Annotated in this window: 55 protein-coding genes and 1 tRNA gene (1 of these 56 running past the window's edge); 24 read left to right on the plus strand and 32 right to left on the minus strand. The window is 62.5% G+C overall.

Annotated features, from left to right (window positions below):
• Positions 1–111: 111 nt before the first annotated feature.
• Together AADZ90_RS11630 and AADZ90_RS11635 are read right to left on the minus strand one after the other, a co-directional pair.
• Positions 112–188, minus strand: a tRNA-Arg gene (locus AADZ90_RS11630).
• A 285-nt stretch (positions 189–473) separates the two neighbouring features.
• Positions 474–881, minus strand: a complete 408-nt coding sequence (locus AADZ90_RS11635) for a hypothetical protein (RefSeq protein ID WP_367310157.1) — start codon at positions 879–881, stop codon at positions 474–476.
• A 134-nt stretch (positions 882–1,015) separates the two neighbouring features.
• Here AADZ90_RS11635 and AADZ90_RS11640 point away from each other — a divergent pair, with 134 nt between their 5' ends.
• A complete protein-coding gene (locus AADZ90_RS11640) occupies positions 1,016–1,900 on the plus strand; it encodes a LysR family transcriptional regulator (RefSeq protein WP_367310158.1) in 885 nt (294 codons plus the stop codon).
• On the opposite strand, the gene AADZ90_RS11645 is transcribed toward AADZ90_RS11640, so the two are convergent.
• The 13 genes from AADZ90_RS11645 to iscR all read right to left on the minus strand — a co-directional run bounded on the left by AADZ90_RS11645 (position 1,897) and on the right by iscR (position 12,269).
• Positions 1,897–3,120, minus strand: coding sequence for a cysteine desulfurase (locus AADZ90_RS11645; protein WP_367310159.1), 1,224 nt, complete (start codon positions 3,118–3,120; stop codon positions 1,897–1,899). The two genes, AADZ90_RS11640 and AADZ90_RS11645, sit on opposite strands and share 4 nt — an antisense overlap.
• 23 nt (positions 3,121–3,143) lie before the next feature.
• Positions 3,144–3,647 carry a hypothetical protein gene (locus tag AADZ90_RS11650; protein ID WP_367310160.1) on the minus strand — a complete coding sequence of 168 codons (504 nt, stop codon included), beginning with the start codon at positions 3,645–3,647 and terminating at the stop codon, positions 3,144–3,146.
• Positions 3,648–3,650: 3 nt separating this feature from the next.
• A complete protein-coding gene (sufD, locus tag AADZ90_RS11655) occupies positions 3,651–4,943 on the minus strand; it encodes a Fe-S cluster assembly protein SufD (RefSeq protein ID WP_367310161.1) in 1,293 nt (430 codons plus the stop codon).
• Positions 4,943–5,698, minus strand: a complete 756-nt coding sequence (gene sufC, locus AADZ90_RS11660) for a Fe-S cluster assembly ATPase SufC (RefSeq protein ID WP_367310162.1) — start codon at positions 5,696–5,698, stop codon at positions 4,943–4,945. Before sufC ends, sufD begins: the two co-directional genes overlap by 1 nt.
• A gap of 131 nt (positions 5,699–5,829) precedes the next feature.
• Positions 5,830–6,354, minus strand: a complete 525-nt coding sequence (locus AADZ90_RS11665; protein WP_411997012.1) for a hypothetical protein — start codon at positions 6,352–6,354, stop codon at positions 5,830–5,832.
• Positions 6,355–6,483: 129 nt separating this feature from the next.
• A complete protein-coding gene (locus AADZ90_RS11670) occupies positions 6,484–6,990 on the minus strand; it encodes a cupin domain-containing protein (RefSeq protein WP_367310164.1) in 507 nt (168 codons plus the stop codon).
• 17 nt (positions 6,991–7,007) lie between these two features.
• The gene (locus AADZ90_RS11675) at positions 7,008–7,184 is read right to left on the minus strand and encodes a YbjQ family protein (RefSeq protein WP_367310233.1); all 177 of its coding nucleotides are present in this window, start codon (positions 7,182–7,184) and stop codon (positions 7,008–7,010) included.
• Between the two features lie 61 nt (positions 7,185–7,245).
• Positions 7,246–8,181: an FkbM family methyltransferase gene (locus AADZ90_RS11680; RefSeq protein ID WP_411997013.1), complete on the minus strand. Its 936-nt coding sequence runs from the start codon at positions 8,179–8,181 to the stop codon at positions 7,246–7,248.
• 52 nt (positions 8,182–8,233) lie between these two features.
• A complete protein-coding gene (locus AADZ90_RS11685) occupies positions 8,234–8,545 on the minus strand; it encodes a heavy metal-binding domain-containing protein (protein ID WP_367310166.1) in 312 nt (103 codons plus the stop codon).
• A complete protein-coding gene (locus AADZ90_RS11690; protein WP_367310167.1) occupies positions 8,542–8,958 on the minus strand; it encodes a hypothetical protein in 417 nt (138 codons plus the stop codon). Before AADZ90_RS11690 ends, AADZ90_RS11685 begins: the two co-directional genes overlap by 4 nt.
• Positions 8,951–10,468: a Fe-S cluster assembly protein SufB gene (gene sufB, locus AADZ90_RS11695; protein ID WP_367310231.1), complete on the minus strand. Its 1,518-nt coding sequence runs from the start codon at positions 10,466–10,468 to the stop codon at positions 8,951–8,953. The genes AADZ90_RS11690 and sufB overlap by 8 nt, the downstream gene beginning before the upstream one ends.
• 16 nt (positions 10,469–10,484) lie before the next feature.
• Positions 10,485–11,681, minus strand: a complete 1,197-nt coding sequence (locus AADZ90_RS11700) for a cysteine desulfurase family protein (RefSeq protein ID WP_367310168.1) — start codon at positions 11,679–11,681, stop codon at positions 10,485–10,487.
• Positions 11,682–11,810: 129 nt separating this feature from the next.
• Positions 11,811–12,269: a Fe-S cluster assembly transcriptional regulator IscR gene (gene iscR, locus AADZ90_RS11705; RefSeq protein ID WP_367310169.1), complete on the minus strand. Its 459-nt coding sequence runs from the start codon at positions 12,267–12,269 to the stop codon at positions 11,811–11,813.
• A gap of 162 nt (positions 12,270–12,431) precedes the next feature.
• On the opposite strand from iscR, the gene AADZ90_RS11710 reads away from it, so the two are divergent.
• Together AADZ90_RS11710 and AADZ90_RS11715 are read left to right on the plus strand one after the other, a co-directional pair.
• Positions 12,432–13,085, plus strand: coding sequence for an alpha/beta hydrolase (locus tag AADZ90_RS11710; RefSeq protein ID WP_367310170.1), 654 nt, complete (start codon positions 12,432–12,434; stop codon positions 13,083–13,085).
• Between the two features lie 24 nt (positions 13,086–13,109).
• Positions 13,110–14,063, plus strand: a complete 954-nt coding sequence (locus AADZ90_RS11715) for a GNAT family N-acetyltransferase (protein WP_367310171.1) — start codon at positions 13,110–13,112, stop codon at positions 14,061–14,063.
• A 128-nt stretch (positions 14,064–14,191) separates the two neighbouring features.
• Here the strand turns inward: AADZ90_RS11715 and AADZ90_RS11720 are convergent, their stop codons facing one another.
• On the minus strand, positions 14,192–14,890 hold the full coding sequence (locus tag AADZ90_RS11720; RefSeq protein WP_367310172.1) for a hypothetical protein: 699 nt from the start codon (positions 14,888–14,890) through the stop codon (positions 14,192–14,194).
• A 737-nt stretch (positions 14,891–15,627) separates the two neighbouring features.
• On the opposite strand from AADZ90_RS11720, the gene AADZ90_RS11725 reads away from it, so the two are divergent.
• Positions 15,628–16,839: an NADP-dependent isocitrate dehydrogenase gene (locus tag AADZ90_RS11725; RefSeq protein ID WP_367310173.1), complete on the plus strand. Its 1,212-nt coding sequence runs from the start codon at positions 15,628–15,630 to the stop codon at positions 16,837–16,839.
• A gap of 291 nt (positions 16,840–17,130) precedes the next feature.
• Here AADZ90_RS11725 and AADZ90_RS11730 read toward each other — a convergent pair whose 3' ends face one another.
• Positions 17,131–18,078: an AraC family transcriptional regulator gene (locus AADZ90_RS11730; protein WP_367310174.1), complete on the minus strand. Its 948-nt coding sequence runs from the start codon at positions 18,076–18,078 to the stop codon at positions 17,131–17,133.
• Between the two features lie 200 nt (positions 18,079–18,278).
• Between AADZ90_RS11730 and AADZ90_RS11735 the strand changes: the two genes are divergently transcribed.
• The 3 genes from AADZ90_RS11735 to AADZ90_RS11745 all read left to right on the plus strand — a co-directional run bounded on the left by AADZ90_RS11735 (position 18,279) and on the right by AADZ90_RS11745 (position 20,076).
• Positions 18,279–19,133: an oxidoreductase gene (locus AADZ90_RS11735; RefSeq protein WP_367310175.1), complete on the plus strand. Its 855-nt coding sequence runs from the start codon at positions 18,279–18,281 to the stop codon at positions 19,131–19,133.
• A 167-nt stretch (positions 19,134–19,300) separates the two neighbouring features.
• A complete protein-coding gene (locus AADZ90_RS11740) occupies positions 19,301–19,705 on the plus strand; it encodes a carboxymuconolactone decarboxylase family protein (protein WP_367310176.1) in 405 nt (134 codons plus the stop codon).
• 53 nt (positions 19,706–19,758) lie between these two features.
• Positions 19,759–20,076, plus strand: a complete 318-nt coding sequence (locus AADZ90_RS11745) for an Atu4866 domain-containing protein (RefSeq protein WP_367310177.1) — start codon at positions 19,759–19,761, stop codon at positions 20,074–20,076.
• Positions 20,077–20,135: 59 nt separating this feature from the next.
• On the opposite strand, the gene AADZ90_RS11750 is transcribed toward AADZ90_RS11745, so the two are convergent.
• The 8 genes from AADZ90_RS11750 to AADZ90_RS11785 all read right to left on the minus strand — a co-directional run bounded on the left by AADZ90_RS11750 (position 20,136) and on the right by AADZ90_RS11785 (position 27,835).
• Complete coding sequence (locus AADZ90_RS11750) at positions 20,136–20,513, minus strand: MarR family winged helix-turn-helix transcriptional regulator (RefSeq protein ID WP_367310178.1); 378 nt, start codon at positions 20,511–20,513, stop codon at positions 20,136–20,138.
• A gap of 212 nt (positions 20,514–20,725) precedes the next feature.
• Complete coding sequence (locus tag AADZ90_RS11755; RefSeq protein ID WP_367310179.1) at positions 20,726–22,108, minus strand: FGGY-family carbohydrate kinase; 1,383 nt, start codon at positions 22,106–22,108, stop codon at positions 20,726–20,728.
• Entirely contained in the window at positions 22,105–22,419 is a 315-nt protein-coding gene (gene rhaM, locus AADZ90_RS11760; RefSeq protein ID WP_367310180.1) for an L-rhamnose mutarotase, read from the minus strand. The genes AADZ90_RS11755 and rhaM overlap by 4 nt, the downstream gene beginning before the upstream one ends.
• Positions 22,419–23,402, minus strand: a complete 984-nt coding sequence (locus tag AADZ90_RS11765) for an ABC transporter permease (RefSeq protein WP_367310181.1) — start codon at positions 23,400–23,402, stop codon at positions 22,419–22,421. Before AADZ90_RS11765 ends, rhaM begins: the two co-directional genes overlap by 1 nt.
• A complete protein-coding gene (locus AADZ90_RS11770; protein ID WP_411997014.1) occupies positions 23,399–24,382 on the minus strand; it encodes an ABC transporter permease in 984 nt (327 codons plus the stop codon). The genes AADZ90_RS11765 and AADZ90_RS11770 overlap by 4 nt, the downstream gene beginning before the upstream one ends.
• A 12-nt stretch (positions 24,383–24,394) precedes the next feature.
• Complete coding sequence (locus tag AADZ90_RS11775; RefSeq protein ID WP_367310183.1) at positions 24,395–25,927, minus strand: sugar ABC transporter ATP-binding protein; 1,533 nt, start codon at positions 25,925–25,927, stop codon at positions 24,395–24,397.
• Between the two features lie 66 nt (positions 25,928–25,993).
• On the minus strand, positions 25,994–26,995 hold the full coding sequence (gene rhaS, locus AADZ90_RS11780; protein ID WP_367310184.1) for a rhamnose ABC transporter substrate-binding protein: 1,002 nt from the start codon (positions 26,993–26,995) through the stop codon (positions 25,994–25,996).
• 36 nt (positions 26,996–27,031) lie between these two features.
• A complete protein-coding gene (locus AADZ90_RS11785; protein ID WP_367310185.1) occupies positions 27,032–27,835 on the minus strand; it encodes a DeoR/GlpR family DNA-binding transcription regulator in 804 nt (267 codons plus the stop codon).
• Positions 27,836–28,021: 186 nt separating this feature from the next.
• Between AADZ90_RS11785 and AADZ90_RS11790 the strand changes: the two genes are divergently transcribed.
• Complete coding sequence (locus tag AADZ90_RS11790; RefSeq protein WP_367310232.1) at positions 28,022–30,124, plus strand: bifunctional rhamnulose-1-phosphate aldolase/short-chain dehydrogenase; 2,103 nt, start codon at positions 28,022–28,024, stop codon at positions 30,122–30,124.
• Positions 30,125–30,147: 23 nt separating this feature from the next.
• Entirely contained in the window at positions 30,148–31,386 is a 1,239-nt protein-coding gene (locus AADZ90_RS11795; RefSeq protein WP_367310186.1) for an L-rhamnose isomerase, read from the plus strand.
• Between the two features lie 250 nt (positions 31,387–31,636).
• Here the strand turns inward: AADZ90_RS11795 and AADZ90_RS11800 are convergent, their stop codons facing one another.
• The 4 genes from AADZ90_RS11800 to AADZ90_RS11815 all read right to left on the minus strand — a co-directional run bounded on the left by AADZ90_RS11800 (position 31,637) and on the right by AADZ90_RS11815 (position 34,858).
• On the minus strand, positions 31,637–32,269 hold the full coding sequence (locus AADZ90_RS11800) for a tyrosine-type recombinase/integrase (RefSeq protein WP_367310187.1): 633 nt from the start codon (positions 32,267–32,269) through the stop codon (positions 31,637–31,639).
• A gap of 334 nt (positions 32,270–32,603) precedes the next feature.
• Positions 32,604–33,248, minus strand: coding sequence for an NAD(P)-dependent oxidoreductase (locus tag AADZ90_RS11805; protein WP_367310188.1), 645 nt, complete (start codon positions 33,246–33,248; stop codon positions 32,604–32,606).
• An 85-nt stretch (positions 33,249–33,333) separates the two neighbouring features.
• Positions 33,334–33,867: a hypothetical protein gene (locus AADZ90_RS11810; RefSeq protein ID WP_367310189.1), complete on the minus strand. Its 534-nt coding sequence runs from the start codon at positions 33,865–33,867 to the stop codon at positions 33,334–33,336.
• Between the two features lie 283 nt (positions 33,868–34,150).
• Positions 34,151–34,858 (minus strand): isochorismatase family protein, encoded by a 708-nt coding sequence (locus tag AADZ90_RS11815; RefSeq protein WP_367310190.1) that lies wholly within the window; start codon positions 34,856–34,858, stop codon positions 34,151–34,153.
• A gap of 273 nt (positions 34,859–35,131) precedes the next feature.
• Here AADZ90_RS11815 and AADZ90_RS11820 point away from each other — a divergent pair, with 273 nt between their 5' ends.
• Entirely contained in the window at positions 35,132–35,473 is a 342-nt protein-coding gene (locus AADZ90_RS11820; protein ID WP_367310191.1) for a hypothetical protein, read from the plus strand.
• Positions 35,470–36,360: a helix-turn-helix domain-containing protein gene (locus AADZ90_RS11825; RefSeq protein WP_367310192.1), complete on the plus strand. Its 891-nt coding sequence runs from the start codon at positions 35,470–35,472 to the stop codon at positions 36,358–36,360. Before AADZ90_RS11820 ends, AADZ90_RS11825 begins: the two co-directional genes overlap by 4 nt.
• A gap of 120 nt (positions 36,361–36,480) precedes the next feature.
• On the opposite strand, the gene AADZ90_RS11830 is transcribed toward AADZ90_RS11825, so the two are convergent.
• The gene (locus AADZ90_RS11830; RefSeq protein ID WP_367310193.1) at positions 36,481–37,581 is read right to left on the minus strand and encodes a DMT family transporter; all 1,101 of its coding nucleotides are present in this window, start codon (positions 37,579–37,581) and stop codon (positions 36,481–36,483) included.
• Positions 37,582–37,764: 183 nt separating this feature from the next.
• Between AADZ90_RS11830 and AADZ90_RS11835 the strand changes: the two genes are divergently transcribed.
• The 3 genes from AADZ90_RS11835 to AADZ90_RS11845 all read left to right on the plus strand — a co-directional run bounded on the left by AADZ90_RS11835 (position 37,765) and on the right by AADZ90_RS11845 (position 41,495).
• Positions 37,765–38,343 (plus strand): GNAT family N-acetyltransferase, encoded by a 579-nt coding sequence (locus tag AADZ90_RS11835; protein ID WP_411997015.1) that lies wholly within the window; start codon positions 37,765–37,767, stop codon positions 38,341–38,343.
• 535 nt (positions 38,344–38,878) lie between these two features.
• Positions 38,879–39,331, plus strand: coding sequence for a (2Fe-2S)-binding protein (locus AADZ90_RS11840; protein WP_367310195.1), 453 nt, complete (start codon positions 38,879–38,881; stop codon positions 39,329–39,331).
• A 1-nt stretch (position 39,332) separates the two neighbouring features.
• Positions 39,333–41,495 carry a xanthine dehydrogenase family protein molybdopterin-binding subunit gene (locus AADZ90_RS11845; protein ID WP_367310196.1) on the plus strand — a complete coding sequence of 721 codons (2,163 nt, stop codon included), beginning with the start codon at positions 39,333–39,335 and terminating at the stop codon, positions 41,493–41,495.
• A 238-nt stretch (positions 41,496–41,733) separates the two neighbouring features.
• On the opposite strand, the gene AADZ90_RS11850 is transcribed toward AADZ90_RS11845, so the two are convergent.
• Positions 41,734–43,116, minus strand: coding sequence for an IS1182 family transposase (locus AADZ90_RS11850; protein ID WP_367310197.1), 1,383 nt, complete (start codon positions 43,114–43,116; stop codon positions 41,734–41,736).
• A gap of 136 nt (positions 43,117–43,252) precedes the next feature.
• Positions 43,253–43,537 (minus strand): hypothetical protein, encoded by a 285-nt coding sequence (locus AADZ90_RS11855; protein ID WP_411997016.1) that lies wholly within the window; start codon positions 43,535–43,537, stop codon positions 43,253–43,255.
• Between the two features lie 458 nt (positions 43,538–43,995).
• Here AADZ90_RS11855 and AADZ90_RS11860 point away from each other — a divergent pair, with 458 nt between their 5' ends.
• From AADZ90_RS11860 to cysG, 10 genes are all read left to right on the plus strand, one after another.
• Positions 43,996–44,580: an ANTAR domain-containing response regulator gene (locus AADZ90_RS11860; protein ID WP_367310199.1), complete on the plus strand. Its 585-nt coding sequence runs from the start codon at positions 43,996–43,998 to the stop codon at positions 44,578–44,580.
• The gene (locus tag AADZ90_RS11865; protein ID WP_367310200.1) at positions 44,577–45,752 is read left to right on the plus strand and encodes a CmpA/NrtA family ABC transporter substrate-binding protein; all 1,176 of its coding nucleotides are present in this window, start codon (positions 44,577–44,579) and stop codon (positions 45,750–45,752) included. Before AADZ90_RS11860 ends, AADZ90_RS11865 begins: the two co-directional genes overlap by 4 nt.
• Positions 45,753–46,007: 255 nt before the next feature.
• Positions 46,008–47,372 carry a CmpA/NrtA family ABC transporter substrate-binding protein gene (locus AADZ90_RS11870; protein ID WP_367310201.1) on the plus strand — a complete coding sequence of 455 codons (1,365 nt, stop codon included), beginning with the start codon at positions 46,008–46,010 and terminating at the stop codon, positions 47,370–47,372.
• Positions 47,373–47,451: 79 nt separating this feature from the next.
• Entirely contained in the window at positions 47,452–48,528 is a 1,077-nt protein-coding gene (locus tag AADZ90_RS11875) for an ABC transporter permease (RefSeq protein ID WP_367310202.1), read from the plus strand.
• A gap of 5 nt (positions 48,529–48,533) precedes the next feature.
• Entirely contained in the window at positions 48,534–50,216 is a 1,683-nt protein-coding gene (locus AADZ90_RS11880; protein ID WP_367310203.1) for an ABC transporter ATP-binding protein, read from the plus strand.
• A 5-nt stretch (positions 50,217–50,221) separates the two neighbouring features.
• On the plus strand, positions 50,222–50,650 hold the full coding sequence (locus tag AADZ90_RS11885) for a globin family protein (protein ID WP_367310204.1): 429 nt from the start codon (positions 50,222–50,224) through the stop codon (positions 50,648–50,650).
• Positions 50,647–53,076, plus strand: a complete 2,430-nt coding sequence (gene nirB, locus AADZ90_RS11890; protein WP_367310205.1) for a nitrite reductase large subunit NirB — start codon at positions 50,647–50,649, stop codon at positions 53,074–53,076. The genes AADZ90_RS11885 and nirB overlap by 4 nt, the downstream gene beginning before the upstream one ends.
• Complete coding sequence (gene nirD, locus AADZ90_RS11895) at positions 53,073–53,402, plus strand: nitrite reductase small subunit NirD (protein WP_367310206.1); 330 nt, start codon at positions 53,073–53,075, stop codon at positions 53,400–53,402. Before nirB ends, nirD begins: the two co-directional genes overlap by 4 nt.
• Positions 53,402–56,032 (plus strand): molybdopterin-dependent oxidoreductase, encoded by a 2,631-nt coding sequence (locus tag AADZ90_RS11900; RefSeq protein WP_367310207.1) that lies wholly within the window; start codon positions 53,402–53,404, stop codon positions 56,030–56,032. Before nirD ends, AADZ90_RS11900 begins: the two co-directional genes overlap by 1 nt.
• A gap of 28 nt (positions 56,033–56,060) precedes the next feature.
• A protein-coding gene (cysG, locus tag AADZ90_RS11905; protein ID WP_367310208.1) for a siroheme synthase CysG crosses the window boundary here: on the plus strand, positions 56,061–56,417 show its 5' end (the start). The gene runs 1,011 nt beyond the window's last position; only the first 357 of its 1,368 coding nucleotides appear in the window; the start codon lies at positions 56,061–56,063; its stop codon lies beyond the right edge, outside the window.

The raw sequence follows: 56,417 nt of genomic DNA on the forward strand, positions 1-56,417 counted from the left end.
TCCAGCACGCCATAATTGCCTGATTGTCTACGCAAAATCGCCGCGTAAGCACCACGTAAGCAGCAAAGCTCCGAGGCGCCGCTTTCTAAGATATTGATTTATTGAGAGAAATGGCGCACCCGACAGGATTCGAACCTGTGACCTTCGGCTTCGGAGGCCGACACTCTATCCAGCTGAGCTACGGGTGCTCTATTTCTTCCTACTGCTTACGCAGTGCTTACTCGAAACACTGACTCGTTTGAATAGCGGTTCCGACATCCGCTCAAGCCATTGTTTCGCAAACTTATTCTTCCAGTTCCCTTAGCAACCGCCAGACTTGACTTCCGCCTTCGGAGGGCAGCGCTCTATCCAGCTGAGCTACGGGTGCCTGACGCTCTGATTAGCGGCGCTCCCCTGGCTTCGCAAGCCCGGTTCTTGCTCGCTACCCGAGGTCGCCCCGGCATGTACCCAAACTCAGAGGCCGGGCTGCCTCCCTACTGCGGGTTCGGAGCCCCGGTCGGATCGCGGCCGGGATCGCGAGGATCCTGCGGATCCGGACGGCGCTCGGGATCATCATCGTCGCGCGGGCGGTCGGGATTACCGCACTCCTCGATCACGCTGCCATCGGCGTTGTACGTCTCCACGCAATCGTCTCCCGGCGGGGTGCATTGCACCGCCTGGGACCCGTCGGCCAGGATCACCTCCTCGCATTCACCCGCAGGGACACAGCGCGCCTGTTCCGGAACTGCGCCCGGGACGTAAATGTATCCCGGTACGCAGCTTCCACCACCGAACTTGTTAAACACAGGCTCGGGCGTGATGCGTGGCTGCGGGTCCTGGCGAGGGGCGCAGCCCGCGAGTGCAATCATCCCGAGCACGACGAGCGACCGTGAAAATACCATCTCAAATTCCCTTCCTTACAAAGACTTTCGTCAAGAAATCCCGTCCCGGCCCCCACCGGCCCGGATAGGGTATCTCTACAGGGTATCGACTTGAAAGCAGAATAATTGCAGCTTAATCAGGCAAAAATGCAGGTATGGCGAGTATGAACTGGAGCCATCTGGAAACCTTCATCGCCATTGCCCGCGCCGGATCGCTGACCGGGGCGGCGCATCTGCTTGGAACCGACCAGACGACGGTGGGGCGCCGGCTCAATACGCTGGAGGCGGATCTCAGGCAGAAGCTCTTCAAGCGCTCGAAGGCCGGCTTCCTTCTGACCGAAGCCGGGGAGCGGGTCCTGACCGACGCGCAGGCCGTCAACACCCGGCTCTCCCGCATGATCGACGATCTGGCCGATCCCGACCGGGGGGCGGAAGGCATCGTCCGGCTTTTCGGGAACACCTGGACGCTCGCTCGCCTCGCCTCCCGCGGGCTCGACGCGCTGACCGCCCGCCATCCGGGGCTGGAGCTGCGGATGTCCGGCCGCCTGCCCCCTGCCCCGCTGCACGGCGAGACGACGCTGGCGCTCTGGTTCGATGCGGCCGCCCGGCGTCCCGACATCGCCTATCCCCTAGCCAACGTCCCTTACGCGGCCTATTGCGCGGCGGATCGAACGGTGACCCACGACCGATGGGTGATGTTTCGCGACGACGATGCCGACGGCCCGTCCTTCGCGCGGGTGGTCGAGCGGCATATCGGTGTGGACCGGCGGATCGTTCTCACCGCCACCGACGCTTCGATCCTTGCCGAGGCGATCCGAGGCGGGGCAGGCATCGGAATGCTTCCCACCGCGGTCGGCGACGCGACCCGGGGGATCGTCCGCGACGACAGCTGCGCCAACCCGATCGAGCGTGTCCTGCACCTGCATCTCGACCCGGCCATCGCCGATCTCCGTCGGGCGCAGGTTGTGGCGCGCTGGCTGCTCGACGCGGTCGAACCTGCGCTCGCCGCAACACCAATCAGGGCGGACCTGCCCGCCTAGGCGAAAAGCTCGTGGCACAGCTCCAGCGCGTCGACCAAGGCATCGACCTCTTCGCGCGTGTTGTAGAGGCCAAAGCTCGCCCGGCAGGTCGCGGGCACGCCCAGATGATCCATCAGCGGCTGCGCGCAATGGTGCCCCGCGCGGACCGCCACGCCCTTCTTGTCGAGCACAGTCGAGATATCGTGGGCATGGGCCGCCCCTTCCAGCGTGAAAGAGAAGATCGCCGCCTTGTCCGGCATCGTCCCCTGCAGGTTCAGCCAGTTCAGCCCGCCCAGCCGCTCCATCGCGTAGTCGCGCAGGCTGTCCTCATGGGCGGCGATCGCCTCCATCCCGAGGCTTTCCATATAATCGATCGCAGCCCCCAGCCCGATCGTCTGCACGATGCCGGGCGTGCCCGCCTCGAACTTCATCGGCGGGTCGTTCCAGCTCACGTGATCTTTCGCCACCTCGCGGATCATGTCGCCGCCGCCCATGAAGGGCTGCATCTCGTCCATCCGCTCCTGCCGGATATAGATCGCGCCGGACCCCGACGGCCCATAGAGCTTGTGGCCCGTGATCGCGTAGAAATCGCAGCCCAGGTCGCTGACATCCACCTTGTGGTGCACCGCCGATTGCGACCCGTCGACCAGCACCGGCACACCCTTGGCATGCGCCGCCTCGACAATCGCCTTCACGTCGACCTTCGTGCCCAGCACGTTCGACAGATGCGAGATCGCGACCAGCTTTGTCCGCGGCCCGATCGCATCGATCACCCTCTCGGGGTCAAGCCCGCCGCGCGCGTCGATATCGACCCATTTCAGTACCACCCCCTGCCGTTCCCGCAGGAAGTGCCAGGGCACGATATTGGCGTGGTGCTCCATCACCGACAGCACGATCTCGTCGCCCGCCTCCATCCGGGGCGCCGCCCAGCCGTAGGAGACGAGGTTGATCCCCTCTGTCGTGCCGCTGTTGAATACGATCTCGCGCTCGGACCCGGCACCCAGGAACCGGGCGAGCTTGCCCCGCACGGCCTCGTAATTCTCGGTCGCGAGGTTCGACAGGTAATGCAGCCCGCGATGGACGTTCGAATATTCCATCGAATAGGCCTGCGTGACCGCATCGATCACCGCCTGCGGCTTCTGGGCCGACGCGCCGTTATCCAGATAGACCAAGGGCTTGCCGTTCACCTCTCGCGAGAGGATCGGGAAATCCTTCCGGATCGTGGCAACGTCGTATGTCATACTCTTCGTTCCATCGGCAGGGCTCATGCTGGCACCTCCGCGCGTTCCGTTTCAACCAGACCGGACAGCCATATCCACAGGAAACCGCCGAGCCATACAAGCCCCGTCAGATCCACCGCGTCGAAACGCCCCGGATCGTTCGACAAGAGGCCCGAGGTCAGCCCATAGAGCACCGTCGCGGGCGCCAGCGCCAGAACCGCCCAGAACAGCGACAGGCGTGCGCCGAACCAGCTCCCCTGCCCGCCCATCGCCATGGCGGCAAGACGCGAGAGGGCCGCGAGCCCATAAAGCGCCAGCGGCCAGACGATCAGCCAGCTCAGGAATTCATACCCCGCCAGCCGCGCCACATCCCCGTCGCTCAGATGCGCCGTCCGGGCGAGCCGGGGAAGCTGCGAGACGAAGATGATGAAGCAGCCGACCATCAGATAGCCGATCGCACGATCCTCCCGCTTGCCCTGCATCAGCAGGTCGCGGACGACAGCGCGCGGCTGCCGCCAGCTTCGGAAGATCTCGTGCGTCACCGCCATCCGTCAGCCCCGCCGCCGCGCCAGCCACGCCTCGAGCCGCGCGCGCAGATCCTCGGCCAGCGCCTCGTCGGCGATCTCGTCCAGCGCCTCGGCGAGGAAGGCGAGCGTCAGCAGATCCTGCGCCGCCTTCTCCGGCACCCCGCGCGAGCGCAGGTAGAACAGCGCGGTATCGTCGATCGCCCCGCTGGTGGAGCCATGGGAGCACGCCACATCGTCGGCATAGATCTCAAGCTCCGGCTTGGCGAGGAACTGGCTGTCATCATCGAGCAGCAGCGACTGGCTGATCTGGTAGCCGTCCGTCTTCTGCGCGCCGGGCTTAACCAGGATTTTGCCCTGGAACACGCCCACCGCGCCGTTGCGCAGCACCTTCTTGTAGACCTGACGGCTTTCGCAATTCACCGCGTCATGGGTGACGAAGACCGTGTCGTCGTGGTGGAAATCCTTCCCGTCGCCCACGGCCGCGCCGGCCACATGGGCGCTGGCATTGTCGCCCGCCATCTCGATGACGCATTCGTTGCGCGTCAGCACCCCGTTCGCGGTCAGCGTGAACGACTTGAACTGGCTCTCCTCCCCCAGCCGCGCGAAGGTCCCCGTCACCGCGCGTCGCTGATGATCGCGCCCCTGCGCCCGGACGTGGTGGAACGCCGCGCGATCGGCCACTTCGACCTCCATCGCCTTGTTGAACCGCGCCGCCGCCGGGCCGTTCTCAAGCAGCGTCAGCTCCGCGCCCTCTTCCAGCTTGATCAGGTGGTGCAGGATCGCATCCGAGGTCTCGTCGCGGTGGTGGTACATCAGGCTGACAGGCTTAGCCGCCTTGCCGGTGACACGGATCACCACGCCATCGGTGGCAAAGGCCGTGTTCAGCGCCGCGAAGGGCCGCTCAACCGGATCCTGCCCGCGCTCTTCCAGCTTGCCGTAAAGGTCCTTGGCCCAGTGGATGTCACGGGTGAAGACATCGGAAAGCCTGTGGATCTCCACGCCCTCCAACGCCAGATCGTCCGAGGCTTCCGCGTCGAACACCCCGTCGACGAAGACGATCTTCAGCCGGTCGACCTCGTGGAAGAGCGGCAGCTCATCCGTCTCGAACAGCGCCGCCGCATCCGGCGCGCTCTGAACGAGCGAGGCCGGATTGGTGAACTTCCAGTATTCGTCCCGCCGGTGCGGCAATCCCATCCGCACGACCCGATCCCGCGCCGCCTCACGGGCCGCATTGGCCCAGGCCGCGCCGTCCTCGAACCGCAGGGCGGCCAGCCGCTCTTCGGTCGCGTTCTGCTTCAGCTCCCGGATTGCCGACATCACACGGCCTCCGCCAGCAGATCTCCGTAGCCGTTATTCTCGACCTCAAGCGCCAGCTCCGGGCCGCCGGTCTTCACAATCTTGCCGTCCGCCATGATATGGACGACATCCGGTTTGATGTGATCGAGCAGCCGCTGGTAATGCGTGATCACCAGGAACGCCCGCCCCGCATCGCGCAGCGCGTTCACCCCTTCCGACACCAGCTTCATCGCATCCACATCCAGCCCGGAATCCGTCTCGTCCAGAATGCACATCCGCGGCTCCAGAACCGCCATCTGCAGGATCTCGTTCCGCTTCTTCTCCCCGCCCGAGAAGCCGACATTCACCGGCCGCTTCAGCATATCCGCGTCGATCTTCAACGCCTTCGCCTTCTCGCGAATGAGCTTAAGGAACTCGGCCGCCGACATCTCGTCCTCGCCGCGCGCCTTGCGCTGCGCATTCAGCGCCGTGCGCAGGAAGGTCATGTTGCCGACGCCGGGGATCTCCACCGGGTACTGGAACGCCAGGAACAAGCCAGCGGCGGCACGCTCTTCGGGGTCCATCTCCAGGATGTCCTCGCCTTCCAGCGTCGCTGACCCGTCCGTTACCTCATAGCCGTCACGGCCCGACAGCACGTAGGACAGCGTCGACTTGCCCGACCCGTTCGGCCCCATGATGGCGTGCACTTCGCCCGCCTTCACCTCAAGGTCGACCCCTTTCAGGATCTGCTTTTCCTCTTCCTCGAGGCTCACCTTCAACCCGTCGATCTTCAGCATCTCTTTCTCCTGTCTGCCTCCGCCGGCCCCTCAGACCAGCACGCGAAAACGCCCCGCTTCCGGGGTATCTCCCGGGCGAGGCGCCTTCAGTTTCGGTTGTGCGAATGCAGGGGCCCGCGCCCCCGCGTCTCTCAGAACGTGTAGGTGAAGAAGGTTCCCACCCGCACGCTGCGGAATTCCGTGTCTGCCTGCATCGTGGCGACCCATTCCTCGGGGAAGACCTTGGTCAGGTACTCCTGCGGCACCACATGCACGGCGTTGTGGATTGTAAAGCTCAGCGCCACGATCAGGACCACCTGGAACAGGAACGACCCGATCCCACCTTGCGCGAAGAGCCAGCGCAACGCGATCAGTACGACGATCGGTGCGCCCAGGCTCACGCCCAGCGCGATCTCGGGGCTCAACCCGGCCAAAGCCTCGCTGAACGTGTTCACCGACAGATAGAACGTCACGGCAAAGGCAAGCAGCGCGGCGACGACCGCCATGATGGGCGACGGCTTCACCCGGTCCGACCCGGCAATGGCGCCCTTGCGCCGATGCTTGTGCATCTTGATGCCCGTTTCCGGGTCGGTCCAGGTCTTGTTGCGGGGATTGTTGATCCGCTTCACGCGGTCGTTGAAAATCTTCTGCTGATCGAGAATGGATCCTGACGACATGATAACCACACCTCTTGCCTTCCGCTTCTTGACGTAGCGGCGCGCCATGGCGAAAAAGCGGCGCGGCAGCGGCGGCGGCACGGCCCTTTTCGCGCATTTTTGGCGAAGGTGAGGTCATCGGCAGAGGCATCACAGATCCTCGCCGTCCCAATAATCGGTCTGGCTCTCCCGGCGGCCCACATAGCGCAGATGGGCATCGAAAAAGCTCGTCCCCGGAGCGATCGCCAGGGCCGCGAATTTGCCGCTATCGGGGTACTCCACCACATCCGGATCGTTGCTGGTCGAGATACCGACATAGCGCAACGGCCCGTCACCGGTATTGATGATCTGATGCGCCGTCTCGGGCCCGCCCCGCGGCGCAACGCAGACATCGCCCGCCTTGATCACATGCTCTTCGGAACCAAACCGATAGGTCCCTTCCCCCTCCAGGATCACGAAGATCTCGTCATTGCCCAGATGGTTATGCAGCGGAAAGCCCCGCTTGCCGGGCTGGACCGTGATGAACATCGCCCCCAGCCCTTTCAGCCCGGCCTCCGACCCGAAAGAGGCAACCTCCGCCCCGAACTTCTCCGACCCCTGCTGCGGCGCCATCGGAAAGGCATCAAGCTCATCAAGATGAATAACGGGGATGGCCATGGTCAGCTCTCCTTTGCTCAGGAAATCGTCACAGCGGTCCCGGAGGCCGAGACCATCAGCGTGTTGTTGACGACCTCGCAATCCAGATCCACGCCGACCAGAGAGTTCTCGTTCGGAAGCTCCTGATCAAAAGTGATATCGCGACCGACAAAGATCGCGCGGCTTTGCTGAGTTGGGCGTATCGTGCTGATCATCTGTCTTTCCTACTCGCTGGCAAGCGTGACCAAGTCTGAAACGTGATATGGACCAAAACCATCATTCATCACTCCGCGCCGCGACAGGATCCGCCAGCACCTCAGGCGGCAGCATGTCAACGTAGGTCGATGGGAGCTTTCTGGTCACTTCCCCACGCGCGACCAGGATGTCGAGGCACATAAGCACCAGATCGGGGCTTTCAAAAACGCTGTCCGCGCAAAGCGCCAGATGTTTGATCTGATCCGATGTCAGGTCCTCGGGCTCTTCCATGTTTCGGATCCAAACAGCATCTCCGTCGATCGACTGGCTCGCGGCGCGCCGGCGATGCAGTCGCTTTGATTGACTTGACGGCAGCAGTGCTGGTTTCTGGAAAAGGATCTTGTGAAGAACGAAGCCCTGTCTTTCCATCTCTTGATCGATATCGCGCATCAGGGGCTGCCCATCATAAATGCGATAGAAGGCGACTTCAGGCATGATGGCCACGGCTTTCGAAAGCTTCTGCCTGCCGCCCTCGAGGATTGCCAGTTCGGCACCCTGGGCATCCATCTTCAGGAAATCGATCGGCGGAACATCTTCGAGGCGATCAAGCTGATGAAGATCCATCTCGATCTCGTCCACTCTGCGCCTGATCCAGTGCATCTTGCCCATGAACCTCGCGGCTGCGGGCCGGAACGGAAAAAGTGACGAGAGGGAATTGATCTGGTGCGCCCGGAAGACATAACGCCCTTCCGGGCCAATGGCATATGGTAGATATGTGCGATCCCCGTTTGCAGCCTCTTTCTGAAGAGCCTCAAACGCAGCCGGATCAGGCTCGAATCCAACCAGTCGTCCAGCACCGACCCTAAGCAGGTTTTCATAGCTGGGAGTATTGATCGGATTGGCTCCGACATCGACCACAGCCATAGGACGAGGCAGGTTCAGTGCACGTGCAAGCTGCCGCAAACGTCTGCGTTTCGGCACTCGCGCCGGCGGGGTTTCCACGTTGAGGTTAGACATCAGGGCTTCAACATGACAGGTGACCGGGAGACCACGCGCTCCCCTCCTTTGCTCATGTAACGGTGACAGCGGTCCCGGAGGCCGAGACCATCAGCATATTATTGACCACCTCGTAATCCAGATCGACGCCGACGACAGCGTTGGCCCCTGCCGCCACAGCCCGCTCCTCCAGCTCGCGCAGAGCGGTCTCCCGCGCCTCCTGCAACGATTTCTCGTAGGCGCCCGACCGTCCGCCGACGATATCGGTGATCTGCGCGAAGACGTCCCGGAACACATTCGCCCCAAGGATCGCCTCACCCACGACAATCCCGTGGTAGCGGGAGATCGTACGGCCTTCGATGGTCGGCGTAGTTGTGGTGATCATTCGAACGCTCCCTTCCGCTCCATCTCTTCGACGCACTCGGACGTGACGAGCCTGCGAGCGATGTCCCCGAACCTAAGCACTTTAAGAAGCCCCTCACGGTTTCCACTCTCAAACTCTGCCGCTACGACCGCAGCTTGCTCATCCGTCAAACTGTACTTTCGCTTCAACCAGTTTGTCGCTCCGTAGCCGTCGTCAGATCGAGCGCGTCGCACGCTCCACTGTTCGTAAGCGAACCTGATGTTGAATTGCTCGGACGCAATCCACATGCCCTTTGCGGCACGACGCGAGTATCCGAAATACCGTTCGAGTCCGGTATACTTACGAATACCTGCTTCATTGAGCCGCTCAGTATAATCTCGTGCAGTCTCGCCATCGAGGGGAACGAGGGATTGGTCGTTGGCCTCGTCAGCCAACGCTCCCCTCCAGCGAGATCGCGACAAGCTGCTGCGCCTCCATGGCGAATTCCATCGGCAGCGCCTGAAGCACTTCCTTGCAGAACCCGTTGACCACAAGCGCCACCGCCTCTTCCTCGTCCATGCCGCGGCTCCGGCAATAGAAGAGCTGGTCGTCATCCACCTTCGACGTCGTCGCCTCGTGCTCCACCCGGCTCGAGTTGTTCTTCACCTCGATATACGGAACCGTATGCGCCCCGCACTTGTCGCCGATCAGCAGGCTGTCGCACTGGGTGTAGTTCCGCGAGTTCTTCGCCTTCGGGTGCATGGAAACAAGCCCGCGATAGGTGTTCTGCGCCTTGCCCGCGCTGATCCCCTTCGAGACGATGCGGCTCTTCGTGTTCTTGCCCAGATGCACCATCTTCGTGCCGGTATCGGCCTGCTGCATGTTGTTGGTGATCGCGATCGAATAGAACTCGCCCTGGCTGTCGTCGCCCCGCAGGATGCAGGACGGGTACTTCCAGGTCACGGCCGAGCCGGTCTCGACCTGGGTCCACATCACCTTCGACCGGTCGCCCCGGCAATCGGCGCGCTTGGTGACGAAATTGTAGATGCCGCCCTTGCCGTCCTCGTCGCCGGGATACCAGTTCTGGACGGTCGAATACTTGATCTCCGCATCGTCGAGCGCCACCAGCTCCACGCAGGCCGCATGCAGCTGCGCTGTGTCGCGTTGCGGCGCGGTGCAGCCCTCCAGATAGGACACATAGGAGCCCTTGTCGGCGATGATCAGCGTCCGCTCGAACTGGCCGGTATTCTCCGCATTGATCCGGAAATAGGTGCTCAGCTCCATCGGGCAGCGTACGCCCTCGGGCACGTAGACGAACGACCCGTCCGAGAACACGGCCGCGTTCAGCGTCGCATAATAATTGTCCGATTGCGGAATGACCGAGCCGAGGTATTTCTTCACCAGCTCGGGATGCTCCTGGATCGCCTCCGAGATCGAGCAGAAGATGACGCCCGCCTTCTTCAGCTCTGCCTGGAACGTTGTCCCGACCGACACCGAATCGAACACCGCATCGACGGCCACCTTCCGGCCCAACGCCTCCTCCGCGCCCTCGACACCGGCCAGAAGCGCCTGCTCCTTCAGCGGGATCCCCAGCTTCTCGTAGGTCGCCAGAAGCTTCGGATCGACGTCATCGAGCGATTTCGGCTTGGTCTCGAACGACTTCGGCCGCGCATAGTAATACTGGTCCTGAAAATCGATCTCGGGGTAATCGACCATCGCCCATTCGGGCTCTTCCATCTGAAGCCACCGCCGATACGCCTCGAGCCGCCACTCCAGCATCCATTCCGGCTCGCCGTTCTTCTCGGAGATCAGCCGCACGATATCTTCAGAGAGGCCCTTGGGCGCGAACTCCATCTCGATATCGGTGTCCCAGCCATGCTTGTAGGTGCCCGAAAGCTTGGCGACCGCATCCACGGTCTCCTGATCGACTCCGTCCTTGACGTCCAGCTGGTCCATCGCGTTCATGCCGCCTTCCTCCATCTCAGGCCGCCCGGGCCCGGTGTTTTTCACAGGCTGCCGTCCACACATCCGCGAACCGCAGCACCTCGTCTTCCGTCGTTGTGGGCCCCAGCGACACGCGCACCGCGCTTGCCGCCTCCGCCTCGCTATACCCCATCGCGCTGAGCACCCGGCTCGCCCGCACCTTTCCGCTTGAACAGGCCGAGCCTGCGCTGATCGCGAACCCGGCCAGATCCATCGCCATCACCTGCGTCTCGCCCTTCCACCCGGGCGCGATCATGCACGACGTGTTCGGCAACCGCTCAACATCTTTCCCGACAAAAATAGTCTCTGGCGCGCGCGCCTCAATGGTCTTTTCTAGAATATTTCTAAATTCGGCAACCCGATCCCAGACGCCCGCCTCAAGATCTCGTGCTGCCGCCTCCGCCGCAGCCCCAAATCCAGCGATCCCGATGACGTTCTCCGTCCCCGACCGCCGCCCCATCTCCTGCCCGCCGCCTTTCAGCTGCGCGGCGACATCCAGACCACGCTTGACGATCAACGCACCGACGCCTTTCGGACCGCCGAACTTGTGGGCCGAGACCAGCGCCATATCGGCACGGCTCCGATCGAACCGCCACGCTATCTTGCCGATCGCCTGTACGGCATCCGAAACAAGCAACGGTCGCGGAATTGTCCTATCAAGCGCAGCGGCAAACTTGTCGACCGGCTGCAGAACGCCGGTTTCACTGTTCGCGGCCTGGACAGCGACGATAACCCGGGCGTGTTCGGCCAGCGTCAGATTGGCGACCTGCTTCCAATTGATCCGCCCGTTTTTCCAGGGCTTCAGCGTCAACCAGCGCCCCCGCCAAGCTGCCACGCAATCGTGCTCGATCTCGCTCGAGATCACGGTTTGCGGCACATTGGCCAGCGTTGACACATGCCACGGGCGACCATCGGCATCCGGGGCATCCTTTTCCGGATCAACGTCCCGGTGTCCTGCCAAGGCAAGCGCCGCCGCCTCCGTCGCGCTTGACACAAAGATCACGTCATCGTCTTCCGCACCCACAAGCCGCGCCACCTGCGCCCGCGCCCGCTCGACGATCGCCTTCGCCGCCCGCCCTTCCGAATGGACCGAAGACGGATTGCCCACGACATCCATCGCCGCGATCATCGCCTCCCGCACCTCCGCCCGCAAAGGCGCCGTCGCATTCCAGTCGAGATAGACCCGCTCTCTCACGCGGCCCTCTCCTCTTTGCCTTCCAAATATCCCGGGGGTTTGGGGGCAGCGCCCCCAAGGCCTGCGCGGCCCGAGCGCAAAGGCATCGCGCGCGGCGCAGCCGCACCGATAAGCTCAGCCCCGGCAGGCTCAGTCATCCACCACCTCCAGCAGCGCCGGCACAGCCGGGCACGGCATCAGGTCGTTGGCCACCACATCCGACAACCGCGTCTGGTGCAGGAACACGTAGACATGGGCCGACAGCCCCTCCCACAACCGGTTCGTCAGGGACTGCGCCTTCGACCCGGAGAGCCCGCCAGAGGCGCCCGCCCCCTTGTGCATCGCGCTCACCGTCTCGTCGACGGCGGACAGGATATCGACCACCCGGATCTCAGACGTGGGCCGCGCCAGCCGGTAGCCGCCCCCCGGGCCCCGCACGCTCTCAACCAGCCCCGCCTTGCGCAGCTTCACGAAAAGCTGCTCCAGATAGGGCAGCGAAATGTCCTGCCGCTTGGAAATCTCGCCCAGCGACACCAGTGCCTCCCCCGGCTGGATCGCCAGATCCGCCAGCGCGACCATCGCGTATCGTCCCTTCGTGCTGAGCTTCATCGTACGCGCCCCCAAAAAATGCCGCATATTGACGCCGCACCGCCCCCCCATTAACTGCCATGCAGCCCGTGGGAGACGCCGCCTCTTCTTAGAACCGTTCTAAAGAACCTGAGCGAAGCCGTCAACAATCCCCACCCGGATACGTAGTCGCGAAGGACGCTTATGCCCGAAGTCATCTTCCCCGGCCCCGAGGGCCGCCTCGAAGGCCGCTACCACCCTCAGAAAGCCAACGACGCCCCGATCGCGATCATCCTGCATCCGCACCCGCAATTCGGCGGCACGATGAACAACCGCGTCGTCTACAACCTGCATTATGCGTTCTACAACATGGGCTTCACCGTCCTGCGCTTCAATTTCCGCGGCGTCGGCCGGTCCCAGGGCGAATACGACCAGGGCGTGGGCGAACTCTCTGACGCCGCCTCCGCCCTCGACTACCTGCAATCCATGAACGCGAACTCCAAGCATTGCTGGGTCGCGGGCTTCTCCTTCGGTGCGTGGATCGGGATGCAGCTTCTGATGCGCCGGCCCGAGATCACGGGCTTCATCTCGGTCTCGCCGCCCGCCAACATGTACGACTTCTCGTTCCTCGCCCCCTGCCCGTCCTCGGGCCTGATCCTCTCGGGCACCGCCGACCGCGTCGCGCCGCCCCAGGATACCCACAATCTCGTCAACAAACTGCACGAGCAGAAGGGCATCACCATCACCCATACCGAGATCGAAGGCGCCGGGCACTTCTTCGAAGACCCCTATATGGAGCCGATGATCGACACGGTGACGGAATACGTTCAGCGGCGCCTGACCGAAAACACGCGCTGAACCGGCAACGAGTGATGTAGGACGATGGGTGTTCTTGATGACATAGCCGACGATCTCGCGATGCGCGCCCTGCGCGCCGCGGACAAGACCGGAAATGAAGAGCTTGTCGATCAGCTGGTCGCGGTCCTCGGCGCCTCGTCCCAGACGCTCGAAGAGGCCTACAAGACCTCCGTCCGTGTCCGCCGGGCCGAGCTGCTCGCGCGCGAGATGCTGGGCGAGCCACGCGTCAACCTCGACACCCGCGGCCAGGTCACCGTCGCCATGGCCCCCGGCGCCGTCCCCGCTGCACCCGCAGCCCCTGCCGTGGCCGCCGCCGCCGAAGCGCTCCCCCCGCTCGAGGTTCCGCCCGCCCCGGCGGCCCAGGCGGCCCCGGACCTGCCGCCCGCGGATATCGAGCTCTGGCCCGACGAGGTCACCCTCGAAGGCGACCTCGTCAAACTCGTCCCCCTCGAGCTCTCCCATGCCGAAGGCCTCGCCGAAGCCGTGCAGGACGGCGCCATCCACCAGCTCGAACTGACGACCGTCGCCGCCCCCGGCGAGATGGAGGACGAGATCCGCCGCCGCCTCTCCCTCCGCGCGCGCGGCACGATGCTGCCCTTCGCCACGCTCACGCCCGAGGACAAGCCGGTCGGCATGACGACCTACATGAACATCGACGCCGAGAACCGCCGCGTCGAAATCGGCTCCACCTGGCTCGCCAAATCCGCCCAGCGCACGGGCATCAACACCGAAGCCAAGAAGCTGATGCTCGAACACGCCTTCGAAACGCTGGAGTGCATCGCCGTCGAATTCCGCACCCACCGCGACAACCGCCAGAGCCGCACCGCCATAGAACGCCTCGGCGCCCGCCTCGACGGCATCCTGCGGGCGCATATGAGAATGCCTGACGGCTCGCTCCGCGATTCCGCCGTCTACTCCATCACCGCCGAGGAATGGCCCGCCGTCCAGGGCCAGCTGCGCAGCCTGCTCAACCGGTAAGGGCTGCCGCCACGGCGTTTGGATCAATCGCGCACTCAAACCTCGGACAAGATGACATCAGCCGAATGGCCTAATGTCTTGTGCCCAAAGGGGGGCCATTTCTGCTTGGCCGCCTCATGATCCGGAACTCAGGCAGCCTTGCGATTGGCCGCAGACCTGCTCAGACGGCCGATCATAAGCAGCCTTCTCAGATCGGGATGCGCCCCCTGAATCAGTGCCAAGACATCGGCATATCCTTCATGCGCAGCCAGAAGCCGAAGTGACCTGTTGTCCGGGAAAACCAATTTGACCCCTGTTGCCGGGTTCTTGCCTGCCGGTTCCACTTTCGCAACCTCACTAAGAAGGAAGTGCCGAGGCCTGCGAAACAAGCGCCTGAGGACGATGTCCTCTGACGAGACCTCAATCCGTGTGAACGCTGTCGCGAGAAGCGCCAGACCCAGGATGGAAAACCCACACAACCCCGCAAAGACAGACCAGTTCTTGAATGTCTGCTCTTCCGGATCCGGCAGGACTGCGAACCAGTAGAACACCGCTCCGCCCCCGAAGAAGAGCAAGTTCCAGAAGGCAATCGAAAGAATTCGGCGCGGCGGCTTCATGACGGCCACTTCACGCGTGCCGATCCCCGTTTGGTGTCGACGATTGGCGGTGCCCGCGCCTGTGTCCCAGCCAGTCATCGACGCAGCTGCCTGCTTTCTCAGGATGCGGTTGAAGATCCGGCTATTTATCCAATAGAGGATCGCGGCAAAGGCCAACGCAACAAGCAGCCAAACAGGATTGGCGACCAGAAATCCGATGGCCGAGATTCTTTCCTGAAGCCAGCTCTGCATCCGCCAGACCTTTTTGCAAGGGAACGCCAGGCAGGCGGCATAATTGGAAAGACGACCGGATGCCAGCCATCGTAGCCCCACCGGCACCGTCAGCCCTTCACCGCACCACCCACCGTAGGATGGGTGATTTCACCCATCATTCCACCCGGAAACTATCCCGCCCACGGTCCAAACCGTGGCGCCGCGCCGCAGCAGCATCGTGGGATCGGCAATCTGCCCACCACCTCACCGAATGATCAACCGCAACCCGCCAGCATCGTTTCCGGCCGTTGCCCCGCAAACTCACCGCACGCTCCGGTAACGGCGCTCAATCCGCCCATCCCCTCCGACGTAATGCCGACGCGATGCCGACCGGATGCCGCAGGGCCGTTTTCCTCAATTAACTAGGAAAACAGGCCCGATTCGCACAGATGCCGCGCTCCCCCCGGATCGCCCCCGGTCCCAGCCGCTCACGATCCGTTCATTCCTGTGGCACCCCCCTCCGGCCGCCTGACTGCTCCCTTGAAATTACCTCAAATCCGCCGCGCTCTGGTAACCCGCTGTTAAGGCTCTGAGGTGAGACTGATCCGCGGTAGGGTAACGAGTGCGAATGGCGCCCGGTTTGCTGAAGACACGGATCGGGCGCCTTTTCTTACCCCCTGGCCGAGGCAATTCGGCATACCGCAGCATACCGCCTTCCCCCCCGGTCCCTTATGCGCTATGCGCGCCGCAAATCATCAGCCGAAGGGACGCATTCCATGTCGAAGATCAAGGTCGAAAACCCCGTCGTCGAACTCGACGGCGACGAGATGACCCGCATCATCTGGGATTTCATCAAGCAGAAACTGATCCTGCCCTATCTCGACGTGGATCTGCTCTACTACGATCTCGGGATTGAAGAGCGGGACCGCACCGAAGACCAGATCACCATAGACGCGGCCGAGAAGATCAAGGAAATCGGCGTCGGCGTGAAATGCGCCACGATCACTCCGGACGAGGCCCGGGTCGAGGAATTCGGCCTCAAGAAGATGTGGCGCTCCCCCAACGGCACGATCCGCAATATCCTGGGCGGCGTCGTCTTCCGCGAGCCGATCATCTGCAAGAACGTCCCCCGCCTCGTCCCCGGCTGGACCCAGCCCATCGTGATCGGCCGTCACGCCTTCGGCGACCAGTACCGCGCCACCGACATGAAATTCCCGGGGCCCGGCAAGCTGACCATGAAGTTCGTCGGCGAAGACGGCACGGTTGAGGAGCACGAGGTCTTCGATGCCCCCTCCTCCGGTGTCTTCATGTCGATGTACAACCTCGACGCCTCGATCATCGACTTCGCCCGCGCGTCCTTCAACTACGGCCTCAAGCGTGGCTACCCGGTCTATCTCTCGACCAAGAACACGATCATGAAGCAGTATGACGGCCAGTTCATGATCCTCTTCCAGAAGGTCTTTGACGAGGAATTCGCCGACAAGTTCAAGGAAGCGGGCCTGACCTACGAACACCGCCTGATCGACGATATGGTGGCGTCCGCCATGAAGTGGTCCGGCGGCTATGTCTGGGCCTGCAAGAACTACGACGGCGACGTCCAGTCCGACACGGTGGCCCAGGGCTTCGGCTCGCTGGGGCTGATGACCTCGCAGCTGATGACGCCCGACGGCAAGATCGTCGAGGCCGAGGCGGCGCACGGCACCGTCACCCGCCACTACCGCCAGCATCAGAAGGGCGAGGCGACGTCGACCAACTCCATCGCGTCCATCTACGCCTGGACCGGCGGCCTCAAGCACCGCGCCAAGCTCGACGGCAACGACGCGCTGAGGAACTTCGCCGAGACGCTCGAGAAGGTCGTCGTCGACACCGTCGAAAGCGGCTCCATGACCAAGGACCTCGCCCTCCTCGTCGGCCCCGACCAGAAATGGCTGACGACCCAGGGCTTCCTCGACAAGATCGACGAGAACCTGAACAAGGCTCTTGCCTGACCCAAATGCCGGTCCCGGATCGCCGGGACCGGCACTTCCCTCCGCCGCTGGGCAAGCGCCTGACCAAAAGCCAGCGCAGGAACGCCGTGGCGGCGCTCAACAGCAGCCAAGCTCATTCCTTAGTTGGAAAAGAGTGCTCCGATCCAAAAAGCGCGGCCGCCCGGCCAGTCGAGCGCCCCTGCGAGCAGCGTCGGTGCCGCTCGGCTCCGGACGATCTGGCAAATTCTCGGATGACCGCAAGGGGCCCATGTTACTGGCTGCTCCGCTGCGAGCGGATGTCAGCTTTAGACCTCAATGAACGGTCTCGGATGTCGATCTTGCGCCGGCTTCTTCCCCGCTTTGGGGTCCCGTCGCCAGGATCGAACCAGCCAAAGCCTCAACGTCTTTCATCGGAGGCAGCCCGAATTGCCTGCGATACTCCCGGCTGAACTGTGACGGGCTTTCATAACCGACGGAAAATGCGGCCTGCGCAGCTGTCTGGTCTTCAAAGAGCATGAGCCTGCGCGCTTCCTGAAGTCGAAGGCGCTTGTGATACTGAAGGGGCGACATGAGTGTCACGGCCTTGAAATGCTGGTGCAGCGCCGAAGGCTGCAGATGGGCGTCTTCGGCCAGCCGGGCCATCTCGAACGGTTCGCGATAGGTCTTCTTGATCAAGGCGATGACCCGCGCGATCTGCTTTCCTTGTCCCGGCCCATAGACGCTCCGCAACACGGCGCGGCCGCCCGGCGCGCGGATGATCCGGTAGAGCAGTTCACGCTCGTACAGTTTCGCAAGCGCTGGAATATCGTCGGGCGCTTCGATCAGTCGGACCAGCCGCGTGGCCGCATTCAGGATGTCCGGTGTGGTCTCCCCCAGAAGCAGCCCCGGACCCTTCGGCGATAGCTCGTCGTCCCATGGCATGTCGACGGCGAGATCGGACAGGACGCCCGCGTCGATGCCAAAGCGGATACAAAGATACGGCTCGGCCAGGCTGGCGGACGTGATCTGGCCGATGATGGGTAAGTCGAAAGACACGACCAGGTATTTTGCGGGGTCGTAGTCATAGATATGATCGGCAAGCATGACCCGCTTCGCGCCCTGAACAACAAGACACAGCGCCGGCTCGTGAACGGTATGCAGATCCTGGGTTTGCCGGGTGCTGCGGATCAGGTCCAGGCGAGGGACGGCAGTTGTATGAATGCCGTCCGATCGCGCAAATCGGGCAACCATAGCCGCCAGATCATGAACCGTTTCTGCCATCACAACTCCTTTGCGCATTCGGCAAACCGCGCGGTTGCATTGCATATCAGCTAGGCTCCGATAATCCCTTTTCCCGCCTTGGCGGAGGATTAGGCAATGATCTCGTGGGATCGTGCTACCGCCAGAAACACAGGACATCCACATATCCGCTGCATAAGGGCGGCTTCGATCACACGGCCGCCGATAAATCGGAGGTCGATATGACGGATGACAGAAAAGTATGGTTCATAACCGGCGCATCGCGCGGTCTGGGTCTTGAGATCGCAAAGGCCGCATTGAGCGCAGGCGACCGCGTTGTCGCCACCGGGCGGAATGCCGATGCAGTGGCAAAGGCACTGCCGGAGACAGACGACGCGGTGGCCTTGCAGCTGGACGTCACCGACGCCGGGCAGGCCGACGCTGCCGCAGCCAAAGCCGTGGACCATTTCGGACGGATCGACGTTCTTGTGAACAATGCAGGCTACGGGCAACTTGGCGTGTTCGAGGAGATCGAGCACGACAAGATCGTCCGCCAATTCGACACCAACGTGCATGGCACGCTGCATGTCACCCGCGCCGTCCTGCCGACCATGCGGGCGCAGAAAGCAGGCCATATCTTTAACCTCTCGTCCATCGGCGGCGCGCTCGGCTTCGATATCGCGTCGATCTACTGCGCCACGAAATTCGCGGTCGAAGGGTTCTCGGAATGTCTCGCACTGGAGGTGAAGCCGTTCAATATCGGTGTCACCATCGTGCAGCCCGGCTTCTTCCGCACCGATTTCCTCGATGACAGCTCGATCCGGTTCGCAGATCGGCCCATCAGCGACTACGCCGAATACGCCAAGGCGACACAGGGGTTCTACCAGTCCCAGAACCACGCGCAGGCCGGAGATCCCGCAAAGCTCGGGGCGGCGCTGGTGCGTCTGTCGCGTGAAGACGAGGCGCCTCTGCGCTACGCCGCCGGTTCCGATGCCTTTGAGTATCTGAGCAGCGCCTACGACGCCCGAAAGGACGAGCTCTCCAAATGGCAGGACCTCTCCAAATCGACGGACCGCGAAGCCGCGTCTGCCGCCTGATCAGACAGCCGTCCCCGACCTGAGGGCCTTCGAGGCCGGATGCCCTCCAGAGATCAACACAAGTTCAAAGGACCATCACCATGCACATAATGACCGCGCCCGCTGTCGCACTCGCGATCAGCGTCTCGATATCGCCCGTGGCCGCACAGACGGATGAAGGAGGCACAATGCCGGAGACCACCCAGGAGCGGCTTCGGCTCGGGGCTGACGTCATCCTGAGACTGAACAACGGTGTGCCGCAGACGACGCTGAAAAACATGCGCGAGGAATTCCCGTTCCTGGCCGACGCCACCCAGGCCTACGCGCTCGGCGATGTCTGGACGCGGCCCGGTCTCGATGACCGCACGCGCCAGCTTGCCGCCGTCGCGGCCTTCGCCGCCATGGGCGAACGCGGGTTGATGAAGATCCATGCGGGCTATGCCCTCAACGTTGGTGTCACGGAAGATGAGTTGAAAGAGATCGTCTACATGATCACCGTGCCAGCAGGCTTTCCGAAGGCCATCCTCGCCTCCCAGACCATGTCGGAGTTGTTCGAAGAGCGGCGCAATGCGATCGGCGGAAGCGGCCAGTGAGGAGGAGACATGGACTTTCCGCAAGGATCATCAGCGCCGCGTTGGGCATCGCCATGACCGGATCCGCAGTGCAGGGACAGCTCGTCACCACGGACTTTCCGCCGTCTCCACGCCCCGAGGCCCCCACCGAGCCGCAGACGCATGACTTCGTCGGCATGTGGGTGACGGAAGACCGTCACATCCGCCACAATCTCCTGCCGAACGGGCGTTATGACGAGGCGCGCGGCAACCGGGAAAGCGCCTATCAGGGGCGCTATCACGTCACCGGCGACATCATCCAGTATTGGGACGACACCGGCTTTTATGCCGACGGGCAGTTCCGCGTTGGTGTCCTCTATCACGGCGGATACATCTTCTACCGAGAGGAATAGCGTTTCCCTGGCACCCAGCATGTCAAGGTCAGGCGGGCAATCGCCCGGCCATGTCTCACTCACGAGGCCTGTATCATCCGATCAAGGGTCTCGATGATGCGCAAAACCAACCCCTCGAACTGCGCTGCTTCCTCATCGCTCAGACCGGACAGCGCCTCTCGATTGCCCGCCATCAGGGCGTCGATCGTCAGTGGCATACGCTCCACCGCCATAGGTGTCGGCGATATCTTCTGACTGCGGCCATCCCGGGGATCTGGCTTGCGCTCGATCAAACCATCCCGCTCCATCCGGTTGAGTATCTGCGCCATGGGCGGCCGCTCTATCCTGGCAAAGCGCGCAAGGTCACGCTGCGTGTCCGCATGACCGTCTCGCAGGGCCATAAGAACCGGCAAATGACCTCGCGCAAAGCCCAATGGTGACGAAGGATCGGCGATCATCTTCTATCTCGATGCGGCAGAGCGGGATCCGGTCACCAACAATCTCGCTGTTTTGCGCCTGCGGTGAATGCCCACTATCGCGGGCGCAAGCGTAGCATTGCAAGAGGGTGATGAATGCCTCTTAGGGGCCGTCCGTGTCGCTTGCAGATGGCACAGCAACACGGATGCTGCATCCGAGGTCAGATCCCACCCCGTAGTGAATGTTCGCTCCGTCAGGTTTCCAAAAGCTTAACACTCCACTCAAATGCATAAAGCGAACATAGCTTTTGGATCTCTTCATTTGGCACGAGGCGCGGTGGCATCGGGCGTTGCAGAACTTCATCGGAGGCCAAAAGCAGGGCGGCTCCTTGGCTTGTTCCAGTTGTGCTGTCCATGGGCATGACGGGTGAAGAAGATGCCGCCCCGAGCATCGTAAGGTATGCAATATTCCGGGCGAACGGGCCCTCGACGATAAGAGGGCCTTCATGCCCGATAAGGCCAAGACACCGCACTGTCACCAAGGCGAGGTAGAAGCCGACTGCCGCGCCCCTTTGTCCCGATCCCTGCGGTGGTTCCTGACCATGCCAACGCGCTTGCGCGCCAGCGAATGGACCGGTTTCGGGCACCACGGCAGGCAAGAGCATGTTCCGACGCGTCAAAACCTCCAGCATGTCTGCTTCGTCCACCTCTACTGCTGATCCGTCCAGAACGAGGTCGTGTTCTCGCCCGCCCATGAAACGCGCCGATGGGACTGCATCACCGAAGCAGTTGACGTTGACCAGCGTGTCGAACGCGGGGTTGAGCGTGACTGGCCTGCCGCCCACCGCCATGGCGATCACCCAGGTGCCTGTCGAAACCACGCTGAAGGGAGGCTTGCGCACCGCGAGATGCGACAGCAGCGACGCATTCGAGTCGTGGATGCCGCAGAGCACAGGCGTCTCCGTGGGCATCCCGGTACGCCTGGCGACCTCATCGGTGACCGTTCCCAGAACGTCACCGGGCTTGCGCGGCGGGGCGATTTTCCCGGCGATGCCGAGTGCCTCCGGCAGGGACGAAAACCGACCTTCATGAGGGTTCCAGAGATCCGTGTGGCACCCCAGCGACGTCACGTCCGTGGCAAAGACGCCCGTCAGGCGATGCGCCCAGAACTGCGGATAGGTCACAACGTGAGAGACGCGGTCCCTGAGATCGGGGTCGGACGCGAACTGCCAATAGAGCTGCGCGCCGAGGTTCAGACCCGCCGACAGACGCGGCGAGCCCGTTTCGGAGAACGGCGGCCGGATTGTGTCATAGGTGCTTGCGCACGCGTCTGGACCAGTATGCTCGTAGTCGAGGATCGGCGCCGCGAGCGAGCCGTCTTTGGCGATCAGCGCACCTGCGGCGCCGTGCGTTGTGACCGTGATCGCCTCGATGCCGAACTCTGCCTGGACGCGCGAGAGACGGTCCAGAATGAACGCCCAATGTCCTTCCACGTCGAAATGCGGATAGGGTGGACCGGGCAAGACGGTGTTCGGGCGCGTGACCACCGCGATCTCCGACAAATCGGACATGCGAACAAGCGCCAGCTTTGCATTCGTCTTGCCGATATCGATGACCGCAACGTGCCCGCTGGTCATGGCATGTGAAAGACAGGTGTCAGCGGCACGGCGACCGGTTCATTGTCATCGTGGGTTTCCATGATATCGGCCATGTGCGCCCACCACTTTCTCATGATCTCATGGGCCGGCAGACCGTCCATTCCATGATCGTCCGTGCGCCAGAGGACGCCGAAAAGGATGTTTGTTTCCTCATCGAGGTGGATCGAATAATCCGATATCCCGGCGTCTTTCAGGAGTGCCACGAGCTCGGGCCAGATCTCGTTGTGGCGCCGCCTATATTCATCCTTTCCCCCGGGGTTGAGGCGCATCTTGAAAGCGTATTTCTCCATTACGCGCTCCATTTCTGCCAAAGGCGCGGCAAGGCGATGACGCTGATCAGAAGCGCACCGATTACGATCGACATCACGATGCCCGGCACGTTGAGAAGGCCAAGGCCGAACGTCACCAGCCCCATGACAAACGCCGCGATGACCACGCCAGGGATCGAGCCTGAGCCGCCAAGAATGCTGACGCCGCCAAGGACGACCATGGTGACGATTTCCAGTTCCCATCCGAACGCGATCGACGGACGGGTCGAGGCAAGCCGCGAGGTCAGGCAGATCGCAGCCACGCCGGACATGAGTCCCGTGAGCAGGAAGAGGATGAATTTCACGCGGGCGACCCGGATGCCCGAGAATTCGGCCCCGACCGGGTTGTTGCCGATGGCATAGACGGTCCGGCCGAAGTTCGTCTTGTGAAGCATGATGAAGTAGATCAGGGCGAGAACGGCAAAAAGCACGAACTCGAACGAGATCACCCAGAACACGTAGCCTTGTCCGAAGAAGGCGAAGTCAGAGGGGTAACCGCGATAGGCCTGATCGCCGAGAATGATGTAGCTGATCCCGCGGAAGAGGCTCATCGTGCCGATGGTGACGACGATGGAGGGAAGGCCCATTCGGGTGACGAGGACGCCGTTGAAGGCACCGCAAAGCAGGCCGACACCAAGCCCGATCAGCACCAGTCCCGGCGTGCCGACGCCGACTTGCACGGCGGCTCCCATGGCTGTCGAGGCCAGTGCGATGATCGAGGCCACGGACAGATCGATTTCGCCCGCGATGATCAGAAGCGCCATCGCGAAGGCGATCATCGCCTTTTCCGTGAAGTTGAACGTCATGTCGCTGAGATTCCACGCGTTCAGGAAATAGGGCGACGTGAAGCTGTTCACGATGAAGATCGCGACGGCGACGGCCAGGAGGAGCGACTCCCAGCTCTTGAGGCGCCGCTCCAGCGGGGATTGCAGACGGTCCGGAATGGAACGGGTCGTATCGGTCATGTTGCATGCTCCGCGCGTCTGAGGATGATCCGTCCCTTCTTGCGGCTGGCCTGGGCGTTCAGCGCGACCGCGATGATGATCGCGCCGCCAGAGATCGCCAATTGCCAGAACGGGGAGATGTCCACGACGGGCAGCGCGTTCCGGATGATACCGAGGAAGAGTGCCCCGAGCATTGCGCCGACCACGGTGCCGATGCCGCCCATGATGGCCACGCCGCCGATCACGCACGCCGCCACCACGTCGAGTTCGAACCCCCCGGCGAGGTCCACAAAGGCGACCGCAAAGCGCGACACCCACAGATATCCCGTCAGGCCCGCCAGGGCGCCGGAGATCGTGAAGGCCCGGAACTGGGTCCTGCCTACGTCGATCCCGGCATAGGTGGCGGCGTGCGGGTTGCCGCCCGCAGCGTAGAACGCACGGCCAAGGGCGGTTCGGGTCATCACGAGGCTGAACAGAATGACGGCAGAAATGGCCATCCAGCTCATCACCGGCAGGCCAAGAAGCTCTGTGCGCGGGAAAGCCTTGAACGGATCGCTCAGTTCGTGGGCGTTGATCCATCGCCCCTCGGACAAAAGGAAGATCGTCCCGCGGAAAATCGTCATCGTTCCGAGGGTCACGACGATCGGTGGGATGGCGAGCTTCCAGACAAGAACGCCGTTGAACATCCCCAGAAGCGCGCCGAACGCGACGGCGATGACGATGATCACCGGCACCGGCAGCCCCGGTAGGGCGACGTTGATCATTGCGACGACCATGCCAGTCAGCGCGAGGTTCGCCGCAACGCTAAGATCGATGCAACGGGTCAGGATCACGATCATCTGGCCGATGGCCAGCAGGATCAGGGGGGCTGTGTCGTTGAAGACATTCACCAGGTTTGCAGGCTGGATGAAGGCGGGAAACCGCGACGCGATGATTGCCAGAAGCACTACGATCGCGCCGGTCAGGAGGACTTCGCGAGACATGAGAGACTGTTTTGACATGGTTCGTCTTCCTCAGATCCCGGCCGCGTGCCGCACGAGCGTCTCGGGCATCATCTCGTCGCCCGACAGTTCCGCCACGATCCGGCCTTCGCGCATCACGATGACCCTGTCCGACATGCCCAGAACTTCCGGTATTTCCGAGCTGACCATGATCACGGCCAGGCCCTGTGCGGCCAGTTCGGCCATGAATTCGTGCACAGCGGCCTTGGAGCCGATGTCGATGCCCTTGGTGGGTTCATCAAGGATGATCACCTTTGGCTGTGTGGCCAGCCATTTGGCGATGACGACCTTCTGCTGATTGCCGCCCGAAAGGTTACCGACATCAGTGTCCAGGGAGGCCGCGCGAAGGTCGAGCCGTTCGGTGTATTCGCGTGCCAGTTCGAACTCTTTGGCCAACTGCAGAAATCCATTGCGCGATGTACGGCCAAGCGAGGGCAGCGTCACGTTCTGGAAGATCGGGAGCGCCGTGATTGCCCCCTGTTTGCCGCGGTCTTCGGGCACATAGACGATGCCCTTGTCGACCGCATCGGCAGGGGATCGGATGACAGCCCTGTCACCGTCGATACGTACCTCTCCTGCAGAAGGGCGGGTGATCCCGAAAAGCGACTGCATGAATTCGGAACGGCCTGCGCCGACAAGGCCGTAGAAGCCCAGGATCTCTCCTCGGCGCAGCACGAAGCTGATATCCGCGAATTCGGTCGGGTGCTCGTAGCCCTCGACCACCAAGATCTCATCGCCGACGTTATGGTCCCGATCAGGGAAGATCTGGCTGACATCCCGGCCCACCATCATTTTCACCAGCTCGGCCTCGGACACATTTTCGATGGGTCCGCTGCCGACGAATGCGCCATCCCGGAAGACCGTGTAGTTGTCCGCGATCCGGAAAATCTCGTCGAACTTGTGACTGATGAAGAGGATGGCCTTGCCCTGGCCCTTCAGCTCTTCAACAAGTTCATAGAGCTCTTCGATCTCTTTTTGGCTGAGCGCCGCGGTGGGCTCATCCATGATCACGACCCGCGCATCGATCGACAAAGCGCGCGCGATCGCTACGAGATGCTTGTTCGCGATCCCAAGGTCTTTCAGCTTGTTCCGGGGGTCGATATTGGCGCCGATCCCCTCGAGAATCTCCCTCGCCTTCTCGACCATCGCCTTGGTGTCGATCAGACCGAACCGCCCTCGGGGCGCATGGCCTAGAAACACGTTTTCTGCGACTGACAACTCGTCAAACAGAACGGTCTCTTGGTGGATCGCGGTGATGCCCGCATTGCTGGCATCCTGAGCGGTCGGAAATCGGATCGGCGTGTCGGCGATCTCGATCTGTCCGCCGTCCGGCTGATAGATGCCGGTCAGGATTTTTACGACTGTCGATTTCCCCGCTCCGTTCTCTCCGACAAGGGCCGTAACCTGGCCGGGAAAAAGCTCAAGAGACACCTCCGACAAGGCGGTGACGCCGGGGAACTTCTTCGTCACCCGGTTCAGCGACAGGATCGGTGTTGCGGTCGCAGTCCTGACGGGGTCGGATCTCTGATCGGGGTCCATCAACATCGGATTTCGCTGCCAAGCGGTAGGGTGTCGGCGCAGCGCGAACGCTGCTCCGGCCTCACTCAACGATCAGAAGATGTCCTTGAACTGATCGATGTTCGAGGCGTCATAGGTGAACGGGTCCGACATCGCAGCCGCATTCGTGTCGTCGAGCGTCACAGAGCCCATCCGGCCCGTCGGGATTTCCGCGCCCGGCTCTGCGGTCGCGGCGCCCGAGGCAAGAGCGTGGGCAATCATCGTCGCGGAGTAGCCGAGGTCAATCGGGTTCCAGATGGCGAAGCTTTCCGTGGCACCGGATTCCACACAGCCCGCCATCTCGGACGGCAGGCCAAGACCGGTCACGTTGATCTCGCCGATCTTCCCTGCGTCGGAGACAGCCTGACAGGACGCAAGAATGCCGACGGTCGTCGGCGCGATGATGGCCTTCAGGTCCGGATAGGACGCCATGAGGCCCTGCGCTTCGCGGTAGGATTTGTCGGAAAGGTCGTCGCCGTAGACCGTCGCAACGAGTTCGATGCCAGGATAATTCGGGAGGACGTCTTCCGCGGCTGCAATCCAAGCGTTCTGGTTGGTGGCCGTGGCCGATGCTGACAGGATCGCCACCTGTCCGCCGTCCGGCATGTGATCGGCAGCCAGCTTGATAATGGTGTTCCCGATCAACTCCGTCGAAGACGGGTTCAGGTGCATCATCCGGCCTTCTTCTGCGACCCCGGAATCCCACGAGATCACGGTGATGCCACGCTGCATCGCGCGGCTGAGGGCCGGCGCGATCGCATCGGGGTCGTTGGCCGAGATCGCGATGGCGTCAACGCCCTGAGCGATCAGCGAGTTAATGACCTCGATCTGGCCTTCTGCGGTGGTATCGGTCGGGCCGGTATAGATAATCTCGACGTTGCCAAGCTCGGCAGCCGCTTCCTCGGCGCCTTCGGCAGCAGCTTCGAAGAACCCGATGCCGAGTGCCTTTACCACAAGCGCGATGCGCATGTTGTCCTGCGCCATGGCGCTGGTGCCCATAAGGCCAGCCGCGAGGCTGATGCCCGCGATCAGCGATGTAAATGTCCGACGTTTCATGTCGTGTCCTCCCAAAGACAATTGTATTTGGCCATTTCATGAGGCGGCCACGTCCTCTTGAGCGCCGCCGGACTGGGCGACGATCAGTTTCACGTCCGCAGCGTCCAGCATGGCTGCCGCCTTGTCCGAGATTCCTTCGTCGGTAATCAGGGTGGAGATGCGATCGAGGCCGCACAGCACGAGGCTGGACCGCTGGTCGAACTTGGTGCTGTCAACGAGCACCACAAGCTCATCGGCCTGACCCATCAGCTTTTCCTCAGCCCGGATCAGCAGGGGGTCGGCCTCCATAAGGCCCAGCGGACCGACGCCCTGCGCGCCCATGAACATGCGGCGGGCATAGAAGTTGCGCGTCACGTCGTTCTCGAACGGCGACAGGATGATGTTCTGCTCGCGATAGATCGCACCGCCCGACACCATCACCGTGTTCTTCGAATGCTTCAGAAGGTGTTCGGCGATGGGAAAGGAGTTTGTGAACACCTGGCAACGCCGGTTCGCCAGCGGGTGCACCATCTGAAATGTCGTCGTCCCGCCGTTGATGATGATCGGTTCACCGTCTTTGCAAAGATCCACAGCCGCCCGCGCGATGGCCTGCTTTTCTTTGATCCGAAGCGTTTCGTTGACTGCGAAGGTGCGGCCGGCAAGGCCTACGAATTGGGGAGGATGGAGCGCCTCCACGCCACCCCGCACACGGCGGACCTTCTGCTGCACGTGGAGGGTCGAGATATCCCGGCGTATTGTAGCCTCAGACGCCCCCGTCAGATTGCACAGATCGACCACGGTCACCACAGCCCGATCCTGGACGGCGGACAGAATGACCCTGTGGCGCTCTGACTCGTGCATGAAGACCTCCCTAGCAGCAGAAGGTGCCCAGATTTTCAGGATCGGTCAATCAAAAACAATCACCAGCAATCATTCTGCACTGCAGAATGATTGAAAATGACTGGAATCGATTGACAAAGCGTCGCGCCAACCTCACGCTGCGCGACAAGTGAGCTGCGGCTTGGTCCATCTGTACGGGAGCGCATCATATTGAAATCGTTCGATAATCCGCTGCTTGATAATCGCTGGGACGATGCCGCAGCAAAAGGCATGAGCGAGTCGGAACTGCTTCTCTATCGCTCGAACATCCTCGGATCCGACAAGCGCGTAACCAACTACGGCGGAGGCAACACCTCGGCCAAGGTGATGGAGACGGATCCGCTGACGGGCGAAGAGGTCGAGGTTCTATGGGTGAAGGGCTCTGGCGGCGATATCGGCTCCATCAAGATGGACGGTTTCGCGACGCTCTACATGGACAAGCTCAACGCCCTGAAATCGCTCTATCGCGGTGTCGAATACGAAGACGAAATGGTCGGCTACTTGCCTCATTGCACCTTCGGGCTGAACCCGCGTGCCGCCTCCATCGACACGCCGCTTCACGCCTACGTACCGCGCAAACACGTCGATCACGTCCACGCGGACGCGATCATCGCCATTGCCGCGTCGAAGAATTCGAAAGAACTGACGCAAGAAATCTTCGGCGATCGCATCGGCTGGCTTCCCTGGAAGCGTCCAGGCTATGAATTGGGCCTCTGGCTTGAGAAATTCTGCCATGACAACCCTGACGCTGATGGTGTCGTCCTGGAGAGCCACGGGCTGTTCACTTGGGCCGACACGGCCAAAGAGTGCTATGACACCACCATCGACGTGATCAATCGCGCGACCGAGTGGCTGCACGAGCGGACCTCGGGCATGCCCGCCTTCGGCGGCGCCAAGCACGACTCTTTGGACAAAACCGAACGTCGCAACGTGGTCGCGCGCCTGATGCCTGCAATTCGTGGCTTCGTGAGTGGCAACCAACACATGGTGGGCCATTTCGACGACAGCCCTGCGGTTCTGGAATTCGTGAATTCGCAGAACATGGAAGACCTTGCGGTGTTGGGCACGTCTTGTCCCGATCACTTCCTGCGCACGAAGATCCGCCCGCTTGTCGTGGACTTCAACCCGGCTAAGGGCAATCTCGACGAGGTCCTGACCGGTCTGCCAGCGCAAATCGAATCCTACCGCGAGGATTACGCGGCCTATTACGAGCGCTGCAAACACGATGACAGCCCGGCCCTTCGCGATCCCAACGCTGTTGTCTACCTCGTTCCGGGCGTCGGAATGATCACCTTTGCAAAGGACAAGGCAACAGCGCGCATATCGGGGGAGTTCTACGTCAACGCGATCAACGTGATGCGCGAAGCATCGGCCGTCAGCGAATACCAGGGCCTGCCTGAGCAGGAGGCCTTTGATATCGAATACTGGCTACTCGAAGAGGCCAAGCTGCAACGTATGCCCAAGCCGAAGTCGCTTGCGAGCCGCGTCGCGCTGGTGACCGGCGGCGCTGGCGGCATCGGGGCTGCGACTGCCCAGCGCTACCTGTCCGAAGGGGCCTGTGTGGTCCTTGCGGACATCGACGCCGACAACTTGAAAGTCGCGCAAGACAGTCTCACCCAGTCCTACGGGAAGGATGTGGTGCGGTCCGTGGTTATGGACGTCACCAACGAAGAGGCCGTGGCGAAAGCTTTCGCAGAGGCGGCCGTCGAGTTCGGCGGAATTGACATCCTCGTGTCAAATGCCGGGATCGCGTCCTCGGCGCCCGTCGAAGAAACGTCGCTGGCGCTCTGGAACAAGAACATGGAGATCCTCAGCACCGGCTATTTCCTTGTCAGCCGCGAAGCGTTCAGGCTGATGCGGGCGCAAAGCATGGGCGGGTCCATCGTCTTTGTCGCCTCCAAGAATGGCCTGGCCGCTTCGCCGAACGCGTCTGCCTACTGCACCGCGAAGGCGTCGGAGATCCACCTGGCGCGCTGCCTTGCGCTCGAAGGGGCTGAGGCCGGCATTCGCGTCAATGTCGTCAACCCTGACGCCGTTCTTCGCGGATCGAAGATCTGGGAAGGCGAGTGGCTGGATCAGCGCGCGTCGACCTACGGCACCGATAAGGATGGCCTGGAAGAGATGTATCGCGAACGCTCGATGCTGAAGCGGTCGGTCTTGCCAGAAGACGTAGCCGAAGCCTGCTATTTCTTTGCGGCTGAGACCTCGTCCAAATCCACTGGCAACATCCTCAACGTCGATGCTGGCAACGTGCAGGCGTTCACGCGCTGAGTAGAGAAGATGGAGAGTCGGGCATGAGCTACCAGACCGCCAAGGCAGCCTTCGCGGAATGGGGGGTGGATACGGAAGCGGCGCTTGCGCGTCTGGCGACGGTCCCGATCTCGATGCATTGCTGGCAGGGCGACGACGTCGTGGGTTTCGAAAAGCAGACCGGGTCGTCCGGCGGTGGCATCCAGGCGACCGGCAACCATCCTGGCCGCGCGCGCACGCCCGAAGAGCTGCGCGCCGATCTGCAATTCGCCTACGCCATGATCCCCGGAAGGCACCGGCTCAACCTGCACGCCATGTACATGGATACCGAAGAGACCCCCGACCGTGATGAGATCGAGTACAGGCATTTCGAGCCCTGGGTCGATTGGGCAAAGGCACAGGGCATCGGGCTTGACTTCAACCCGACGTTCTTTGCCCACGCCAAGGCCGACGACAACCTGACGCTCTCGCATCCCGATGCGGGTATTCGCGACTTCTGGATCGAACATGGAAAGCGCACCCGGGACATCGCCGCGCGCATCGGCTTGGAGCTTGGCAGCGCTTGCGTCAACAACATCTGGGTGCCGGACGGCTACAAGGACATTCCGGTCGACCGCATGGCCGCCAGGGCGCGGCTCGAGGCGTCGCTCGACACAATGCTCGCGCCTGCGCAAGAACCGGCCCAGATGCTCGACGCGGTCGAGTCGAAGCTGTTCGGTATCGGCGTCGAGGCCTGCACCGTGGGGAGCCACGAGTTCTACATGGGCTACGCGATCCGCAAGGGCACGCTTCTTTGCCTCGACATGGGGCACTTCCACCCCACCGAGAACATCGCCGACAAGCTGAGCGCCGTGGCCCTGTCGCTGCCGCAGATCCTGCTGCACGTCTCGCGCCCGATGCGGTGGGACAGCGACCACGTCATCCTTCTGAACGACGACATCCTCGCCATGGCCTATGAGCTGGTCAGCGCCGACTTGCTGCATCGCACTTTCATCGGTCTTGATTTCTTTGACGCAACGATCAGCCGGACAGCTGCCTGGGTGATCGGGACGAGGAATATGCAGAAGGCGCTGCTGCGCGCACTTCTCGCACCTTGGGATCGGTTGCGAGCGGCAGAAGACAGCCTCGATTTTACGGCACGGCTCACTTTGACGGAAGAGTTCAGAGATCTTCCGTTCGGCGAGGTATGGGCTGAGTTCTGCAAACGCCTGGACACGCCTTCCGGACTTACCTTGATCAGCGAGCTCGATGCCTATCAGGCAAGTGTTGCAGTGCGGGCTTAATCGGCAAGGCCGCTCCGAACAGAGACCTTAGGTCTTTCCAACGTGCAGACAGTTGCAGCCTTGGTTTTAAAGACAAGCTTGTCGAACCCGATGCGAAGAGAGGATTAGCCCCTCAGACCTGCGTTTTGGCCTTTTGTCCGCCAGAACCCCGCACGGCCTACGAATGGCCGCTCTGGTGACACTGTGCGGCGGCGTGTGATCGCAAAGTCGATGTCCCCGATGGGCCGTCCGCGAAGACAGCCCGTCGGCACTAGATTTCGATGGCTTCCGCGATTGCCAATGCATCCTCAAGTTCAACACCAAGATAGCTTACCGTGCTGTCCATCTTGGTATGGCCGAGCAGAAGCTGGACGGCTCTTAGATTGCCCGTCTTCTTGTATATCTGGGTAACCTTCGTCCGCCGCATGGAATGCGTCCCATAGGCACTCGCCTCGAGCCCGATGGATGTCACCCAGTCCCGGACAATACGCGCATATTGGCGGGTCGAGATGTGCAGACGCTCATGGAACCGACCTGGCCAAAGGTACTCTGAGCCAACCATCAGCTCATCCTCCATCCACTTCTCGACAGAAGCACGCGTCCCTTCGGATATCTCGAAGCGCACAGGTTTCTGCGTTTTGCTCTGCAACACCGATGCCCGTTCCTTCATCTGACCGGACGCCATGACGTCGACGACCTTCATCTTCACCAGGTCACAGCCGCGGAGCTTGCTGTCGATAGCCATGTTGAACAATGCAAGGTCGCGATGGTTCTCGGCCAATTCAAGTCGCACGCGGATTGCCCAGACATGTTTCGGTTTCAGTGGCCGCTTCTGACCAACGATGCGGCCCTTGTTCCAGGCGGGGCGAAGGGCGCGAATGGCAGGTAAGTTTGGTGTTTCCATGACTGATCCTCCGATCCGCCACGCCCTCCGCAACGACAACCCGACATTGACCGACGCAACATATCACAGGATGCTGCGGTGGCTCCGAGGTCAGATCGGAGTCCATCCCGTATGTTCACACTTTCTCGCTGCGCGCACTCGCAGCACGAGGAATGCTGCAACGGCCCGAAAACTATCGCTGCTGTTCTGCGAGAACATCGGTCGTTGGTGTCGGCTGCAGCAAAACCGGTGTGATCAATTCTGAAGTCGCCCGACAGGTTTTCCGTCCGAGCGTCCACGATGGGTCACATCTCTTTATCGCAGAACACCGACGCGCAATCGACGATATGACGGTTCAATCCGAGATCAAGACCGCCCCGTTGTCATGGCTCTTATCGGAAACCTTTCCGGCGAGATACGCGGCAACGCTCAACCGCGAGATTGCGCTAGGCTCTTCGATGCCGTCAAAGGACGTGAACTCTCGCAGGTTCGTATTCTTCGGGCCATCTGTCAGCTCGGCGGGGCGCACAATAACCCACTCGGGCAAGCCACTTTCACGCACGACACGTTCCTGTGCGGTCCGGTCTCTCATTATGCGACCAAGAAGGACAGGCTTGATCACGTTTCTAAAAGGCCAGCTGCCGTGTCCGGACGAATTGCCCGCACCAATGGATGTCATGGCCACCAGACGCGGCACCTGAGCGGCCTGCATCGCGGTGATCACGGCTCTTGTGCCAGTCTCGCAGACATCGGTTCCGACAAGAACGGTCTTCCAGTTCAATGGCGCTCCAAAAGTCAGAATAACGGCATCATGGCTTGGCATGACCGCAGCAAGGTCCTGTGCATTCGTGACATCGCCTTTGACTATCGTAAGGCGCTCGAAGGGTTCGATCCGACTAACGCTTCTACCAAAAGCTGTAACGTCATGGCCAAGGGCTACAACCTCGGCAAGCGTATGACGGCCGATTTTTCCAGTCGCGCCGATAATCAGGACTTTCATGATGTTTCCTCGCTTTCCATGGAGATAGCACACCATCCGTGCGACGGACGAACGAGAACCGCAGCCCTCTGCCAAGCCAAAGAAACTAAAGCGCTCTCAGAGCAGATATGTTTTTCCACAACCAGCGTGCCGGGAAAAAGGCAACGACGGCTCCAAAAATCACCATCATTAACGACATGAATATCGGCATATCCATCGCTGACCCAATCACGAATGCCGAATACGCGAAATAGAGCCCGATGCCGATGAACGCAGCAATGCCTAATGCTGCGGCACCTTGTAACACCATCGGCGCCCAGTCGGCGCCCGTGTCTAGCGACCGGGCGGTATAAAGGATGGAACCGCCTGCGATCAGCTTTATGGCCGCGAAAATCAGGGAATACTGAATGTTGGCAAAGACCCCGGCAAACAGCGCCGTGATCTCCTCGGGCATCGGCTCATCGCCCATGTAGCTCTGCATCGGGGCCAGAAGTTCCTCGGGGGGTATGCTTGCCAATTGTGAAGATACCAAAGGCTGCGCAACAGAGGCCACCAACAGGACACTGCCTATGATCGTCCAGTAGAGAACGAGGCGATCGCGCGCGATAAAGCTCTTTGGGTTGGTGTTTGTAACAGTCATTGATCTGAACCTTTCAGTAAGTGGTTCGCAAAAGCGCAGTGACAGACGTCACGACCTTGGGGGCTGATCGATTTTGCAGTTTCAGTCTGTGGTATTGGTTTTGGCAGCGTCGGCTCTGGCAAGCTGCGCCGGCTTGACCGGGTCAGGCGCACAGGATGTCGGTCTATCGTATCATTGCCCTGCAAAAGCTGATTGTTCAGCCAAGCTTTGTCTTCTTTGGAAATGACCGGGCTGCCTTGTGGGGAACAGGGACATGGCAGCCCGGTTGCCGGGGTTTATCCGATCACTCGGCCGCCATCGGCGCGTCTTCCGACAGGATCATCGGAATGGGCGGATGTCCGGTCAGACCAACCCCTTTCTTGATCTCCTCAGCATTCTCAGCCACGCCAAGGAAGGTGTTCATCGCGGCCTGATACTGGCCCATATGCTCGCTCAGAAGCATGCCGATATGGCGGCCGTTGACTTGGGTGTTGTTGGCAATCTCGGCCAGAACGGCGACCCAGGTTGTCACGACGGCACCCGCAGCGGCCAGACGTGTCATCGTTACCTGTGTGATCAGCGGGTTGAAGTCCGCCGATGCGTCGATGACCACATAGACCTCATATCCGTCACGCAAGGCCGCAATCGCCGGAAACGCCGCGCAAACCTCGGTCGCAAGGCCCGAGATCACCAGCTTCTTTCGGCCTGTCGCTTCGACCGCTGCCTTGGAGGCTGGATCGTTCCAGAAGTTCACGTAAGGGCGGTCAATGACCTCAACTTCCGGGAAAATCGCCTTGAGCTCTGGCATAGTCGGGCCATTCGGGCCCTGCGGCCAGCTGGTGCCCATGATCACGGGAATACCGAACGCCTTGGCCGATTTGGCATGGCCGAGGATGTTGTTTTTCATCTGCATCGGATCGGTCGAGGTGAGGAATTGCATCAGACCGACCTGATGGTCGATCATCAGGAAGACGCAGTTGTCGGGGGTCAGTTCGCTTTCGGGAAGGGCCATGGCAGATCTCCTGTTGGGGTGGATTGAACGACTTGCCCGACCACTCTCTCCGGTCCGCTCGCGATCCTATTTCAGATATTGATAAATCCCGTATGAAATTGTTTTTGTTTCGTAATTTTTGCAGTCCATGCGCAAAATCAACTGGCGCCAAGGCGAATCCTGAAATCGCGACAGGTGACCCGCCGGATCCTGCCGAAGGCATCAGAGAATCCTGAAAGACCCACACAGACACCAATGCAAGAGTGTCTGGGATCATTCAGGAAAGAAGGTGCCATGCACGCACAGTATTCGCCCGCCATCGAAGACCGTCTGAATTGCTGCTTCGTGCTGACATCGGCTCTTTATTTCCGCATGGTCGCCGTCGATCCCGCAGGGCAGGATCAGAGGTTTGCGCGCTGGTACGGCGCGCTGCACGACGCGGCGCGGGACCTTGCGGGGTTGTCGGAAGGCCGCTCCAGATCCGGCCTTGGCGCGCAACAGATACGCGATGGCCTGAACGATATCCTTCACAGCCTGCGGGATATTGCTGATCTGGCAAAGAAGGAAGGGGCCGTGCCTTTGCACGATGAGGTGCTGAGCTACCTTACAAAGCTGGAGGCCGAGATCGCGACATGACCCTGATTGTGGATAATGCCGGCAAAGCTAAGCCGGACACGCGATTGCCGGAAATGCCCCATGAGATTGATCTGGGGCAATTGCGGTTGGTGTTGCTGCCGCCGGGCGAATACATCTTTCATCACAAACTCGACTTCAATTTGTTTGACGTGAACCTACCGCGGATACCCCATGACATGGCAGTCAACTCCGATAACCTGGAAATGGGAGTGGTCCCGTCAGAATCCATCGCATTTATTCCAAGCGGAACGGAGTTCCAGTTGCGCGTCACCAATCCTCTTCCGGGGTGTTGCCTTGAAGTCAGCGATGATCTGCTAGCAGACTGGATGGAGCAAGGCGAGGTGCAGCAGGCTGCAGGCCAATCGTTTCGCAATTATTTGTCGGATGGTGTCGCAGCCGAATTCGCTCGCACCGGGATCCGCCATCTGGCGCGCAGCCACAAATCCAACACGCCCTGCGACCGTCTGACGGTCGAGGCACTGGCCCTTGGCATCGCCGCACGCGGCATGGCACAGATCGGCAGCCCGGATGGCGACATCACCGCCGAGATTTCCCGCTGGAGCTATCGCGCCCGCCCCGGTGCCGTCGAACGCGCCATCGAGCTTCTGGAGACCAGATTGTGCGAGTCGGACCTGACCATCTCCGAGCTGGCCCGGGCCGCCGGCATGTCGTCATCGCATTTCGCCTCGGTCTTCAAATCCGCCACCGGCCAGACGCCCTATGCTTTCATCCTGCGCCGCCGCGCCGATTTCGCCCGCGACCTGATCATCGGCACAAGCGAGCCGCTGTCATGGATCGCCTATGAGGCCGGGTTTTCCAGCCAGGCCCACATGACCACCGTCCTGCGCAACCTGCACGGCACGACCCCCGCCGCGATGCGGAACTGAATGAACAAAGTGAGTCTGGATAATCGCGGTTCGTCCCCGTTGCTCACACTGCGACAGATGACGGAAACCAGTCGTCAAACGCAGCGATCTGCCTTCGCTGTAACGGCAGCGAAGGTCCAGCTAGACCGCGACCCGCATGCCGGATCTCGGCAGCGGCGAAGCCACCATTCGCAATTCTCGATTCAAGCAGACGTTCAATGACCGCTCTGACGGTTTGGCAGCGACGCGGTGATGAGCAGGCCGCAGCCACGAGTTTTTTTGCGTCAGCATTACCTGCCTGTGCACATGTCGGTTTGTGTGGATTGCGATGCGGACGCGGCATGGTGTTCCGGTTGGGTTAGACCTGCTCACCTCAGCGTTCCTAAATCGGGAAAGGACGTTGTCGAAACGGCTGATGCGTCCAAGCCAGGCGCTCCATATGAGCGCATCTGGCGGGACAACCACCGATGCCGAGTGGTAAGGCGCCTCAGCCCCAGTTTCGGTGGAGCGGGATCCTTCGTTATGACGCGCGACTGTCGCCTGCCCATGCCGTAGGTCTGCGCGTACGCAGCCGCACATAGCCGAAATAGCCCCCACATGCAGCACCCCTGTGCCAAGGATAGCCAATTCGGGCGCGCCGGGGCGCGGCACATGGAGGCCGGCGACAAGAGCCAACCTGACCGGGAGGAGCATGACGACGGCCGTCAGGCTCAGCCCCTCCATCACTTGGAAAGGACCCATCGCCTCTGGTTTGCATCGCGCGATAAAGACGTTCTCGCCGGCATAGGCGGTCGCGGCCAGGATCGGCAAGGCGATCCAGAGCGTCGCGCCTGCGGGCAGGCTTGCCTCGGGCAGGGCGATCAGCCCCATTGCGGTCGACCCCATGACAAGACCAAGGATGCGGCGTATCGTGACGGCCTCCAGGCCCGCTGCGGTCACGATCCCCATAGTGAGGATCGGGATGCCGGCGAAGCACAGCGACATGATCCCCACCGGCTGGTGACGGTAGGCGTCGAACGAGGCGACGTTCGGAACGATGGTACTTTGAAGACCACAGATCGCGAAGAAGCGCAGATACTGGGCCGTGGGACGCAGCCGGCCGCCCCGGGCCGACAGCGTTGCGTTGAACGCGGTCGCGCCGATTAGCGCGGTCCAGAACGTCACACCCACGGGATGATGACCGCTCGACATGGCGAGCTTGGGGAGTGGTGCCGTCGTCCCCCAAGGCGGCTCCGGCAGCAATCAGTAAGAGCCGCGGCCACCGTCCAGGCATCTCGGCACAAGTGCGCGTCGCTTGAGTTTCGGATCGTTGCATGAGCAGATCGTGCAAGATCGTGGGCGTGCGGTCCATGTCACGATCCGGGATTTCGCACGACCCGGATCATGCGTGAAACGCTAGCTTGCAACATAAATGGAGGGGGAAGAGTGCAGACGACCGCTTCATCCCGGTCAATCGCGACAAAGCGACTGATCCTCCGGCCTCACGAGGCAGCCGACTTCCCGGACGTCCGTGCGATGTGGGCCGACCCTGCCGTGGTCGAACATATCTATGGCCGTGCCCAGACGGACGCGGAGTCTTGGTTCCGGCTGCTACGTTATAGGGGCCACTGGGCCCTTCTCGGTTTCGGGTACTGGGCGGTTATCGACCGCGAAGACCGGAGATATCTCGGCGAGGTCGGGTTCGCGGACTACCGCCGCGAGATCGACCCGCCCTTCGACGGAACCCCGGAAGCCGGATGGGTGATGACCTCCGGCACGCACGGCCACGGGCTGGCGCGCGAGGCAATGGAAGCCGCCCTGGGATGGTTCGACATGAACGTCGCGGCCGAGCGAACGGTCGCGATGATCACGCCCGAAAACGCAGCCTCAATACGGCTGGCCGGAGCACTTGGATACGAACTGCGACGGACTAGTCCATACAACGGAAAAACCCGGTTCATCTACGAACGGCCACGCTACCGGACAAGAACTGAGCGTGGAGCGATCCCAGGCACGAACGGGTAGTATCTTGGCAGAGCGACCCCGCGATACGGACGGTTCATAAGACCTCCCGCAAGGAACACTCCAACTGAACCGGACGTTCGAGCAGCTCGCGGCGAAAGCTCCCAAAGTCCCGCAGTCCAAACCTCTGCCACTGCCAAACTCGAACACGTGCAGCGAATGACCGGAATGCGGGCTGCGGCCGTAGTATATTGAATGGCAGTCGACGGTCCGCAATGGGCCGGTCTCGAGCGCATCCACGGCGCACACGACGCGTCCGTCCCGCCCCCCAAATGCCTTCGCGAAGCAGCGTGCGCACCTTAACGCCTATCGCCATGTTGCAGCAGTCGCCCTAGCCGATGACGGCGCTATATCCCGGACTGAAAGGCAAGCGGCGGTCGCCCATGTCGAGGTCGCCCTTCTCAATCATGCTCACGTCACTCTCGTGGGTCAGGCCGATCTGACGGTCTCAACCTCGACCGGCAGACGGGCAAGTAAGGCTCGGTGGGGCAAAAAAGCCCTGCCTTTCCATCGCCGCCACAGCAACGGGAGCACTGCCATGACGCGATTTACCCTCAACGGCGAGCCCACCGAGAGCATGGCCCCGCCGGACACGCCGCTTCTGTGGGTCATCCGCGAGGAGCTGGGCCTGACCGGGACCAAGTTCGGCTGTGGCGTCGCGCAATGTGGGGCCTGCACCGTGCATGTGGACGGGTTCGCGACATTCTCCTGCGTCACACCCGTCGACAGCGTCGAAGGCTCGGAGGTGACGACCATCGAGGGCCTGTCCCCCGACGGGACCCATCCCGTCCAGCGCGCTTGGGTCGCGGAGCAGGTGGCGCAATGCGGCTACTGCCAGTCCGGTCAGATCATGCAGGCCGCGGCGCTGCTGGCCGACGTGCCGCAGCCAACCGACGAGGACATCCAGGCCGCGATGGCCGGCAATCTCTGCCGTTGCGGCACTTATGGACGGATCGCCCGCGCCATCCGGCGCGCCGCTGAGGAGGCATGAGATGAAGGATATCGCCCCCCTCAGCCGCCGCACATTCCTCACCTCCTCAGGCGCGCTCGTCCTCGCCGTGGCGGCCAACGGTTCCGTCTCGGTCGCCCGCGCGCAGGAGGCCGATGCCGCCGCTTGGGTCCGGATCGAACCGGACGGCACGACCCGCATCCTCTTTCCTTCGACCGAGATGGGTCAGGGCAGCTCCACCGCTCTGCCTATGATACTCGCCGAGGAGATGGACGCCGATTGGGACGCCGTCGTGATCGAGCAGCTGAACGAGGACGACCGCCGCTTCGGCAACCCGGCCTTCGGCGGCGTGCTCTATACCGCCGGAAGCTCGGGCGTATACGGCTACTACGACACCCTGCGGCAGGCGGGCGCGAATGCGCGCGCCGTACTGATCGGCCGTGCGGCGGAGCGGCTGGGCGTAGATGCCTCGGAGCTATCCTCCGAGCCGGGCGCCGTCGTCCATGCCGGGAGCGGCCAGCGCCTGACCTACGGGGAACTGGCCGAGGGCAGCGGCCTGGACCGTGCCGAGGGCGCGCCGCTCAAGGACCAGGCCGACTTCCGTCTGATCGGCAGCGACACCCCTCGCCGTGACGTCCCTGCCAAGTCTACCGGGATCGAGACCTATGCCATCGACGTGCGCCTGCCGGGGATGCTCCATGCCGTTGTCCGTCGTGCGCCCGTCGAGGGCGAGAGCGTCGCCGCGCTGGACGCCACCGAGGCCGAGGCGCATCCTGGCGTCGTGCAGATCGTGACCTTGCCCGACGGAGTGGCCGTGGTGGCCGAGACGATCTGGGCGGCGATGGCTGCGCGCGACCTGCTCGACGTGACTTGGACCGAGACTGCCCCGGCCCGCGCCTGGGATGACGAGAGCACGCTGGCTGACTACGCCGCCACCGCCGAAGATCTGGAGACCGAGGCCGCGACCTGGCGGGCCGAGGGTGACGCTCCCGGCGCAATCGCGGGCGCGGCTCGCACGGTCTCTGCCACCTATCTCTCGGACTACGCCTACCACGCACAGCTGGAACCCATGGCCGTCGTCGCCCGCGTGGACGAGGAAGGCGCCGAGCTTTGGGCCGGGACCCAGACGCAAAGCTGGACGACGGACACTGTCCGCGAGGTTCTGGGCCTGCCGCCCGAGCGCATGCGCCTGCACATGATGACAATGGGCGGCAGCTTCGGCCGCCGAACGGAGCGCATGCAGGACTATGTGCGCGACGCGCTGCTCTGCGCCCGCGAGACAGGCCGCCCCGTCAAGGTGACCTGGACGCGAGAGGACGACGTCAAGCACGGCGGCTTCCGCCCCGCCGCGGCCCAACACCTTCAGGCGGGCCTGACGGAGGACGGCCGCGTGCAGGGCTGGCGCCACCGGGTCGGCACGCCCTCCGTCATCGCCTATTTCAACCCGGGCCGCTGGGCGCAGGTGGAGCCGCAGGACGTGATCTCCATGCTGGGCTCCGAAGCGCGGTTCTACGCCATGCCCGACATGGCCGCCGAACACGTCATGACAGAACGCCGCGCCCGCGTTCTGCCGTGGCGCGGCATCGGCGCGGCCTACACCGCCTTCGCTGCGGAGTCCTTTGTCGACGAGCTGGCCGAAGCGGCCGGTCAGGATCCCTTCGCCTTCCGCCGCGCGCTGATCGGTGACGACGCCCGCAGCCTTTCGCTGCTCGATCGGGTGCGCGAGATGTCAGACTGGGATCGCCCGCGGGAGGGCACCGCGCTCGGCCTGTCCTTCGCAGGCTACGGCGACACGCGGGTCGCGGGCGTCGCCGAGGTCTCGGTCGATCCGGAATCGGGCCGCATTGCCGTACCGCGCATCTGGGCAGCGGTCGATGCAGGCCAGATCGTGTCGCCGGACAACGCACTGAACCAGATCGAGGGCGGCATCGTCTTCGGCGTCTCCTCCGCGCTGCTGGAGCGGATCACGATCCGAGGCGGCGAGGTGCAGCAGGAGAACTTTTACGACTATGACGTTTTGCGCCACGACGCCCTGCCGCAGATCGAAATCCACCTGGCTGAGAGCGACGCACCCCCCTCCGCCGTCGGCGAAGCCGGCACCCCCATGGTTGCCGCCGCCATCGCCAATGCGGTCCATGCCCTGAACGGCACCCGTCTGCGTCACATGCCGTTCATTCCCGACCGGGTGCTTGCGGCGATGGGGTAAGAAGACTGACGATCGGCCGATAGAACGTTTCGCGCGCTATGCCCCAGTCAATCAAAACTTCATGCCGTTCGAAGCGAAGTTCGGATTTATGTGCTGCTTCGACCTCTAAGGGCTGCGAATGTTGCGAAGCATGAACGATAGCTTTGAGCTGATTCCGTTGAAAAACTCTTTGATATTGGCACCTCGGTTTGTGCTATCGCTTTGAATTTTTTGGGATGTGGAAGTCGTACCCGCTTTTTCATCCTATGGCGGGGACCATCGGCTTGAGCTTGGCCAGTTTCCTGAGGTTTTGGGCGGTGGCTGCGAGGGTAAACTCGTCTTGAACGCCGCAGGGCCCTCGTAATCTGAGGCGACCCAGCCCGAGGATGCGTTTGAGGTGGGCGAAGAGCATCTCGACTTTCTTGCGCCGCCGCTGGGCAGTTGGATTGAACTCTGAGGCCGTGCATTGGCGGGCGAAGTCTCGGACGTTCTCGTACTTCTCGCGATGAATCGCGCGTGCTTCTGAGTTGGGGCAGCATTTGACCGTTAGAGCACATCTCGAGCAATCGGACTTCAACGCCCGATACTTGCGGGCGCGCCAACTCGGGGCATTCCGCTTTGGATCGGAATAGGTCCGCCAAGTATGTCGCATCTCCTTGCCGCCCGAACAGATGTAGCGGTCGTTCTCATCATCCCATGTGAAGTCGGATCGCGAGAAGGTTCCGTCGGTCCGTTCGCCCTTGTCGAAGACAGGGATGAAGGGGAGGATTTGGCGCTTCAGAGCCAGCCAGACCAGATTGTCGGACGACCCGTTGGCCGTGTCAGCGGCGATCCAATCAGGCTTCAAGCGAAACCAGTCTTCGGTGCGGTCGAGCATCTTTCGCATCGCACCGACCTCTGCGGTCTTGTTAGACCGGCTGGCGTCCAAATCGACAATGATCCCGTGGTCCGTGTCGATCAGGTAGTTGTCAGAATAGGCAAAGAACGCAGGGCCTTTACGCGCTGCTGTCCATTGGCTGGCAGGGTCAGCATGCGCGGTGAACTTGGGCTTGGCCGTTGTAGCTGCGCCAAAAGCCTCATCATCCAGCGTGTCGAGGTACTCGCGCACTGCGCGGGGCGCATCATTCGGATCAATCTCGCGGGCCGCCCAGTCCTCGGGATTGCTCGAGTTCTGCTTCTGAACATCGGCGCTGACCAAACTGGCGTCGACCGCGAAGCCCTGACCACCAACCAAGCCTTCCTTCATGCAGCAAGCAACCGTCGTCTCGAATACATGTCGCAGCAGATCGCTTTCGCGGAACCGACCATGACGGTTCTTGGAAAAGGTCGAGTGATCCGGGATGCGATCCGTCAAATCGAGGCGGCAAAACCAGCGGTAAGCAAGGTTCAGATGCACTTCTTCACAGAGCCGCCGTTCCGATCGAATACCGAAGCAATACCCAACCAAAAGCATTCTGAACAGCAACTCGGGATCAACCGAAGGACGCCCTGTGTGGCTGTAGAAATCCGCCAGATGTGCGCGGACGCTGGTCGGATCAACGAACCGATCAATCGACCGCAGCAAGTGATCTTGCGGGACGTGATCTTCGAGCGAGAACTCGTAGAACAACGCGGATTGCGCTTCCTGCCGCGGTCCCATCATAGCCAATCCTACCACTGGATGAGAGAATTGAATCAGCGACTTGCGACACGATCAAGTACGAGTTTTTCAACGGAATCAGCCCAAAACAACGGATGCTGCAGGGTCGACGAACGTCCCCTATTTTGCCAATCGCAATTCAGTTTGATGGATTGAGGAAGGCATAGGCCGTAAGCGCCATACCAAGCAAGAAGAGCAATGCAATCAAGAGGTATGTGCCCGTGCCGGCGGCCAACTGCTGGGCAGTTGGGAAAAACATACGGAAGGCTCCGGCGAAAATGAGAAGCCATCCGGACAAGGTGACCAGCAGACGGAAGTCCAGTGACCAAAGGTTGTGGCTGGTGATAATAACCAAACGGCCAATGAGAAAGAGCAGCCCGTTTAGATAAACGACCGCGGGATGTACATCGGCCCAAATCCTCAAATTCAGATGTCGTTACCACTACCAAGGTGGGCCCTGGTAGTGGTAACAATGCGACTAGAGGTGTCCATGGGGCGGGATCCCTTTTTCGGAAGGCGACCTCATGATCCGTGGATATGTAGCGCTAGTCCTGCATGCAATTTGCTCCTGCCAACATACGGATCAGTGTCATGAAAACAGACTTACTGGTCGCGGTCCGATTGACCGTTTCGTCCGCGAACTGCGAGTTGGCTTGAACCCTGATTTTGCGGTCGCAGCGAATGGCAGCTCTAACGGGCAGCACCGCAGCATAGAAGCGAAATGATCAAGGGCTGGTTCGGGCCGTGACCTGATCTGTGCATCAAAGCCGTCAGACGCGGTCGGAATTCTGCGCCGCCTAACAATTGGGCGCCTCGCCACCTTTTGATGCCGCATTGCAGAATTTTATTGCTGCGCCCGCAGCATGGCCCCATGCTGATCTGATGTCCAAGCCGCTTTCGATCATCGTCGCAGAGCCAGATCGCGACAGAGCGCTCATGATCGTCGACAGCCTGCGCGAGGCCGGCGACAACGACATTCGGGTGATATCTGAGATATCGGGTCTTTCTCGGCAGATTACCGAGATACAGCCCGACATTGTCATCGTGGACATAACCAGCCCGACACGCGACATGATCGAAGAACTGACGCTGGCGACGTCTCCTCTGGAGCGTCCTGTCGCGGTCTTCACTGACAGAAGCGACGATAGCATGACGAAGGCCGCGATCGAGGCGGGGGTGTCGGCATATGTCGTTGACGACCTGCGACCGGAACGATTGCGACCGGTGATCGCCGCCGCGATCGCCCGGTTCAACATGTTCCGTCGGATGCGGGACGAACTGAATGAAACGAAACGCGCGCTTGAAGAACGAAAGACCATCGACCGCGCGAAGGGTCTGCTGATGAAAGCGCGGGGGATCGGCGAGGACGAGGCATATGCGCTTCTGCGGAAGACAGCCATGAACCAGGGCAAGAAGATTTCCGACGTGGCCCAGGCGCTGGTGACGGCAGCGGATCTTCTGTCGTGACTTTGGCACGCCTATCCGTTGCCTTTATTCCTCTGACCGATGCCGCGTCACTCATTGCGGCGAAGGAAATGGGGTTTGCGCATGAGGAAGGGCTGGCGCTTGATCTGGTCCGGGCGCCGTCTTGGTCTTCCTTGCGAGACATGCTGGCCTTCGGGGCCGTGGAGGCCGCGCATCTTCTTGCACCGGTTCCCGTCGCCATGGCTCTTGGCGTCGGCGGCGTTGCGGCCGACGTTTCCGCGCTCATGGTCATGTCGGTCAATGGCACGGTTGTCGGGGTCTCCAACAAGCTTGCGGATCGCCTGAGGGATGCTGCCGAGCCGTTGGACTTTTCCGACGCGACCGCTGCGGGGAAAGTCCTGACCTCGGCAGGAGAAGAGCTCAGGGTCGGAGTTCCGTTCCCGTTTTCCATGCATGCGGAGCTTCTCTACTATTGGCTGGCGGCCTCGGGTCTGCCGGCATCCCAAGGGCTTGTCATCCGAACGGTACCGCCGCCTCTCATGGCCGAGGCTCTCGCGGCAGGTGAAATCGATGCGTTCTGCGTCGGTGAACCTTGGGGATCGAAATCCGTCGAAAGCGGCGTGGGCACTCTGCTTTTGCCCGGACGCGCGATCTGGAGCTTCGCACCCGAAAAGGTGCTGGCAGTCCGCTCGATCTGGGCGGCGGAAAATGCTGACCTGACGGGACGACTGATGCGGGCGGTCTGGAAAGCTTCGCGGTGGCTTGGAACAGGCGGGGCCCTGACGACCGCGGCCGAACTCCTTTCGCGGGAAAGCTACCTGGATCTGGCACCGGAAATCATAGATCGCGCCCTCACGGGTCAGTTTGTGGTGAACGGGCGCGGAGAAACCCGGGAATGCGCCGGTTTCATCGAATTTCACCGGGGTGCCGCCAATTTTCCGTGGCGAAGCCAGGCGGCTTGGATCGGGGGGCAGATTGCCGGGCGTCTTGGTATCGACAGGCGTCACGCCATGGATGCCGCCCGCGCAACGTTTCGAACCGATCTCTATCGACAGCACCTTGGCGACACGGGGGCCATCCTGCCGGGCGCATCGGAAAAAATCGAGGGGGGAATCGTCGAGGGAACGGCCGTCGCTGCCGACAACGGTCGGCTCATCCTTCCCGAAAACCGGTTCTTCGACGGCAAGATTTTTGATCCGACGGATGGTCTCTGATCAAAAATCAGGCGCTTTTGCCGGGTGAAATGCGGCAGCGCAGAAAAATCCGCTTGGATTCGACACGCGGCGTTGCGCCGGCCTCGCGTCCTGTGAAGCATCAGCTCTGAGAGCAACGGCGCTCTCCCTTCTTACCCATGACAGGGCAATCCGAGCACAGCCGCTCGACCGTTCCCGACGCCAGGCGTCCGGGATGGTCTGGCGGCTTTTTTGTTTTGCGCGGACCACGCGCATCTAAAGACAGGGGGACACCCGATGAAATACCTACTGAGCGCCGCTGCTGCGGCCCTGACCGTCACCAGCGCATCGGCCCAGATGCTGGAGCTGGAAAAGGACGAACTGACCTTCGGTTTCATCAAACTCACTGACATGGCCCCGCTCGCGGTCGCCTATGAACAGGGCTATTTCCTCGATGAGGGTCTTTTCGTCACGCTCGAAGCGCAGGCCAACTGGAAGGTGCTTCTCGACGGTGTCATCGACGGCCAGCTTGACGGCGCCCACATGCTTGCCGGTCAGCCACTGGCTGCGACGATAGGGTACGGCACCGAGGCGCACATCATCACGCCCTTCTCGATGGACCTGAACGGCAACGGCATTACCGTGTCGAACGAGGTCTGGGACCTGATGCGGCCGCATATCCCGTCGATGGAGGACGGTCGCCCCCAGCATCCGATCAGCGCCGAGGCCCTCGCTCCGGTCGTCGAGCAGTTCCGTGACGAGGGCAAGCCCTTCAACATGGGCATGGTCTTCCCGGTCTCGACCCACAATTACGAGCTGCGCTACTGGCTTGCCGCCGGTGGCCTGCACCCGGGCTATTACAGCCCGGAGAACATCAGCGGCCAGATCGCCGCGGACGTCTTCCTGTCCGTGACGCCGCCGCCGCAGATGCCCGCCACGCTCGAAGCCGGCACCATCTATGGCTACTGCGTGGGCGAGCCATGGAACCAGCAGGCCGTCTTCAAGGGCATCGGCGTCCCGGTCATCACCGACTACCAGATCTGGAAGAACAACCCGGAAAAGGTTTTCGGCATCACCAATGAGTTCGCCGCGCAATACCCGAACACGACGCTTGCCGTCACAAAGGCGCTTATCCGCGCGGCCATCTGGCTGGATGAGAACGACAACGCCAACCGCCCCGAGGCCGTCGAAATCCTGTCGCGCCCGGAATATGTCGGCGCGGATTACGACGTCATCGCCAACTCGATGACCGGTTTCTTCGAGTTCGAGAAGGGCGACAAGCGGGACATCCCCGACTTCAACGTGTTCTTCCGCTACAACGCGACCTATCCGTTCTATTCGGATGCCGTCTGGTACCTGACCCAGATGCGCCGCTGGGGCCAGATCCCCGAGGCGAAGTCCGACGCCTGGTACGACGAGGTGGCAAGAAAGGTCTACAAGCCCGAGATCTATCTCGAAGCGGCCCGCCTGCTGGTCGACGAGGGCTTCGCCAACGAGGCGGACTTCCCATGGGACAGCGACGGCTACAAGGCACCGACGCCGGCCGCCGACATCATCGACGGCATCCCCTATGACGGCCGTGCGCCCAACGCCTACCTCGAAAGCCTGCCCATCGGGCTGAAGGCCGATCAGATCGTGGTCGGTTCCGAAGTTCAGGGCTGACGCCAGACCGGGCCGCTCGTCCACCTTTCTGAGCGGCCCGAACCGCGATCCTTCCATTCCTTGAGGCAGGGGCAGACCCATGACCGCAGTTGACCCGAATTTCGCCACCGACGCCGCGCGCGAAGCCCGTCGCGCCGTCTGGTTCACCCGCATCAACAAAGCCGACAAGTGGTTCACCGTCCTCGGTCTTTCCTGGCTGACACCGATGCTCAAGGCCGCGGCGGGCGACAACCCGCGCGCGCAATTGGGCGAGGTCTGGCGCCTTCTGGGCGTGCCGCTTCTCGCCATCGTCGGCTTCCTCGCGCTCTGGGCGACACTGGCGCCGCAGGTCCAGACCTCCCTCGGCGCGGTCCCGGGTCCGGCGCAGGTGTGGGAACAGGCGGTCAATCTCCACGAAGACGCCGTGCGCAAAGGCGAAAGCCGCGCCAAGTTTCAGGCCCAGGTCGCAACGCTCAACGAACGCCGCATCGCCAACGGGCAAGACCCCGTCGAGCGCGCCTATACCGGTGCACCGACCTACTACCAGCAGATCGGCACTTCCATCGCGACCGTCTTCTTCGGCTTCCTGATCGCCACTGTCGTCGCGGTGCCGCTTGGCATTGCCGCGGGCCTGTCGAAGACCGCGAATGCCGCGCTGAACCCGCTGATCCAGATCTTCAAACCGGTCTCGCCGCTTGCCTGGCTCCCCATCGTGACGATGATCGTCTCGGCGGTCTATGCGACGAATGACGGCTTCTTTGCCAAATCGTTCCTGATCTCGGCCATTACGGTGACGCTCTGCTCGCTCTGGCCGACGCTCATCAACACCGCGCTCGGCGTGGCGAGCATCGACAAGGACCTCGTCAATGTCTCGAAGGTGCTGAAAATGGGCACCTGGACCAAGATCACCAAGCTGGTCCTGCCCTCCGCCCTGCCGCTGATTTTTACCGGCCTCCGCCTGTCGCTCGGCGTCGGCTGGATGGTGCTGATCGCAGCGGAGATGCTCGCGCAGAACCCGGGCCTCGGCAAGTTCGTCTGGGACGAGTTCCAGAATGGCTCCAGCCAGTCGCTCGCCAGGATCATGGTCGCGGTGCTGACCATCGGCGTGATCGGGTTCCTCCTCGACCGGCTGATGTACGCGATCCAGGCGGCCTTCACCTTCACGAACCACCGGTGAGCGCGATGAGCATCCTGAAACTCGAAAACGTCTCGAAGAGCTATGGCACGGGCATCCATGCCGCGCCGGTGCTGAGCGGGATCGACCTTGAGGTGAAGGAGGGCGAGTTCCTCGTTCTCCTCGGCTTCTCCGGCACCGGCAAGACGACGCTCATCAACCTTCTTGCGGGACTTGAGACGCCCACGAGCGGTTCGGCCACCTTCAAGGGCGCCCCGATCACGGGGCCTGGACCGGAACGCGGTGTCATTTTCCAAAGCTATTCGCTCATGCCGTGGCTTACGGTCTCCGGCAACGTAAGGCTCGCTGTCGATACGATCTTTCCGGGCCTCTCCCGCAAGGAGCGCGCCGAGAAGGTCGATCATTACGTCCGCATGGTCGGCCTGTCCCACGCCGCCACCCGCCGCCCGGCAGAGCTATCGGGCGGGATGCGCCAGCGCGTCAACGTGGCCCGCGCGCTCGCCATGAACCCCGAGGTGCTGCTTCTCGACGAACCGCTTTCGGCGCTCGATGCGCTCACCCGCGCCAACCTCGCCGACGAGATTGAGGCGATCTGGGAAGAGGACCGCAAGACCTGCGTGCTCATCACCAACGACGTGGACGAGGCGATCACGCTGGCCGACCGCATCATCGCACTCAACCCCGACGGCACGCTGGGGCAGGAATTCACCGTGACCATCCCGCGCCCACGCGACCGGACGGCCATGAACCACGACGAAACCTTCAAGAGCCTCCGCGCGGACATCACCAAATACCTTATGGATGTCGGTATCGCCGCCAAGATCGAAGGCGTGCGCACACTTCCCGAGGTCACGCCCATCCACGGCGTCCCCACGGCGGTGGCCGATGCGCAGAAGGGTCTGATCGACAGCCGCTTCCTCGATTTCAGCCAGCTCCACAAGGTTTACCCGACCCCCAAAGGCCCGCTTACCGTGGTCGAGGATTTCGACCTCAAGATCGACCGTGGCGAGTTCATCTCGCTCATCGGCCATTCCGGCTGCGGCAAGTCCACTGTCCTGACCATGGCCGCCGGTCTGAACGAGATCTCGAAGGGGGCCATCAAGCTTGACGGTCGCCACGTCAAAGGCGCCGACCCCGAACGCGCTGTCGTCTTCCAGGCGCCCTCGCTTTTCCCGTGGCTCACCGCCAAGGAAAACGTCGCCATCGGCGTCGACAAGGTCTATCCGCGCGCCTCCCGGCAGGAACGGCAGGACGTCGTTGAATACTATCTCGAACGGGTCGGCCTTGCCGAGGCGATGGACAAGCCCGCGCTTGACCTCTCGAACGGCATGAAACAGCGCGTCGGGATCGCCCGCGCCTTCGCCCTCTCGCCGAAGCTGCTCCTGCTCGACGAGCCCTTCGGCATGCTCGACAGCCTGACCCGCTGGGAGTTGCAGGAGGTCCTGATGGAGGTCTGGTCCCGCACCAAGGTCACCGCGATCTGCGTCACCCATGATGTGGATGAGGCGATCCTGCTGGCCGACCGCGTGGTGATGATGACGAACGGACCGCAGGCCACGATCGGCAAGATCACCCAGGTCGATCTGCCCCGGCCCCGCACACGCAAGGCGCTTCTCGAGCATCCGGATTACTACGCCTATCGGCAGGAGGTGCTCGATTTCCTCGAGGAATACGAACACGGTGCGACACCTAAACCGAAACTCAGTCAGGCCGCAATCGCGGCGGAGTAGAGCTCATGGAAACGCACCAGATCACCTTGGTAAAAGACAGCTTCGAGAAAGTCGTCCCGATCGCCGACACCGCAGCCGAGATCTTCTACACGGACCTTTTCGAAACCTCTCCCGAGGTCAGACCCTACTTTGCGGGGGCGGACATGACCGAGCAGGGCAAAAAGCTCATGGCGACGCTCGGCGTCGTTGTCCGCAGTCTCGACAACCTGCCGACCGTCCTGCCTGTCGCCCGGGACCTTGCCATCCGGCATGTCGGCTACGGCGTAAAGGCAGGCGACTACGACAAGGTCGGCGCCTCCCTGCTTCGCACGCTCGAAAAGGGGCTGGGCGATGCCTTCACTCCCGACGTCAAAGAGGCTTGGAGCCAGACCTACGGCACCTTGTCCGGCGTCATGATCGACGCTGCTTACGGCCCCAAGGAGCCTGAAACATGACCCGAAAACTCGTCATCATCGGCGCAGGCATGGCCGCAGGCCGCCTGGTCGAACATATGTCTGCGGCCGGAGGATGGGAGATCACCCTCTTCAACGCCGAGCCGCGCGGGACCTACAACCGCATCATGCTCTCTCCGGTCCTGTCCGGAGAGAAGACCTATGAGGAAATCGTCACCCACGACGCGGCCTTCTACGAGAACCACGGCGTCACCTGCCGCTTCGGCGAACGGGTGACCGGCATCGACCGTGCGGCCAAGGTGGTCCGCGCCCCGAACGGTGACGTGCCTTATGACAAGCTCGTCATCGCCACCGGCTCCAACCCCTTCATCGTCCCGCTTCCCGGCCACGACCTCGACGGCGTCATCGCCTACCGCGATCTGGAGGATACGCAGCGGATGATGTCCCTCGGCCAGGGCACCAAGGCCGTCGTGATCGGCGGCGGCCTCCTCGGTCTTGAAGCGGCCGCGGGGATGCATGCACGCGGCGTCGATGTCACCGTGGTGCACCTCATGGGCCACCTGATGGAACGCCAGCTTGACGAGGCGGCGGGCTACCTCCTCCGCAAGGAACTCGCCCGCCGCGGCATCAACGTCCTCGTCTCCACCAACTCCAAGGAGATCATCGGCGAGAGCGGCAAGGTCACGGCGCTTCGCCTCGACAACGGCACCGAAATCCCCTGCGACCTCCTGGTCATGGCCGTTGGCATCCGCCCGGCCACCGCGATCGCCGCCGAGGCGGGCCTTGCCTGTGGCCGCGGCGTTCACGTCGACGATGCGATGATCACCAGTGACGAAGACATCCTTGCCATCGGCGAATGCGTCGAACACGACGGCCAGATCTTCGGCCTCGTCGCGCCGCTTTACGATCAGGCCAAGGTCGCCGCGCAGACCCTGCTTGGCGAGCAGGCCGCGTTCGTCAACCGCGAGACGGCGACGAAGCTCAAGGTCACGGGCTGCGACCTCTTCTCTGCAGGTGACTTCGCCGAAGGCGAGGACCGCGAAGACATCGTCTTCCGCGACCCGGCCCGCGGCGTCTACAAACGGCTCGTACTTCAGGACAACCGCGTCATCGGCGCCGTGATGTACGGCGACACCGCCGACGGTGGCTGGTTCCATGGCCTCATCAAGGACAAGACCGACGTAACCGGGATGCGCGAAACGCTCATCTTCGGACCCGCCTACCAGGGGGGTGCCGCGCTGGACCCTATGGCGGCCGTTGCAGCCTTACCGGCTGACGCAGAAATCTGCGGCTGCAACGGCGTGTGCAAAGGTCAGATCGTTCAAGCTATCGAAGGCGGCGCGGGATCGCTCGATGCGGTCCGCGCGACCACCAAGGCGTCCGGGTCCTGCGGGACCTGTACAGGGCTGGTGGAGCAGCTTCTTGCTGTAACACTGGGTGACGAATTTCAGCTGCCCACCGCCCAACCCGTCTGCGGATGCACGGACCTCACCCACGAGGATGTCCGGCGTCTCATCAAGTCGCGAGAGCTGAAAAGCCAGGCCGCCGTCTGGCAGGAGCTTGGCTGGACCACGCCCAATGGCTGCCATGTCTGCCGCCCGGCGATCAATTACTACCTCCTGGCCGATTGGCCGGTGGAGTATCAGGACGATCCGCAAAGCCGCTTCGTCAACGAACGCAAGCACGCCAACATCCAGAAGGACGGCACATTCTCGGTCGTGCCACGCATGTGGGGCGGCATCACCAACGCGCAGGAACTGCGCGCCATCGCGGATGCGGCCGACAAGTACAACGTGCCGACCGTGAAGGTCACCGGCGGTCAGCGCATCGACCTTCTTGGCGTCCGTGGCGAGGATCTGCCCGCCATGTGGGCCGATCTCGGGCGCGCGGGCCTTGTCTCTGGCCACGCCTACGCCAAGGGCCTCCGCACGGTGAAGACGTGCGTCGGCACCGACCACTGCCGCTTCGGCACACAGGACTCGACCGGCCTCGGCGTGAAGCTGGAAAAGAAGCTCTGGGGCTCCTGGACGCCGCACAAGGTCAAGATGGCCGTCTCGGGGTGTCCGCGGAACTGCGCCGAGGCGACGTGCAAGGATGTCGGCATCGTCTGCGTGGAGTCAGGCTATGAGATCGGCGTCGGCGGCGCGGCGGGGATGGACCTCAAGGAAATCGAACCCCTCGTGAAGGTCGCGACCGAGGAGGAGGCCATGGAATGGATCATCGCCTTCGTCCAGCTTTACCGCGAGAACGCCAAGTACCTCGACCGGCCTTACAAATGGATCGCCAAGGTCGGCCTGGACTGGGTGCAGGAGCGCCTGGGCGACGCCGCTGAGCGCGGCCGCCTCGTCGCCGCTTTCGAGCTGTCCCAGACGATCTATCAGAAGGATCCCTGGTCCGAACGCGCCCGCGCGGAAGAGGCCGCCAAATTCCAGCCGCTTGCCGATCTGACCCTGGAGGCCGCGGAATGACCTGGATCGACATCGGCGCCATCGATGACATCCCCCTCCGCGGGGCGCGTAAGGTGAAGACGCGGGACGGTTGCGTTGCCGTCTTCCGCACCGATGAAGCCACCGTCTACGCCACCTCCAACACCTGCCCGCACAAGGGTGGCCCGCTGGCAGAAGGCATCGTCCATGGCGCCAAGGTGACCTGTCCCCTGCACAACTGGATCTTCGATCTGGAAACCGGCGAGGCCCAGGGCGCAGACGAGGGCCGCATCCGGACCTACCCCGCCAAGGTCGAGGACGGCCGCATCCTGATCGACGCCGCCGTGCTCGGGCAGAGGGCCGCCTGATGGACGGCGCGGGGCTCGCGCAGGTCCGCTCGACCTGTCCCTATTGCGGTGTTGGATGCGGCGTGACGCTGCGCGCCGACGGGGCTGGCGGGCTCACCGTTGAAGGCGACCCGGACCACCCGGCCAATCAGGGTCGCCTCTGCTCCAAGGGGTTCGCGCTGGGTGAAACGGTCGGCCTCGGCGAGCGTCTCCTCGCCCCGCGCGTGAACGGAACCGAGACCGGCTGGCACGAGGCGCTCGATCTCGTCGCCCGCCGCTTTGCCGACACCATCGCCGAACACGGCCCTGACAGCGTCGCCTTCTACGTCTCGGGCCAGCTTCTGACCGAGGATTACTACGTTGCCAACAAGCTGATGAAGGGGTTCATCGGGTCGGCCAACATCGACACCAACTCGCGCCTCTGCATGGCGTCGACCGTCGCGGGACACAGGCGCGCCTTCGGCTCTGACACCGTGCCGGGCACCTACGACGATCTCGAGCAGGCGGATCTGGTCGTCCTGACCGGCTCCAATCTCGCCTGGTGCCATCCCGTGCTTTACCAGCGCCTCGCCGCCGCCCGCGCGGCGCGCGGTACGAAGATCGTCGTGATCGACCCCCGCCGGACCGCGACCTGCGACATCGCCGACCTGCATCTTGCGCTGAAACCCGGCACCGACGTCGCCCTCTTCAACGGCCTCTTCGCCTATCTCCGCGAAAACGGTGCCCTCGACGAGGCCTTCATCCTGAACCACACCACAGGCTTCGACGACACCTTCACCCGCGCCTCAGCCGACGACCCGGAGATCACCGGCCTCGACCGGCGCGACATCACCCGCTTTTACCAGATGTTCGCCGCGACCGAGCGCACCGTGACCGTGTTTTCCCAGGGCGTGAACCAGTCGACGCGCGGCACCGACAAGGTCAATGCCATCCTCAACTGCCACCTCGCGACGGGCCGCATCGGCAAACCCGGCATGGGGCCCTTCAGCGTCACCGGGCAGCCGAACGCCATGGGCGGACGCGAGACGGGCGGGCTGGCCAATATGCTCGCCGCGCATCTCGACCTTGAAAGCGCCGAACACTGCGCCGCCGTCCAAAGTTTCTGGGCCAGCCCCCGCATCGCCGAACGCCCCGGCCTCAGGGCCGTCGATATGTTCCGCGCCATAGGGGAAGGGCGGATCAAGGCCCTCTGGATCGCCTGCACGAACCCCGCCGTCTCGATGCCCGACGCCGACGCCGTCCGCGCCGCGATCAGGGCCTGCCCCTTCACAGTCGTCTCCGACATCACGCCCGAGACGGACACCGCCCGCCTTGCCGACGTCCTCCTTCCCGCCACCGGGTGGGGCGAGAAGGACGGCACGGTCACCAATTCCGACCGCACGATCAGCCGCCAGCGCCCCGCGCTTGCCGCGCCCGGTCTCGCGCGCCACGACTGGGCGATCTTCGCCGATGTGGGCCGCCGCATGGGCTGGACCGACGCCTTCGATTACCGCTCCCCGACCGAGATCTTCCGCGAACACGCCGCACTCTCCGGCATTGCAGGCCGCCTCGGACGCGACTTCGACATCTCGGGCCTCGCGGATCTCTCCGATGCGGACTACGAAACGCTGGCGCCCACCCGCTGGCCGGTCACCGCCACCCGGTCGGGCGGGCGGTTCTTCGGCGACGGACGGTTCTTCACGCCCGACGGCCGCGCGCGGCTTCTTCCCGTCCGCCAGAAGGCGCCTGCCGCCGCCCGCAGCCCGAAATACCCCTATCGCCTGAACACGGGCCGCACCCGCGACCAGTGGCACACGATGACGCGGACCGGCCTTGCGCCCCGCCTCTCGCGCCATCTGGCCGAACCGTTCCTGCAGATCCACCCCGAGGACGCCGCCGCCCTCGGCCTCGCGCCCGCCGATCTCGCGCGGGTCAAAAGCCCGTTAGGCACCGCCATCCTCCGTGTCCTGGTCAGCGAGGACGCTCCGATCGGGACGCCCTTCGCTCCGATGCACTGGACCGGCGAGACCGCGCCCGCCGCGCGCGTCGATGCCCTCGTCGCGCCCGCGAATGATCCCGTCTCGGGCCAGCCCGAAAGCAAGGCAAGCGTTGTCGCCATCGAGCGTTACGACGCCGGGTGGTACGGCTTCGCCGTTGCCGCCGACAAACCTGCCGCCAACGTCGCCTACTGGGCGCGCGTCCGTACAGAGGCCGGCTGGCGCATGGAATTGGCGGGCGAGACGGCCTGCGACGACTGGACCGGCTTCGCGCGCCGTCTTTTTGCCCTCGACACCGAACCGCAGGTGCTAACCGACGCCGCCACGGGCACCGCGCGCCTGGCCTTCACCGATGCCAGCGGCAGGCTCGCCGCCGCGCTTTTCATCGGGCGCCGCCCGGTGACCGTGGCCCGCGACCACATCGCAGCTCTGATCGGCCAGCAGGCGGGCGGCGTTCTGGCGGCACGCCCGCGCGGCAATGCGCCCGATCCCGGACCGACCGTCTGTTCCTGCACGGGCGTTGGCGCGAATACGCTCCTTGCCGCCGCGCACAGGCTCGGCGCAGACCTCGACCGTGTCTGCACATCCACCGGTGCGGGCGTGACCTGCGGCTCGTGTCGCCCCGAAATCACCAGCCTCATCAGGCGCTTCACCGTCCGCGAAGCCGCCGAGTAACGGAGACCGGTCCATGAAATCCTTTCCGATGTTCATCCGCACCACCGGCCGCCGGGTCGTCATCGCAGGCGGTGGCGAACAGGCGGCACAAAAGGCGCGGCTGATCCTCAAGACGGATGCCGAGATCGTTCTGGCCGCGCCCGCACTCGATGCGGAACTCCAGGGGCTCGTCACCCAGGGTCGTGCCACGCATCACGGCGATCGCATCTCGCCCGGAACGTTTGCCGGCAGCGAGCTGACCTTCATCGCAACTGGCTGTGCGGGCGCCGATGCCGCGCTCCACGCGATCGCGAAGGACGGCGGCGCAACCGTCAACGTCGTCGACCGCCCCGAACTCTGCGACGCTCTGACGCCATCGATTGTCGACCGGGACCCCGTCGTCGTC

This window comes from Aestuariibius violaceus (genome assembly GCF_040779325.2).
GTDB lineage: Bacteria > Pseudomonadota > Alphaproteobacteria > Rhodobacterales > Rhodobacteraceae > Aestuariibius > Aestuariibius violaceus.

What these genes read in the sequence shown, in the direction of transcription:
- AADZ90_RS11650 (WP_367310160.1), bottom strand. Translation starts at nt 3,647, where the DNA reads ATGGCGGTGACGCACGAGATCTTCCGAAGCTGGCGGCAGCCGCGCGCT.
- AADZ90_RS11870 (WP_367310201.1), top strand. Translation starts at nt 46,008, where the DNA reads ATGAAATACCTACTGAGCGCCGCTGCTGCGGCCCTGACCGTCACCAGC.
- iscR (WP_367310169.1), bottom strand. Translation starts at nt 12,269, where the DNA reads ATGAAGCTCAGCACGAAGGGACGATACGCGATGGTCGCGCTGGCGGAT.
- rhaS (WP_367310184.1), bottom strand. Translation starts at nt 26,995, where the DNA reads ATGAAACGTCGGACATTTACATCGCTGATCGCGGGCATCAGCCTCGCG.
- AADZ90_RS11730 (WP_367310174.1), bottom strand. Translation starts at nt 18,078, where the DNA reads ATGGCAGAAACGGTTCATGATCTGGCGGCTATGGTTGCCCGATTTGCG.
- AADZ90_RS11755 (WP_367310179.1), bottom strand. Translation starts at nt 22,108, where the DNA reads ATGACCAGCGGGCACGTTGCGGTCATCGATATCGGCAAGACGAATGCA.
- AADZ90_RS11825 (WP_367310192.1), top strand. Translation starts at nt 35,470, where the DNA reads ATGACCCTGATTGTGGATAATGCCGGCAAAGCTAAGCCGGACACGCGA.
- AADZ90_RS11875 (WP_367310202.1), top strand. Translation starts at nt 47,452, where the DNA reads ATGACCGCAGTTGACCCGAATTTCGCCACCGACGCCGCGCGCGAAGCC.
- AADZ90_RS11765 (WP_367310181.1), bottom strand. Translation starts at nt 23,402, where the DNA reads ATGACCGATACGACCCGTTCCATTCCGGACCGTCTGCAATCCCCGCTG.
- AADZ90_RS11815 (WP_367310190.1), bottom strand. Translation starts at nt 34,858, where the DNA reads ATGGCCCTTCCCGAAAGCGAACTGACCCCCGACAACTGCGTCTTCCTG.
- AADZ90_RS11635 (WP_367310157.1), bottom strand. Translation starts at nt 881, where the DNA reads ATGGTATTTTCACGGTCGCTCGTCGTGCTCGGGATGATTGCACTCGCG.
- AADZ90_RS11775 (WP_367310183.1), bottom strand. Translation starts at nt 25,927, where the DNA reads ATGTTGATGGACCCCGATCAGAGATCCGACCCCGTCAGGACTGCGACC.
- AADZ90_RS11795 (WP_367310186.1), top strand. Translation starts at nt 30,148, where the DNA reads ATGAGCTACCAGACCGCCAAGGCAGCCTTCGCGGAATGGGGGGTGGAT.
- rhaM (WP_367310180.1), bottom strand. Translation starts at nt 22,419, where the DNA reads ATGGAGAAATACGCTTTCAAGATGCGCCTCAACCCCGGGGGAAAGGAT.
- AADZ90_RS11675 (WP_367310233.1), bottom strand. Translation starts at nt 7,184, where the DNA reads ATGATCAGCACGATACGCCCAACTCAGCAAAGCCGCGCGATCTTTGTC.
- AADZ90_RS11785 (WP_367310185.1), bottom strand. Translation starts at nt 27,835, where the DNA reads ATGCACGAGTCAGAGCGCCACAGGGTCATTCTGTCCGCCGTCCAGGAT.
- AADZ90_RS11810 (WP_367310189.1), bottom strand. Translation starts at nt 33,867, where the DNA reads ATGACTGTTACAAACACCAACCCAAAGAGCTTTATCGCGCGCGATCGC.
- nirD (WP_367310206.1), top strand. Translation starts at nt 53,073, where the DNA reads ATGACCTGGATCGACATCGGCGCCATCGATGACATCCCCCTCCGCGGG.
- sufB (WP_367310231.1), bottom strand. Translation starts at nt 10,468, where the DNA reads ATGAACGCGATGGACCAGCTGGACGTCAAGGACGGAGTCGATCAGGAG.
- AADZ90_RS11745 (WP_367310177.1), top strand. Translation starts at nt 19,759, where the DNA reads ATGACCGGATCCGCAGTGCAGGGACAGCTCGTCACCACGGACTTTCCG.
- AADZ90_RS11735 (WP_367310175.1), top strand. Translation starts at nt 18,279, where the DNA reads ATGACGGATGACAGAAAAGTATGGTTCATAACCGGCGCATCGCGCGGT.
- AADZ90_RS11885 (WP_367310204.1), top strand. Translation starts at nt 50,222, where the DNA reads ATGGAAACGCACCAGATCACCTTGGTAAAAGACAGCTTCGAGAAAGTC.
- AADZ90_RS11740 (WP_367310176.1), top strand. Translation starts at nt 19,301, where the DNA reads ATGCCGGAGACCACCCAGGAGCGGCTTCGGCTCGGGGCTGACGTCATC.
- AADZ90_RS11715 (WP_367310171.1), top strand. Translation starts at nt 13,110, where the DNA reads ATGGGTGTTCTTGATGACATAGCCGACGATCTCGCGATGCGCGCCCTG.
- nirB (WP_367310205.1), top strand. Translation starts at nt 50,647, where the DNA reads ATGACCCGAAAACTCGTCATCATCGGCGCAGGCATGGCCGCAGGCCGC.
- AADZ90_RS11750 (WP_367310178.1), bottom strand. Translation starts at nt 20,513, where the DNA reads ATGATCGCCGATCCTTCGTCACCATTGGGCTTTGCGCGAGGTCATTTG.
- AADZ90_RS11670 (WP_367310164.1), bottom strand. Translation starts at nt 6,990, where the DNA reads ATGGCCATCCCCGTTATTCATCTTGATGAGCTTGATGCCTTTCCGATG.
- AADZ90_RS11820 (WP_367310191.1), top strand. Translation starts at nt 35,132, where the DNA reads ATGCACGCACAGTATTCGCCCGCCATCGAAGACCGTCTGAATTGCTGC.
- AADZ90_RS11665 (WP_411997012.1), bottom strand. Translation starts at nt 6,354, where the DNA reads ATGTCGTCAGGATCCATTCTCGATCAGCAGAAGATTTTCAACGACCGC.
- AADZ90_RS11800 (WP_367310187.1), bottom strand. Translation starts at nt 32,269, where the DNA reads ATGGAAACACCAAACTTACCTGCCATTCGCGCCCTTCGCCCCGCCTGG.
- sufD (WP_367310161.1), bottom strand. Translation starts at nt 4,943, where the DNA reads ATGTCGGCAATCCGGGAGCTGAAGCAGAACGCGACCGAAGAGCGGCTG.
- AADZ90_RS11840 (WP_367310195.1), top strand. Translation starts at nt 38,879, where the DNA reads ATGACGCGATTTACCCTCAACGGCGAGCCCACCGAGAGCATGGCCCCG.
- AADZ90_RS11680 (WP_411997013.1), bottom strand. Translation starts at nt 8,181, where the DNA reads ATGTCTAACCTCAACGTGGAAACCCCGCCGGCGCGAGTGCCGAAACGC.
- AADZ90_RS11770 (WP_411997014.1), bottom strand. Translation starts at nt 24,382, where the DNA reads ATGTCAAAACAGTCTCTCATGTCTCGCGAAGTCCTCCTGACCGGCGCG.
- AADZ90_RS11845 (WP_367310196.1), top strand. Translation starts at nt 39,333, where the DNA reads ATGAAGGATATCGCCCCCCTCAGCCGCCGCACATTCCTCACCTCCTCA.
- AADZ90_RS11805 (WP_367310188.1), bottom strand. Translation starts at nt 33,248, where the DNA reads ATGAAAGTCCTGATTATCGGCGCGACTGGAAAAATCGGCCGTCATACG.
- AADZ90_RS11880 (WP_367310203.1), top strand. Translation starts at nt 48,534, where the DNA reads ATGAGCATCCTGAAACTCGAAAACGTCTCGAAGAGCTATGGCACGGGC.
- AADZ90_RS11850 (WP_367310197.1), bottom strand. Translation starts at nt 43,116, where the DNA reads ATGATGGGACCGCGGCAGGAAGCGCAATCCGCGTTGTTCTACGAGTTC.
- AADZ90_RS11685 (WP_367310166.1), bottom strand. Translation starts at nt 8,545, where the DNA reads ATGATCACCACAACTACGCCGACCATCGAAGGCCGTACGATCTCCCGC.
- AADZ90_RS11860 (WP_367310199.1), top strand. Translation starts at nt 43,996, where the DNA reads ATGTCCAAGCCGCTTTCGATCATCGTCGCAGAGCCAGATCGCGACAGA.
- AADZ90_RS11725 (WP_367310173.1), top strand. Translation starts at nt 15,628, where the DNA reads ATGTCGAAGATCAAGGTCGAAAACCCCGTCGTCGAACTCGACGGCGAC.
- AADZ90_RS11710 (WP_367310170.1), top strand. Translation starts at nt 12,432, where the DNA reads ATGCCCGAAGTCATCTTCCCCGGCCCCGAGGGCCGCCTCGAAGGCCGC.
- AADZ90_RS11720 (WP_367310172.1), bottom strand. Translation starts at nt 14,890, where the DNA reads ATGCAGAGCTGGCTTCAGGAAAGAATCTCGGCCATCGGATTTCTGGTC.
- AADZ90_RS11645 (WP_367310159.1), bottom strand. Translation starts at nt 3,120, where the DNA reads ATGACATACGACGTTGCCACGATCCGGAAGGATTTCCCGATCCTCTCG.
- AADZ90_RS11640 (WP_367310158.1), top strand. Translation starts at nt 1,016, where the DNA reads ATGGCGAGTATGAACTGGAGCCATCTGGAAACCTTCATCGCCATTGCC.
- sufC (WP_367310162.1), bottom strand. Translation starts at nt 5,698, where the DNA reads ATGCTGAAGATCGACGGGTTGAAGGTGAGCCTCGAGGAAGAGGAAAAG.
- AADZ90_RS11900 (WP_367310207.1), top strand. Translation starts at nt 53,402, where the DNA reads ATGGACGGCGCGGGGCTCGCGCAGGTCCGCTCGACCTGTCCCTATTGC.